Raw genomic sequence first — 57,671 nt, forward strand, 5'->3', positions numbered from 1 at the left:
ACTCAACTTTCGCAGTAGAAAAAGTTGAGTGAAACTTTACGTGTGTTGCTTTAATCTGTTGTTGATTAGGTACCTTGACAATTGAATGCATAAGAAAAACACCTCGTTATTTGGTATAGTTTAATTACCACAAAAAAACTACCAATAGCGAGGTGCTTATCACTATGATAACCAATAATGGCCTAAACAATCAACTACCAAATTCATTACAAACTGTATTCGAAGAACTTCAAATCCTAAAACACTTGAGAAATGCTGGAATCAAGAAAGGCAACGGCTTTTCCTGCGGGTATTTGTTCCAGCTGGTTTTCTGCTTCATCTTTGAAGGCAAAAATTGGTTCAGAATGCTTGAAAGCAAGAAATCCGTTGGATTGCCCTGCAAGGACGCTGTCTATCGTTTTTTGAACAGTCCAACCTATAACTGGCGCCGTTTTCTACTTTCCTTAAGTGCGGCCACAATCTCTAAAGTCAGTGTATTGACCACTCATCATCGACCAAAGGTCTTGATTATTGATGATTCTGCCTACGAGAGAAATCGCAGCAAAAAAGTAGAATTGCTTGCGCGCTGTTTTGATCATTCTTCACAGAAAATGCGCTTTTACAAAGGCTTCCGGATGCTTACGCTTGGTTGGTCCGATGGGGCTACCTTCATGCCCATTGATTTTTCCCTGTTAAGCTCAACCAAAGCCAACATTAACGGGATTGATGAAAGGATTGACAAACGCACCTGCGGGTATAAAAGACGGAAAGAAGCGCTTGAAACTGCGCCATCCGCTATCCCTGGTATGATTCAACGCGCCCTGAATTCCGGCGTTGAGGCTTCCTACGTCCTGATGGACACCTGGTTCACACAACAGCCCTTGATTAAATCCATTACGGAACAAGGCATTGATGTAATTGGAATGGTCAAAGCTACCAACCAGCGCTATTCGGTGGACAATAAATGGGTTGATCTGAAGAACCTTTATAAACTCGCTACACCTACAAACCATCACAAGGACATTTTACGGTCCGTCCATACTACAATGGCCAACGGGATTCCCGTAAAGGTTGTCTTCATACGAAACCGAAACAACCACAGCCGCTGGCTGGCTATCTTAAGCACGGATTGTTCCTTGACGGAACAGGAAATTGTCCGTATTTACGGTATGCGTTGGGACATTGAGGTGTTCTTCAAGGCGACAAAATCGCTTTTGAAACTGCAGAAAGAAGTGCAAGGTAGATCGTATGATTCTCTCGTCAGCCACACAACAATTGTGTTCGCACGGTACATTGTGTTGTCTTGGCAGAACCGATGCAACACGGATGAGCGGACATTGGGTGGCATGTTTTATGAACTTTGTGATGAATTGAAAGAACTTGATTGGGCTGTAGCATTACAGCAGTTAGTCGAAATTCTTGAAGAAGCTTTGGAAAAAACATCGAAAAAATTTAAAAATTTCATCAAAAGTCAACTACAGCAATGGTTTGCAAGTTTGCCCAATTATATCAAGGCATACTTGCCTATTTTGAGCTGCGAAAGTTGAGTCGATAAGAAAGAACTTCACAAGTTCGCAACTCGCGAGCTTGTGGGGTTTTTTTGCGATTTTGTCAATGCTGATGCGCCATCCTGACAGCCGCCGTTCCCGAAAACTTATTTGCAAGTGCCTGGTAGTGGTGATAAAATGAAAGAAAATTCATTTATCAAAAAATGAATATCAGAGCCTGAAAATGGCCCGAATGCGTAAAGCCAGAGGAGGCAAAACGATGTATAACGAATTGAAGGAAAAGATTCTGAAGATTATTGAAAAGAACAACAAACTGACGGATGAAGAAGTTGCGGTCATGCTGGGCGTTGCCACAGAAGAAGTGGCGACTGCCCTGAAGGAGCTGGAAGCGGACAAAATCATCTGCGGCTACCATACCTTGATCAACTGGGACAAGACCGGCGATGATGAAGTTTCTGCCATCATCGAGCTGCGCGTAAATCCGCAAAGAGGGTCCGGCTTCGACCGTATCGCAGAAAAAGTCTACCAATTCCCGGAAGTGGAGACCGTTTTCCTGATGTCCGGCGGGTTCGATTTCATGGTTCAGCTGAAGAAAGCTCCGATGAAGGAAATCGCTTTGTTTGTTGCGAAACGCCTTTCAGTCATCGATGAAGTACAATCAACCACTACTCATTTCGTATTGAAACGTTATAAAGACCATGGCACGTTGTTCGTGGATGAGGATGAGGACAAACGGATGGTGCTGACTCCATGAGAAATCCGATAAATGCTAAGGTGCGCGAAATCAAACCTTCCGGCATCCGGAGATTTTTTGATATTGCGAACGAGATACCCGGAGTCATTTCATTGGGGGTAGGCGAACCCGACTTTGATACTCCATGGATTGTGCGTGATGAAGGCATGTATACCCTCCAAAAAGGGCGCACCTTCTATACGGCGAATGCCGGTTTGGCCGAACTGCGCGAGGAAATCTGCCGCTACCTGGAACGCCGCTATGATTTGCACTATTCCCCCGAAAATGAAACCGTCGTTACGGTAGGCGGAAGCGAAGCCATCGATCTGGCATTGCGTGCCATGCTGGATCCGGGCGACGAGGTCGTCTATGCGGAGCCTTGCTACGTTTCTTATCTTCCGTGCATCGTGTTGGCTGACGGAGTACCTGTTGCCATCCCCTTGCAGGAGAAGAATCAATTCCGTTTGACGAAAGAAGAACTGGAAGCGGCGATCACTCCGAAAACAAAAGTGGTCATCCTTTCCTATCCAAACAACCCGACCGGAGCTGTTATGTCCAAAGAGGATCTGGAAGCGATCGCTGAAGTCATCATCGCCAACGACCTGTTCGTCATCACCGATGAAATCTATAGTGAACTTTCCTACAATGGGCAGCATGTCAGCATTGCCTCCTTGCCGGGGATGAAGGAACGGACTGTGTACATCAACGGCTTCTCGAAAGGCTACGCGATGACCGGTTGGCGCTTGGGCTACGCAAACGCTCCGGCAATCATTATGGAGCAGATGATCAAAATCCATCAATTCGCCATCATGGCCGCACCGACGACAAGTCAGTACGCCGGCATCGTCGCGTTGCGGAACTGCGACGATAATGTTGCGGAAATGCGTGAAAGCTACAATCAACGCCGCCGCTATTTGATGAAAATCCTGAAAGATTTGGAATTGCCGTGTTTTGTGCCGTATGGCGCCTTCTATATCTTCCCGAACATCACCGAATTCGGCTTGACTTCGGAAGAGTTCGCCACCCGTTTGGTCCAGGAGGAGAAAGTGGCCGTCGTGCCGGGATCAGCCTTCGGCGAAAGCGGTGAGGGCTTCATCCGCGTTTCCTACGCTTATTCAATCGAAGAGCTGAAAGAAGCCTTCGGACACATAAAAAGCTTTATCGAACGCCTACGTGCAGAGAAGAAAAGCAATCAATAAGGAGAAAGACTGCAGGGTTGCGTTCCTACGCAACCCTTGCGGTCTTTTTTTGCTCACTGGCTGTGGAAAGGAGCGTTTTGCCGGTGAGTGGTGTTTAACCGGGAAAGCGCGGTCGGATCGGGGCGAAATCTCCGGCGAGGACTGTTTCACCGGGAAATCGGATACCAAGGGGGGCATCAGCTCCGGGGGAAGCCGGTTCACCGGAGATCCTCAGGCAGAGCCTCACAGGATTTTTGCGCGTTTCTTTTGTTCGCTGGAAGCAGAATGGCTCTGTACCAGGTTATTTGAACTTTTTTACAATTTTCAAATAAAAATGGTTTACAAAATATACCCTATGGGGTATTATAGGTCCATAAGCGATTTATACTACTTACGAAGAAGGAGCCAAGTATGCTATTTAATTTATTCAACAGTATGCCTTCCGTTTCCACAAAGGAATTGGAAGCCAAATTAACCGAAAAACCACAAATAATCGATGTCCGTGAACCGAACGAGTTCATCGCGGGACATATACCAGGAGCAAAAAATGTTCCGTTGAGAAAAGCGGAATCGTATGCCCCTAAGGGTAAAGTTTATGTGATCTGCCAATCAGGTGCACGCAGCAAGCGTGCAGCGACTATCTTAAAATCCAAAGGCTACGATGTAGTCAATGTCAAAGGCGGCATGTCCGCATGGTCAGGACCGACAAGAGGAGGAAAACTATGATGAAAATTGTTATTATCGGTGGAGTGGCAGGCGGCATGTCCGCTGCAACACGTTTGAGAAGATTGAACGAAGACGCTGAAATCATCGTCTTGGAAAAAGGACCTTTCGTTTCCTTTGCGAACTGCGGCTTGCCTTATTATGTTTCAGGCGATATCCAGGAACGCAGCGCTCTCCTTGTCCAGACACCTGAGCAACTGCGTGCTCGCTTTGACTTGGATGTCCGTCCTTTCAGCGAAGCGATCGCGATCGATCCGGATAAAAAAGAAGTGACTGTCCGTTCGAAAGAGGGCGAATACCAACTGGCTTACGATAAAGTCATTTTATCTCCAGGTGCGAAACCGTTCGTACCGCCGGCTGAAGGTTTGTCCGAAGCCAAAAACATTTTCACAATGCGCAACGTACCGGATGTGGATGCTGTCACAGGCTTCATCCTTGAGAACAAACCGAAAAAAGCGGTCGTCATCGGAGCCGGATTCATCGGTCTTGAAATGGCTGAGAGCTTAGCGCATCGCGGTTTGGCTGTAACGATCGTCGAAAAGGCGCCGCATGTCTTGCCTCCATTCGACGAAGAGATGGCTGCCTACCTGGCGGATGAATTGAAAGCGAATGGTGTGACGCTGTACACAGGAGTTGCCGCCACAGCTTTCCAAAATGAAGGCAAAACAATCGTACTTGAAAACGGCGTGGAACTTGAAAGCGACTTGACCATCATGTCAGTCGGCGTCCAACCTGAGAACAGCCTGGCGATTTCTGCGGGCATCGAAACAGGCATGCGCGGCGGTATCCTGGTCGATGAGAACTACGAGACAAGTAAAAAAGATATCTATGCAGTCGGAGACGCCATCATCGTGAAGCAACAAATCACCGGCGAGGACACAATGATCGCTTTGGCTTCACCAGCGAACCGTCAAGGACGCCAGGTAGCCGATGTCATCAGCGGTTTGAACAGAAAAAACAAAGGCAGCATCGGAACCGCAATCGTGCGTGTATTCGGTTTGGCCGGCGCTTCCACAGGCCTGAACGAACGCCAACTGCAGCTGTCAGGCAAGGAATACGCAGTCGTGCATATTCAAGGGAAGAGCCACGCCGGCTATTATCCGAACGCATCGGCAATCGTCCTGAAACTGGTTTTCCATCCGAAAACCGGGGAAATTTACGGAGCGCAGGCTATCGGGGCGGACGGCGTAGACAAACGCATCGACATCATCGCTACAGCAATTAAAGGGAATTTGACGGTCCATGATCTGCCGGAATTGGAATTCACCTACGCTCCACCGTTCGGATCAGCCAAAGATCCAGTCAACATGGCCGGATACGCAGCCATGAACATCATCGAAGGCGTTTCTGAATCCATCCAATGGTATGAATTGGAAAAGATGCAGGAAGCAGGCTATCAACTGTTGGATGTCCGCGGTGCAGGCGAAATCGCCAGACTGGGTGCCTTGAAAGGCGCCATCAATATCCCTGTCGACGACTTGCGCGCACGCATCGGGGAATTGTCGAAAGAAACACCGATCATCGTCAGCTGCCAAAGCGGCTTGCGCAGCTATATCGCGGAACGCGTATTGAAACAAAACGGATTTACAGTCAAAAATTTAGATGGTGCATTCAGCTTGTATGCAACCGTCAGACCAGAAAAGGTGGTAAAATAAAATGTATCAATCAATTACAATGCCGGAATTCGAACAATTATGGAAAAAAACTCCTGTCAAACTAGTGGACGTACGTGAAGCGGACGAATATGCACATGCACACGTCGAAGGTGCCATCTCCATGCCTTTGAGCAGCCTGGAGGACACTGCGGATCAACTGGATAAGGATGAAAATTACTATGTTATGTGCCTGAGCGGGGCGCGCTCGATGGCAGCTTGCCAATATCTTTCTTCAAAGGGCTACAAAGTAACGAACGTAATGGGAGGCATTTCGGCCTGGAGGGGTGAAGTTGTGTGAACCAATACAACAAAAATATAATCAACCGCATTAAGCGTGCGGAAGGACAAATGCGCGGCATCCTTGCCATGATGGAAGACGGAAAAAACTGCTCTGACGTCGTGACGCAATTGTCGGCAGTCCGATCCAGCATCGACCGCGCCATGGGCATCATCGTTGCGGAAAATCTGGTCGCCTGCGTTAATGACCAGGAAAAGGACAACATTTCGAAAGAAGAAAGCGTCCAACAAGCGATCAATCTATTAGTTAAAAGTCGATAGAGTTTTGGATGCACTGTAGTCGCAAGCGGTGTCTGCGAATCAGACCGCGTTTGATGGGCGTGACAAATGCAAGCAGAGGCTGTCTCTAGATGAGATGGCCTCTGCTTTTTGTTGCCTATCGTCAATATGTGAGGAACTGCCGTAGGACGGAGGAGAACAGCCGGAGCGATTGCCAGCTCCGGCGAGGATCCGCCCGCCGGAGTACGCCGGTAACTTTCAGCCACACCTCCTGCCAAGCTTTCCTCATCGGAGGATGGCAGCAGAATGTTGGCCGAACTCCGGCGAAGCCTCCGCTGGCCGGAGCACAGATACCAAAAATAACCAAAAATAAACGCCGATATCCGGCACACAATTATTTTGTCTCCCTTCCCGATTCTGATACACTGGATATGAAGAAGTTACTATATATTCTGGATGGGCAGCGCTTCGCTATCAGAGAGGATGGTTTTCAGTTGGAAAAAATCATAGAGGTCAAAGGCTTATCGAAGCGTTTCGGGGATGTGCAGGCGGTCAAGAACATCGATTTCCATGTGAACGCCGGCCAGCTTTTTGCATTTTTGGGGCCGAACGGAGCAGGAAAATCAACGACGATCGACATCATCTGCACGCTGCTGCAAGCGGACAGCGGGGAAGTCAGGATTAATGGTTATACTTTGGGGAAGGATGACTTTGCGATCCGTTCCGATATAGGTGTCGTTTTCCAGACAAATTTGTTGGACAAACTGCTGACCGTCAAGGAAAATCTTGAGGTGAGAGGGAGCTTCTATGGATTACCCAAAGCTGATTGGGAACCGGCATTCCTCAGAGCGACCGAAGCTGCCGGAGTGACGGAGTTTTTGGACAGGCCGTACGGAAAGTTGTCCGGCGGGCAGAAGCGGCGGGCGGATATCGCGCGGGCCCTGATCAACACGCCTAAGATTCTCTTTTTGGATGAGCCGACGACCGGATTGGATCCCCAAACCCGCAAGAATGTGTGGGATACGATCCGGAAACTACAGGCGGAGCACGGGATGACGATTTTTTTGACGACGCATTACATGGAGGAGGCGGCAAGCGCTGATTATGTCGTCATCATCGACGAAGGCGAAATCATCGCGGAAGGGACCCCGGATGCGCTGCGGGAAAGGTACAGCTCTGACTTGTTGAAGATGCGGACTGAAGCAGTTTCCGAAGTGAGCCGCATTTTGGATGCTCATCTGATGCAGTACGAGCTGCAGCAAGACCTTTTCCGCGTGAAATTAGCCAAAACGATGGATGCACTGCCCATTCTGGAGCAATGCAAAGCCTATCTGACATACTTTGAAGTGGTGGCGGGTTCCATGGATGATGCTTTTATTGCGATTACCGGAAAGCAGGTGCAGGAATGATACCGATCGTTGGCCGCAACATCAAAATTTTTTTCAGGGACAAGGCGAATGTCTTCTTCTCCTTGTTGGCAGTGCTGATCATCATCGGACTCTACGTCTTTTTCTTGGGAAAAAATTTGGCGAACGCACTTGGGGACTCGGTTGGCGCGCAGTATGTCATGGACAGCTGGATCATGTCCGGTGTCATCTCGGTCTCTGGAGTCACGACAACGATGGGGGCATTCGCCGTCATGATCGATGACCGGGCCAATAAGATATTGAAGGACTTTACGGTCTCGCCGATCCGTTCCAGCAGATTGGCGGCAGCCTATATCCTGAGCTCAGTGGTGGTGGGCTTCATCATGAGCCTCGTCACATTCGTGTTGGCTGAAGCATACATCTTCCTAAGCGGAGGCAATCTGTTGGCTCCGCTTGCCATGCTGAAGATGCTCGGCCTGATCCTGCTCACGGTCTTGACGAGCAGCGCGCTGGTCTATTTCCTGACTTCCTTCTTCAATAGCCAAAACGCATTCGCGACAGCCAGCACCATCATCGGCACCATCATCGGCTTCCTTGCCGGTGTCTATGTGCCGATCGGACAGTTCTCGGATAGCGTGCAGACGATCATCAAGCTTTTTCCGATGACCTATTCGGCTTCCTTGATGAGGCAAGTGATGATGGAGGAACCTTTGGATATTTCCTTCGCAGGCGCTCCGGTTGAAGCGCTGGATGCCTTCAAACTGATGATGGGCCATACCATCCGCTTCGGTGAAACCGCCGTGACACCCTTCACCAGCATCCTCATCCTGATCGGCACAGCGCTGTTGCTTTACGGGCTGTCCATCCTGAACATCTCCAGAAAAGCGAAATAAGCAAAGAACCGATGGCGCTCAATGCGAGGCCATCGGTTCTTTCGTGATCAGAACAAGTTCTTGATCTTCTCGATGTTTTTGATGATGACCGATGTGGTGCCGTCGGGATTGTTGATGAATTCCACGACGTCCGGGTCTTTGTAGAGCTCGAGCGGAATGCTGATTTCGATGCCATTATCGAGCCGGAATTTTTGTTTGGAATATTTCGGCCCGGCGACCGCCGCTTCCGCCGGGGCCCGGTCGACATAGCCCAGTTCCTCGACCTGTTCGAAATATTTCTGTTTTTTGGCGAAGTTGTCGCCGAACAAGGCCTCAGCGATTTTTTCGTTATCGATGAGGTTATCTTCCTGCATGCTGGTGACGATGGCTTCCTTCGTTTCGGCCAATACTTGGAATTCCTCGTCATTGAACGCTTTGCTTGTCTTTTGGACTGCCTTCTTGATGATCGAGATGTTCTCCTTCAGGCTCGGTTTCGGCGTGTCTTCGAGGAACATTTCCGTGAAGTAGTTCACCTTTTCGCCCAGCTCCGCGATCATGTGTTTTTTCTCGATGACATGATAGACCATCTGCTCCAGGTTCACCACCAGGCCTTCCTGGATGGCTTGCCTTTGCGAAGGCAGGATGGCACGGTTCAAGATGATCTGGTTGGTCAAAACATCGCTCTCATAGGAAACAAAGTGCGTATAGCTGTCCGAGTAATTCAGCTTGAACAACCCGAGGCAGGGCACTTCGTCCAATTCAAAATGCGCGATCAGCAGATCGGCGGGCGGGATCTCGGGATTCAACTTGGTCAGATTGAAGAACTTTTCCGACAAGGCTTTCGTGCCTTCGATAAAGTCGCTTTGGCAATTCCTGAACAGGGCAGGCATCGGATTGTCCTCTCCCAAAAATCCATCCTTCATGCTGTCGGAATCTTCGACCTTTGCGACCATCGCTTCGATGTATTCGATCATCATGCGTTCCGATGTATCCAAACCGGCATAGGAATAGATCGGCTCATTCGTGTTGATGTCAAAAATGTGTAATATGGCTTCTTTGATGCGTATCAATTCGTTCAACCTCCGTTTTCGTTCACGCTTATCAGTATCCCACAAAATCACCTTTCGGACAAAGCAAAAATATCAGCTTTCTATTTGTCTGACCATCGCATATAATAATGATATTTGAAAACGTAAAGGAATGGAGGGGTCGCATGTCTCAATACAAATCCGGCGTGCTGTTTACCGTTGTGGGGGCTCTGTTATGGGGGATTTCGGGGACCAGCGGACAGTTTCTGCTGCAGCAGCGCGGGTTGACCTCCAGCTGGCTGGTCGCCGTCAGAATGCTGATGGCCGGCCTGATCTTGTTGGTGCTGTGCTACAAAAAAGAAAAGGGAGCCGTCTTTCGGGTCTGGAGAGAGAAGCGGGACCGCAGGGATCTGTTCCTGTTCGCGGCTTTTGGGCTGTCCTTTTGCCAATACACCTATTTTGCGACCATCAGCCATTCGAACGCAGGAACGGCTACAGTCCTGCAATTTTTGGCTCCGGTCCTGATCATGGTTTACCTGTCCGTCAAGAACAGGAAATTGCCGAGGCCAGCCGAGATGGCAGCCATCGTTTTTGCCGTCGCCGGCATTTTTCTGTTGGCCACCCACGGCCGCTTAGACAGCCTGGCCATATCGCAGAAGGCCTTGATGTACGGGCTCTTGTCAGCTGTGTCCGTCGTCATCTACAATCTGCAGCCTGCCCGTCTGATCAAAACTTATGGAACACTGCTCGCTTTGGGATGGGGGATGCTGCTGGGCGGTGTTCTGCTTTCGCTGGTCTACCGGCCTTGGCGGATCATCGGCACCTGGGATGCTGCAGCCTTTGCTGCCTTGCTGGTCATCATCCTGTTGGGGACGGTCATTTCCTTCAGCCTCTACCTGGAAGGGGTGCATCGCATCGGTGCAACTGTCGGAAGCATGCTTTCGTCGGCCGAACCGCTTTCTGCGACGTTCCTTTCCGTTTTTTGGCTCGGGACCAGTCTGCATTGGACGGATCTGCTCGGCATCGCCCTGATCTTGTCCACAGTGTTCTTGCTGACGCTGAAATCAAAGCCAGTGCACGCGAGCGAGGCTATCCATACCGAACCAAATAGCTGAATTCCGGAAAAACGTGGTGCCTCAAAGCATCACGTTTTTTTCCATAGCGTCATAATTTCTATACAGGATCATTTGTTCTATAATATAGACAGGTAAACGTCAGGTTATGAGGATGGTCAATTCAGAAATGAGGGGCTAACATGGTGAAAAAAACGAAGATTGTCTGCACGATCGGACCGGCCAGCGATTCCGTCGATGTGCTGGTAAGGATGATGAACAGCGGCATGAATGTGGCGCGGCTGAATTTTTCGCACGGGGAACATGAAACGCATCTGGCCAGTCTGAATAATGTCAGGGAAGCTGCACGGTTGGCGAACAAAAATATAGGGATCATGATGGATATCCAGGGACAGAAAATCCGGACAAACAAAATGACAAATGACGCCGTTACGTTGGTTTCCGGGGAATCGGTAACCATCAGCATGGAACCCGTACTGGGAACAAAAGAAAAGTTCTCCGTCACCTATCCGGAACTTGTCAATGATGTGACGATCGGCATGCATATTTTGATCGATGACGGGCTTTTGGTTCTGGAGATCACGGACATCAATTATGAAGCCAAAGAAATCATCGCCGTAGTCCAAGTGGACGGCATCCTGAAGAATTCAAAAGGCATCAATGTGCCGGAAGCCAAATTCAGCATGCCCGGACTGACGGAAAAGGATGCTTCGGATATCCGCTTCGGCGTCCAGCAGGGAGTGGACTTCATCGCTGCCAGCTTTGTCCGCAGGGCAAGTGATATACTGGAGATTATCAAAATCCTGGAAGAGATGGATGCGACGGACACGCAGATCATCGCCAAAATCGAAAACCAGGAAGGCGTCCAGAACGCCGAAGAGATCCTCAAAGTGTGCAGCGGCTTGATGGTGGCGCGCGGCGATTTGGGTGTGGAAATCAACGGGGGCGACGTGCCGATCGTCCAGAAAGATCTGATCCGCAAATGCAACCTGCTCGGCAAACAAGTCATCACCGCCACGCAGATGTTGGATTCCATGCAATGGAATCCGCGGCCGACGCGCGCCGAAGCGAGCGATGTCGCGAATGCGATATTTGATGGGACGGATGCCATCATGCTTTCCGGCGAGTCCGCTGTCGGCCAGTATCCCGTGGAAACCGTAGCGATGATGGCGCGGATCGCGGAACGGACGGAGGAAGCCCTAGAGGCAAATGGCGGCAACCTGTCCACCATGTCTTTATTCGATAAGGCATCCGTTACCGAAGCTATCAGCCAAGCTGCAGCGCGCACCGTCATGAATCTGGGCATCAAGACCATCGTAGCCGCAACCAGCTCCGGGCATACGGCCCGCATGATCTCCAAATACCGGCCGAAAGCGAATATTTTGGCGGCAACCTACAGCGAAAGGGTCCAGCGAGGACTGGCGCTTGTCTGGGGTGTTCAGGCTTTCGTGATCGAAGAGCCTGAAAATGTCGATGATATGCTGAGCAAGGTAACCGCATTGGCTACCGAGAAGGGCTTTGCGCAACCTGGAGAAGCCATCGTCATCACTGCAGGGACGCCGATAAAAGAAAGCGGCACGACCAATCTGATGAAGATCGAACGGATCCCCGATTGATTGCGCTGCACTGATCGGGATGTTTTTCTGAAGGGAAATAAAAAAATGCGGGGCCGCCGGTTTTTGGCGGCCCCGCATTTTCCTATAGTGTAGGAATGTATAAAATTTTCTGTATTCAAAAGTGCATCAACTTAGGTGGTTTACAGTATTGCAAAATATTCTATGCATCCCAGAACGTTGTCCAGCTTCACGGGTTAGCCCTTCGGAAATTAGATAAATCGTGCCTATTGCGCTCTACGATGCTCAGTCGGCACGATTTCCTAAATTTCTTTCAGGGCTGAACGAACCCGTTCCGCTTTTCTTTTTGGTCACGAAATGATTTGGTAGTCTTCCAATTTTGTTTTGACTGCCTCGATGTGCTCCTTCACGCGTTCCGGTGCCGGACCCCCGGCTACATTCCGGCGGATGACGCATTCCTTCAGGTCAACCTTCTTGTAGATGGCTTCATCAAAGGCATCCGAGTGCTTTTTGTACATCTCCAACGGGAAGTTTTCCAGCGTCAGGTTCTGTTCTTCGCATTCCTTCAGGATATTTCCGGTGATTTTGTAAGCATCACGGAAAGGGATGCCTTTTTCGACCAGGAAGTCGGCGCAGTCTGTGGCATTCAGGTAGCCTTTTTGCGAAGCCGTCAGCATGGCTGTTTCAATCACGTCCATATCGTTCAGCATCGCAGGCAGGATCTCCAGACAGAATGTGACCGTGTCGATCGCTTCGAACAGCAATTCTTTTTCTTCCTGCATGTCTTTGTTGTATGCGAGCGGCAAACCTTTCATCAAAGTCAATACGCCCATCAAATCGCCGAAGACGCGGCCGGATTTTCCGCGCAGCAGTTCCGCGATGTCCGGATTTTTCTTCTGCGGCATGATGCTGGAGCCGGAGGAGAACGTATCGCGGATTTTCACAAAGCCGAACTCCTGTGATGACCAGATGATGACTTCTTCAGCCAGACGGGAAATGTGGACCATGATGATCGACATATCCGCCAACATTTCCAGGGAATGATCGCGATCGGATACGCCATCGAGACTGTTATGGGAAAAATCCTTGAATCCGAGCGCTTCAGCTGTGAAAGCGCGGTCCAATGGCAAGGTGGTTGTCGCAAGCGCGGCACTGCCCAACGGCAAATAATGCAGGACCCGTTCTTTGGCGTCATCCAGACGGGATTTGTCCCTCAGGAACATCTCGGTGTAAGCCATCAGGTGATGGGCAAAAGTGATGGGTTGGGCTCGTTGCAGATGGGTATAACCAGGCATGATCGTTTCCAGATGCTGTTCGGCTTTTTCGCTCAATGCGAGGGCAACGTTGGCAGCAAGGCCGGAGAGATGCTCCAAAGCAGAAACAGAATACAGCTTCAGGGCAGTCGCTACCTGATCATTGCGGCTTCTTCCCGTGTGGACCTTCTTGCCGATGGCGCCAAGGCGACGCGTCAGTTCCGCTTCCAGGAAGCTGTGGATATCCTCTTCCGAAAAATCGATGTTGAGATCGCCATCCTGCAGTTCATCATTCATCTTTCCAAGTTCATTGACGAGTGCATCCGCTTCTTCGCGGGGGATGATTTCGGTTTTGCCCAACATTTTTGCGTGAGCGATACTTCCGGCGATATCCGCATAGACCAGGCGGGCATCCGCATCGATGGATGAATTGAATTCAAATGCCTTTTCATTCATGGTACCGTGATAATTGTTTGACCAAATTGCCATAATTTCCTCCTCGGCAGGGGCTTCCTTCGGTGTGATTCACCAAACAGCTTCCCTGACTCATTTTGATGGTGTTTTATTACGATTTTGTGATTGTGCTGTTCTTAGCTTGCTTCCGTCAATTGTACAATTGTTTCGAATGCGAGTTCAATCCCTTTTTGCAATTGCGCATAATCTGTCCATTCTTCCGGTGTATGGCTGATGCCGTCTTTGCTTGGGACGAAAATCAGGCCGGTATCCGTGAAACTGGCGAATATCATGGCATCGTGCCCGGCACCGCTGACCATTTTCCGATAATGCAGACCCATTTTTTCGCAATTCCGGATCAGATGGGATTGGATGCCCACTGCCATCGCGACCGGTTCTGCATAGAGCAACTCCTCAGTGCTGAAAGTGATGCCCGGACTCGTTGCATCCGTCAAAAGCTTCTCGATTTTCTTGAGGATTCGCTGGAGGGTGTCGTCGTTGGCGGAACGGATATCAACTGTGAAATCGACTTGGTTCGGGATGACGTTGGCGCCGTTCGGAAGGACGTTCAGTTTTCCGACGGTGAGAACCGGCTTGTCCGGCTCAGTCAGAACTAAGCCCGGCAACTCCTTCAGAACCGATACGGCCGCCACCAAGGCATCGGCGCGCCTGTCCATAGGGGTGGTTCCCGCATGTCCGGATTTTCCTCGGGCTGTGATGCGGATTTCGGTCATGCCGACGATTGTATCGACGATGCCCACGTCCAGGCAAGTCTCTTCCAATAACGGCCCTTGTTCGATATGCAATTCCAGAAAGGCTTTTACATCGCTTCCGGTGCGTCGGGCCAAACCGATTTTAGCAGCGTTGAACCCCAGCATTGCCATCGCTTCGGCTGCGGATACCCCAGTATGGTCCTTCATTTCATGCAGATCAGCGGTGGTGATTTGGCCGGCCAGCATGCGTGAACCCAAGACGCCGCCACCGAAGCGGGAGCCTTCCTCTTCAATCATTGCGAGCACTTCCAGCGGATATCGGGGTTTCAAGCCCTGTTCCCGAAACAACGCTGCCACTTCAAGGCCGGCAACGACTCCAGCAGGGCCATCGAAGGAGCCGCCGTTCGGGACGCTGTCAAAATGAGAGCCGATGATGACCGCGGGCGCATTCTTCAGCGTACCTTCCAAACGCCCGTAAATGTTTCCGACCGCATCTTCCCTCACGGCAAGCCCGATAGCGCTCATCTCCTGTTTGATGTAACGACGAGCGTCTTCGTCTTCCTTGCTGTAGGAAAGCCTGGTCGTGCCCTGTCCGGGGGTTGCAGTAAAGCGGGCAATCGCTTCAATCTGGGTCTTGATGCGTTGTTCATTGGTCTTGAACATATCTATTCGTACACGTCCTTTCTTGATGGCACCCAATCCTTAGGAAATATATGAAGGTGCATGCGTTCTCATTTTTTTTTAATTTTTATTTTCTATATTGAATCCTAGAGCAAATACTCCCAAAAAGCAAGAAAAATCAAGGATAATCATGACAAAATGAGTATAAAAATGAGAGGATGCAATGAAAAACGCCGAAAATCGCCATTGACAGGGGCATAACAGCACGTTACAATAGCATTAATTTATTTTAAATGTGAATTTGGTGAAAAAATTAAGCGAAAAGCAATGTTTGACCTAAGAAATTAAGAAAGAACTGCTGTTGCCAGTTTCTTGAAATAAGATCCGACGATCCATGCGCATGGGTGTATCATAGATGCAGATGTGCTTTTTTGTACGAAAGCGGACCTGAAAACGAAGTGAACGCTTTTCCGGTGGTACTTCATTAGAAAATAATGTGACGGGAGGAACAATGGATGAAACCGATTATTGGAATTGGCGGCAACCATCTGACTGCTGAACTCGGCAACCAGATGGAAAAAACATACACACCGCAAGGCTTTGTCGATGGTGTACAAGTAGCAGGGGGGATTCCGCTCGTGATTCCCATCAGCGACCCGATGGATGCAGAGCATTACATCAACGCTGTGGACGGATTGATTTTGGCAGGCGGGCAGGATGTGTCACCGATTCTTTACGATGAGGAGCCGACGCACCGATTGGGTGTCACGCATCCGGCAAGGGACGCTTTCGAAATCGCGCTGGCGAGAGAGGCGTACAACCAGTGCAAGCCGATTTTTGCGGTGTGCCGCGGTATGCAGCTGATCAATGTCGCTTTTGGCGGAAGCCTGCATCAGGATATCAGCCAGCTGGAAGAGTATGATGTCCAACATGACCAAAAAACGAACATCCAGTATGCATCCCATTCGATTTCGATCGCACCGAATAATTTCCTGCGTTCCTTTTTAGGGGAGAAGCACCTCGTCAACTCGTTCCATCACCAAGGCGTCAAGGAACTGGCGGAGCCTTTTGAGGCCATCGCTTGGAGCTCAGACGGGCTGATCGAAGCCTTCCAGGCAAAAGAAAGAAGCCAAAACATCTTCGCGGTGCAGTGGCATCCGGAATTTATGCTTGCCTCCTCCCAGAAAATGCAATATTTCTTTGATGAAATCGTCTTCCTGGCGGGAACGGGCATCCATTATCAAGACAACGTGATCCATTATTAAGAATCGTTCAGAAACCTGCGGCCATCCGGTTGTTTGGTTTCTGAACTTTTTTGTTCATGCGCCTCTGCTAAAAAATAGCTAAAGAGCGCGGTATGGATTAAAATGGATGTAAGAAGAACGCCAATGGTAGCTGGGAGGCCAAATTTATGAAACGTGTACCGAACATCCTGACGCTGATACGTCTGTTTTTGATTCCTTTTTATTTGATGGTCTTCTATTCCGATGCGGCGCATCCGGTCCGGTGGGCGATGATCATTTTTCTGGTCGCCAGCCTCACCGACATCATCGATGGCTACATCGCCAGGAAGTATGATGCCATCACGAAATTCGGGCAGGTGGCTGACCCTTTTGCGGATAAAGTGATGCAGATTTCGGTCCTGTACACCTTGATGGACATCGGTTATATCGAAAACTGGTTTTTCCTGATCGTATTGATAAAGGATGGCCTGCAGATATTGCTGGGCGTTGCTTTGCTGAATGTCGAGCCGAAAATCATCGTGCCGGCGAATGTATTCGGAAAAGCTACGACCGTCCTGATTTTTGTCACGATCCTGCTTTCCTTGTTCCGTCTGCCTGGGTTGATCTATCTGCAACTGTTCGTCGGGGGCTTGGCAGTCATCACGTTCTCCCAGTATGCCTACCATGTCCGGCAAGCATGGAAAAAAAACAAGCCCGCCAAAACCAAAAACTGATGATCAAAAAAAACGACGAGGAGACTCGTCGTTTTTTTTCTATAAATTCGGATAAGCCTTTATGATATAGGCTTTGATGCGGTCAATGGCTTCCTGCAGGACTTCTTCCGATTCGGCGAACGGAATCCTCAGGTAGCCTTCGCCCATTTTCCCGAAAGCGGAGCCCGGCGTCAGCGCCACATGGGTTTCCGTCAAAATTTCCATCGCAAAATCATAGGAGGACTTTCCGAATGCTTTGATGTTCGGGAAGGCATAGAAGGCGCCTTCCGTGCTCAGACAGTGGAATCCCGGGATTTGGTTCAAGCCATCGACGATGATGTGGCGGCGACGGTCATATTGTTCGAGGAAATAGCTGACATCATCCTGCGGTCCGGTGATCGCAGCGATGGCGGCTTCCTGGATGAAGGGCGGGACACAGAAGCCGATGCCTTCCCTGAACTCGGCCATGCGATCGATGGCCTCCTTGTTGCCGACGACGTAACCGATCCGCCAACCCGTCATCGCATAGGTTTTGGACAGGCTGTTCACCACGAAATGATTGTCCTTGGCTCCGGGAATCTGGAACAGGCTGAAATGTTTCTTTCCATCGTAAATGAGGCTTTCATAGACTTCATCAGACAAAATCGCGATCTGATGGCGATCGGCCAATGCCACGATGGCTTCCATATCGCTCGGGTCAAGGATCGACCCCATCGGATTATTCGGCGTATTCAGGATGATCAGACGCGTTTTGGCGGTCAGGACCTGTGCGATGTCGGAAGCCTGCATCTTGAATGAATTCTCTTCATAGACGGGCACCGGGACGACTTTGGCTCCCAAAAGCATGATTTGGCCGAGATAATTCGGATAGCTCGGGTCGGCGATGATCACCTCGTCGCCTGGATTGAGGATCGCCATCATCACGTGCAGGATGCCTTCCGTGCCGCCGAAAGTCGCCATGACTTCATTCGGTTCGAAGGGGATGCCGGTCTGGTCCGTATATTTTTTCGCAACGGCTTGCTGAAAAGCGAGCTCGCCGACATTCGGTCCGTAGTGCGTATGATTGGCGGCAATGGCATCCTGCGCGGCTTTTTTGATGGCTTCCGGTGTTTCGAAATTCGGTTCGCCCATCGTCAGCATCAGGGTGTCATCGAATTGGGCAGCCAGTTTCGCCATCTTTCGGATGCTGGATGCCGGATAGTTTTTGGATAGTTCAGACCACTGGTACATGTATGTTTGCTCCTTTTAACGTTTTTTCCGAAAGAAGTCTCCCACTTCTAAGCGTTTTGGTGCGAAGCACCAGTGAAAGTGGGAGATGAATTTCGGTTCACCATCGGTGAAAGTTACTTTTTCTTTTTCATTCTGTTGGCAAGGCTTTCTCTTCTTTTTTTGCCGAACTTATGTTCGGAGGTGTATAATGAAGCTAAAGAGGTGAAATCAAAATGCTAAAAGCTTACAAATTCAGACTCTATCCGACGGAAATCCAAGAGGCATATTTCGCAAACTGTTTCGGGTGCGTCCGTTTTGTCTACAACCAAATGCTGAACGACAAAATCGATCACTACAAGGAAACGAAGCAGATGCTGAAAAATACCCCAGCCCAATACAAGCAGGAGTTCCCCTTTTTGAAAGAGGTAGACAGCCTCGCTTTGGCGAACGCCCAACAGAATCTGGAAAAAGCCTACAAAAACTTCTTCCGCAACAAATCCGTCGGTTTCCCGAAATTCAAAAGCAAACACAAGTCCAACGCCTCCTACACCACCAACAACCAGGGCGGGAACATCCGCATCGAAGACAACAAAATCAAACTGCCGAAAATCGGCTTCGTCAAAATCAGACAGCACCGATATTTTGAGGGCCTCATTAAATCCTGCACGGTTTCCATGGCGAAAACCGGCAAATACTTCGTTTCGATTCTGGTTGAGCAGGAAGTTCCCGAATGGGTGCCGGCGGAACACAAAATCGGCATTGACCTGGGCCTTTCCGATTTCGCTGTCACCACCAACGATGCGGGCGAAACCATGAAATACGGGAACCCGCAGCATCTGCGCAAGACGGAAAAGCAAATCAAGAAATCCCAACGGGCACTGTCGCGCAAGAAAAAAGGCGGCAAGAACCGCGAAAAAGCCCGGTTGGCGTTGGCCAAAAAGTACGAAAAAATCGCCAATCAACGCAGGCATTTCCTGCATCAGCTCTCCAACAAACTGACGGACGAAAACCAAGTCCTCGTTATCGAGACGTTGAGCAGTTCCAACCTGATGAAGAACCACCGGTTGGCCAAAAGCATCGCGGATGCCAGCTGGTCCGAGTTCTGCCGACAGCTGGCCTACAAGGCCGAATGGAAAGGCCGGACGCTCATCAAAGCGGACAGGTTCTATCCTTCCAGCCAAATCTGTTCCGCCTGCGGTCACCGCGACGGCAAGAAAGCCCTGCACATCCGAGAGTGGACCTGTCCGGAATGCGGCGCCATCCACGACCGGGACATCAACGCCAGCAGGAACCTCTTGGCATTGGCCAAGTAAAAGAAAACACACGAGGCAGGTACTGCCTTTTGAGCCTACACCATATCCATTCCCTCTACTTGCAAAGACATCCGCAGGCAAGGAAGGAGTTCGTAGGAAGCTCCCACTTCAAGCGCAAATCCGCAAGGATTAGCTAAGTGGGGGTAGTTCACTCAACGTTTCTTCTGTGCTTACTTTCTATCTTATCAAAGATTTCAGTGCTGGCATAGCCCGAATGAAGGGCGACAAGAACAGCTTTTCCGGAATGCGGCAGATCTTACGACGAAATGTCAGCTTGGAACATGAAGATACCATAAAAGCATTGACTTATTTCTAATTTAGATTTAATATTTAGAGAAAGATAATGAAAGGAGTTGCAGCAGGATGAGAAGGATGAATGCACGCCATACAGCAGCTTGCCATGCTGCAAACACTTTATTAGTCATTATTATGCCCTAGGATTCAAACTATTCAATTAGTTGAGTCCTATTCGTACTGAATCAGGGCTCGACGTAAGCTGAAGCCCTATATCATATGAGGGCTTCTTTTTTATAAATATTTGGGAAAAAGGGGAGACAGCAATGCGTAGTGATAAAATCAAAAAAGGAATAGACAAGGCGCCACATCGTTCCTTGCTCAGAGCAACCGGTCAAATCAAAGAAGAGGCGGATATGGACAAACCGTTCATCGCTGTCTGCAATTCCTATACAGATATCGTTCCTGGCCATGTGCATCTGAGAGAATTGGGTGACATCGCCAAAGAAGCGATCCGTGAAGCCGGCGGAATTCCGTTTGAATTCAACACAATCGGTGTCGATGACGGAATCGCGATGGGCCACATCGGCATGCGCTACTCCTTGCCGTCACGCGAAATCATTGCCGACGCCGCCGAAACGGTCATCAATGCACACTGGTTCGATGGTGTTTTCTACATCCCGAACTGCGACAAGATCACTCCGGGCATGCTGTTGGCGGCTGTCCGCACCAATGTTCCGGCGATTTTCTGTTCCGGCGGCCCGATGAAATCCGGACTTTCCGCCACGGGGCAAGCTCTGACCTTGTCATCCATGTTCGAGGCGGTCGGTGCTTTCAAGGAAGGCAATATGACGCAGGAAGAATTCTTCGACATGGAAGCCAATGCTTGTCCGACTTGCGGTTCTTGTGCGGGGATGTTCACCGCCAACTCAATGAACTGTTTGATGGAAGTATTGGGACTGGCGTTGCCTTATAACGGGACAGCGTTGGCCGTCAGCGAGGAAAGAAGACAATTGATCCGTGAAGCGGCCTTCAAGCTGATGGATCTGGTCAAAAAAGACATCAAACCACGCGATATCATCACTGCCGAAGCGATCGACGATGCCTTCGCCTTGGATATGGCGATGGGCGGGTCGACGAACACGGTGCTGCATACATTGGCTTTGGCGAAAGAAGCCGGAATCGACTATGACATGAACCGCATCAACCAAATTGCGGAAACGACACCGTATTTGTCGAAAATCGCACCATCATCCGCTTACTCCATGCATGATGTGCATGAGGCAGGCGGCGTACCGGCAATCATGAATGAGCTGATCAAACACGGCAGCCTGCATCCGGACCGCATTTCCGTAACAGGCAAAACGTTACGCGAAAATGTGGCAGAACATGAGATCAAAAACGAGGCAGTCATCCATAAATATGAAAATGCTTATTCCCCGGTCGGCGGCTTGTCCATCCTGAACGGGAATATCGCTCCTTTCGGCGGCGTCATTAAAGTCGGCGGCGTGGACGCGGACATCAAATCATTTACCGGAAAAGCCATCTGCTTCAGCAGTCATGATGAAGCGGTGGAAGCGATCGACAACCGCACGGTCAAAAAAGGGCATGTTGTCGTCATCCGATACGAGGGGCCAAAAGGCGGACCGGGAATGCCGGAAATGCTGGCGCCGACGTCTTCTATCGTGGGCCGCGGTTTAGGTCGCGATGTTGCGCTGATCACGGATGGCCGCTTCTCAGGTGCCACCCGCGGTATCGCGATCGGACACATCTCTCCGGAAGCCGCATCTGGCGGGCCTATCGGACTTGTCGAAGACGGCGATGAAATCGTCATCGATTTGGAGCACCGCACGATCAATGTCAGCGTCCCTGATGAAGTGCTGGAAGAAAGAAAGAAAAAACAGACCCGCTTTGTGCCAAAAGTGAAAACGGGCTGGTTGGCCCGTTACACCGCTCTGGTTACATCAGCCAATACCGGCGGCGTCCTGAAGACACCGGAAGAATTCTTTGCGGAACACGAATAATCCAACAAAGGGGCTGGGAAATAACTAACTAAATTAGAAAACACCGTCATATCTTGGAAAATTAATCCTTGATATGACGGTGTTTTTAACTAATCAGATTTAAAAATTATTATAAGAAGTGGCTTTTTTCCCAGTCCCTTGTTGGGTTACTTGTTCAGATCATTCGTTTGGCATGAGCTTCTCAGCCCTTGTCGCGGCCTAAAGCAACTTGCATCTCTGCAACTGTTTTTCTGTCCAAGTTGAAGATGAATTTGAAGCAGATGAAGATGAGAATGTAACCGATCAACGGGAACAGTGCAGCCATATCGCGGATAGCCAGTGAGTTTTCCGGGGTCCACGTCATAGGATCCTTAACGTTCAGTGTCGGGATCAGGATGGCGATGGCTGCAGGAATGAAGGATTGGCCAAAACCTTGTGCGACTTTGCGCAGCATCGAGTAGGTTGCGTAAATGGAACCTTCGTTACGGAAGCCGGTCTTCCACTCCTGATAGTCGATCGCGTCAGAAACCATCCCCCAAGTGTAGATCGTCAAACCGAAGGCGAAGCTGTTGGCGATGATCTGCATTGTGATCCAAAGAATCGGATTTTTGATCTCGACGAAGTAAAGGAGCACGTAGACTGCGATGGAACCGATCAATGGCCAGGTGGACAATTCTTTTTTGCCCAGTTTGCCCACCAAGGCACCTCCGATGGCTGTACCGACAAGAAGCGGGATCACTTGGGTCAGGATGGAGTAAGAACTCAAAGTTCCGTCTCCAAAGTACATCTGGTAAGTCAACTGGTGCAATTGGTTCCCGCCCATGAGGAACAGGATTTGAGCGATGGAGGCGAGAGCAATGCCCAAAATGGCGCGGTTATGGAAGAAGTCTTTTAATGTTGTGAAGTAATTGAATTTTACTTCCTCACCTTCCGCCTCGACTTGTTGGATGCGTTCTTCCGTGTTCAGATAAAGGAGCGCGAAGGCAATGACGGAAACGATGCCCAAAATGATTGCGATCGGGAACATCCTTTCTCCGCGGAAAATGCTGGCTGTTTGGCCATTTTTTGTGACTTGTTCGTACGCGAACAACGGAATCAGGATGCCTAAAGGGACGCCGGCGATGATGTACCCCCAAGAACGTGCGTTGGATAAGGCAGCGCGCTGCGAAGGTTTGGATGTCATGACGGAGCTCAGAGCGCCGTAGGGAACATTAACGACTGTATAGGTGATATCCCATAAGATGTAGCCGCCGATACACAGTGCCATTTTCGCCGGGTAAGACCAATTCTCTGCATCAATGAACATGACGGTAGCCGCCAACGCCAGGAATGGGGCTCCCCGGAGAATCCATTGTTTGAATTTTTCGCCTTTTTTGTTTGCCCCCATGCGGTCGACGATTGCGCCGATGATCGGATCATTGATGCCATCAAGGATTTTTGTGATCAGGATGACGATGGAATAGTGGGCCAGCGATATCCCGATATATTGAGTGTAGAAAATGAACATGTAGCTGGAAATTAGCGTGAAGCTCATATTGCACCCGAAGTCGCCCATGAAATATCCCAGCAGATCACGGAATCCGAATGGACGCTTTGCAGTGCCGGTTACCTGATTTGGAGCCATTTTAAAACATCCTCCCATATAAGATTTTTTTGATCAGAAAAGCTAAAACAATAATGACGGAAATTTATGTATCGCAATATGAAAATACTTTTCTTAATCTGATATGAGTATAGTAAGAAAACGCATTCAAGTCAAAGTGGATCGGCTGAAATAGCCAAAATCAAAGCGATAATGTCAAAATTCCGCCATAATACTGCAGCACGGATGATCGGTTCCGATGTCCTTTAGAACTGCAATTTCAGGAAAATGCCGCGCGGACGCCCTGACTCCTATGTTTGCTTTCATGAAGAAAAACCGAAAGGTGTCCGTCACGCACAATCGCCCCTTTGGATCAAAAAGAAATATTTACAGATATTCCACTCAGGGGGCTTATCAGGTCTGTTTTTTTTTGTTATAATATCACAATGTGAAACGGTTTCCCGTTTGATGAATCCGACCGTTGATTTTTTGATTTGATCGATCAAGAAAATGGAACGTTACTCAAGGCTACTATAGATTAAGATTATACTCAGAAAAGGATGAGCAGAAAAATGGTACAAAAAGAAGAATCCAACCCAAGTACAAAAGTGCAATCAATTGACCGTGCCTTAGCGATTTTGGAAACTTTGGCGGAATATCCTAGCCTCAGCTTGATGGAATTAAGCGAAAAAGTCCATCTGCACAAAGCGACGACGCATCGCTTGGTCAACTCGTTGATGGAGAACGGCTACATCGATCGCAATCCTTACACGAAGCAATACCGTATTTCTTTAAAAATGTTCCATCTCGGGAATAAACGGGTCCACAATATCGACTTTTTGAACGTGGCCAAAAGCATGATCCGCCAATTATCGGATGACACGAAACAAACGGTGCATCTGGTTGTGGAAGATAACGAAGAAGTGCTGTACATCGATAAGTACGGTGAATCCCGCGGTGTGCGGATGCAATCAAAGATCGGTACAAAAGCGCCGCTCTACTGCACTGCCGTCGGGAAAGCCCTCTTGAGCACCCGCCAAAATGCGTCTGTCCGTGAATACTGGGACAGCATCGTTCCGGAGCAGAAGACCGGGCGCACAATCACCACCTATGAAGAGCTCATCAGTGAATTGGACGAAATCAGAAGAAATGGCTACGCTATCGATGATGAGGAGTTTGAGGAAGGCATCGTCTGCATCGCTGCAGCCTTCTCCAGCGCGAGGGAAGTTGCCGCAGGCGCGATAAGCATCTCATTGCCATTGTCCGATATGGTTGACAAAGATTTTTATACCGGGAAAATTTTGGAGTATGCCACAAAAATTTCACATCTTCTTGGCCATTTTTGATTTTTCCGAGCGTGGTCACCGCAGCAGGAGCTCCCCACAAACCGCATGATACGTGCGGTTGTGGGGAGTTTTTTTGCGGCCTTCGCAATGACTGGTGCGGCGGCTCAAAGCTATGCCACATTTTTTTCACAATTGCCCAATCATTTTTTTATTTCTGATGGAATTTCGTTGACATCAAAGTTGGTAAATTCTATAATGAACTCGAGTTATGATACTGAGTTCCACAATGCGAGACCACGAATGGAGGATGACAAATGAGCGTCAAGAGAGATACCCTGGCTCAATTACAAAAAAATTACCTGTTTGCAGTAGTGCGCGGGGCTTCCGAAGAGGACGGCTACGAGATTTCCAAAGCAGCATATCAAGGAGGCATCAAGAACATCGAGGTGACATTCTCGACTCCGGGTGCTGAAAACGTTATGCGCAAGCTCGCTGAAGAATTCGCGGGTACGGATATGGTTGTAGGTGCAGGCACGGTATTGGATGAAGTCGCTGCGAGAATTTCAATCATGAACGGAGCGAAATTCATCGTAAGCCCTTCCTTCAATGAAAAGATTTCGAGAATGTGCAACCTTTACACGGTCCCTTACTTGCCTGGCTGCGGTTCTGTTACAGAAATCCAAATGGCTTTGGAAACTGGCTGTGAAGTAGTGAAGCTGTTCCCGGGTGGTTTGTTGGGTCCTGGATTCATCAAAGACGTTCATGGTCCTATTCCTTGGGTTGATGTGATGCCTTCGGGTGGGGTGAGCATCGAAAACATGGATAAATGGATCGCAAACGGTGCTTGGTCAGTCGGTGTCGGCAGTGCTTTGACACGCAACGTTAAAGAAGGCGGCTACGCCAGTGTAGCGGCTGCCGCAAAAGAATTTGCGGATCGGTTGGCTGAAATCAAAGCGCAATAATCAATAGCATTTCAAAATTAAGTTCGGAAGGGGATTTCATCACATGTCATTTATTCATGACGACTTTATGCTGCAGTCCGAAACGGCAAAGAAACTTTACCACGAATATGCGGAAAACCTGCCCATCTTCGATTATCACTGTCACTTGGTCCCACAGCAGATCGCTGAAGATTATGAGTTCGAAAATATTACGGAACTTTGGTTGGGCGGAGATCATTACAAATGGCGCGCGATGCGTGCGATGGGGATTCCGGAAGAGAAGATCACCGGCGATGCGTCTCCCGAAGAAAAATTTGAAGCTTGGGCCTACGCTGCTGAAAATGCAGTCGGAAACCCTTTGTTCCACTGGACAGCTTTGGAATTGAAAAAATATTTCCATATTGAAGAAACGCTTACCAGCGCCAACTGGAAGGAAATCTATGCTGAATGCAACCGGATCCTGAAAGAAGAAAAGCTGACAGCCCGTAAATTGATCAAAAATTCCAATGTCACTTTCATCTGCACAACAGACAACCCAACGGACACGTTGGAATGGCACAAAGCAATCGCTGAGGACAAGACATTCGATGTTGCCGTTGTTCCTGGTTTCCGTCCGGATGAAGCTTTCGCAATCCAAGATCCAGCCAAATTTGCCGGCTTCATCGGGAAAATGCAAGAGGCGACCGGCAAGGGCATGGCCTCATTCGCTGAATTGCTGGCAGGAATGGAAGAACGGATCCAATACTTTGCCGATCATGGTTCGAACGTTTCCGATCACGGTTTGTCCCAGATCTATTACGCTGAAGCAACCGATGAAGAAATCGAAGCCATCTACGCCAAGGCGCTTGCCGGGGAAAACATTTCTGAAGCGGAATACGCCAAATATCAGACACGCTTGTTGGTGGAACTGGGCAAAATCTATGCAGCCAAAGATTTCGTGATGCAATTGCACTTCGGCGCCATCCGCAACAACAACAGACGCATGTTTGCCAAATTGGGTGCAGATGCCGGTTTCGATTCCATCCAGGATCAACCGAACGTCTCTTACGCTTTGAACAATCTTTTGGCCGCTATGGATGTGACGAACGAATTGCCTAAATTCATCGCCTATAATCTTGATCCTACCTACTTCGACTTGGTGGGAACGGCAATCACGAACTTCCAAGCGAACGATAAAGGCATCAAGAGCAAAGTCCAAATGGGCTCCGGTTGGTGGTTCAATGACACCAAATACGGCATGCTGAAACAATTGAAATCTTTATCTGAAGCAGGCTTATTGATGAATTTCGTCGGCATGCTGACGGATTCAAGAAGCTTCATCTCCTATACGCGCCATGAATATTTCCGCCGTATCCTGTGCGATTTCATCGGTGATCTGGTTGAACGTGGAGAAATCCCGAATGATGACGCTTTATTGGAAAAGCTGATCACGAACATCAGCTACAACAACGCTGTAGAATACTTTGAATTTAAAAAATAAAAAAATATACAAAAGAAGAGGAAGTGCATTGCAATGGAAATGTCATTCAGATGGTACGGTCATGATGATCCTGTTACTTTGAAAAATATCCGTCAAATCCCAGGAATGAAAGGTATCGTTACAGCAGTTTACGATATCCCGGTAGGCCAACCATGGCCATTGGAAAGAATCGAAAAATTAAAAGCAGACGTAGAAGCAGAAGGTATGTACATCTCTGTCATCGAATCTGTTCCGGTTCACGAATCCATCAAATTGGGTCGTCCAGACCGTGATCAATACATCAGTGCTTACAAAGAAACCTTGCGTAACCTGGGTAAAGCCGGAATTCCGGTTGTATGCTACAACTTTATGCCAATCTTTGACTGGACGCGTTCCAACTTGGCATACGAATTACCGGATGGTTCAAATGCGTTGATCTTCGATGAAGAAGAAGTAAACAAAATGGATCCACGTACGCTTTCTCTTCCAGGTTGGGACGAAAGCTACTCTTCTGAAGAAATGAACGCTTTAATGGATGAATACAAAGAAGTCGACGAAGAAAAACTATGGGAAAACCTGGAATACTTCATCAAAGAAATCATTCCGGTAGCGGAGGCAGCTGGCGTCAAGATGGCGATTCACCCGGATGATCCTCCATACAGCATCTTCGGATTGCCGCGTATCATCACAGGTGGAGAAGCATTGAACCGCTTCATCAAATTGTACGATAGCGAATATAATGGCGTAACTTTATGCGTTGGTTCATTCGCGTCCGATCCAAAGAACGATGCAGTAGCAATCTTGAAAGATATGCTGGCTAAAAAACGCGTGAACTTCGTGCATGCACGTAACGTGAAACTAGTCGGCGGACGTTCATTCGAAGAGTCTGCTCACTTGTCCGAAATGGGATCCATCGACATGTATGAAGTCGTTAAAGCATGCGTTGAAGGCGGTTTTGAAGGCGCAATCCGTCCAGACCACGGCCGTATGATTTGGGGCGAAACTGGCAAACCAGGTTATGGCTTGTATGACCGTGCATTAGGGGCAACTTACCTGAATGGTTTGGAAGAAGCCGTTAAGAAAAACTTGAAAGCTCAACAACAAAAATAAGAAAGAAGGTTATTCAACCATGACAAGTCCATTCGTTCATGATTTTACCGATAAAGTAGTAGTAGTTACAGGTGCAGGCGGCGTATTGTGCTCATACTTCGCGAAAGAATTCGCCAGAGCCGGCGCTAAAGTTGCCCTTTTGGACTTGAACCTTGACAATGCGCAAGGCTACGCAGACGAAATCGTAGCTGCAGGCGGCATCGCTAAAGCATTCAAAGCCAACGTTTTGGAATTGCCAAGCTTGCAGGCAGCCAAAGAAGCGGTCGTAGCTGAATTAGGCGAAGTGGATATCTTGGTCAACGGGGCAGGCGGCAACAATCCGCGCGCAACGACCGACAACGAATACCACGAAACGGATTTGCCTGAAGGAACAAAAACGTTCTTCGACTTGGATCAAAGCGGCATCGAATTCGTCTTCAACTTGAACTTCTTGGGTACTGTATTGCCTACACAAGTTTTTGCCAAAGACATGGTTGGCCGCCCAGGCGCCAACATCATCAACATTTCAAGCATGAACGGTTTCACACCATTGACCAAAATCGTTGCTTACTCAGGCGCGAAAGCTGCTATCTCCAACTTGACCGAATGGTTGGCTGTACACTTCTCGCACGTAGGTATCCGTGTCAATGCGATCGCACCAGGCTTCCTGGTTTCAAAACAAAACCAAGCGTTGTTGTTCAACGAAGATGGCACACCGACTCCTCGCACAGGCAAGATCCTGAACGGCACGCCAATGGGCCGTTTCGGCGAACCGCATGAATTGATCGGCGGCTTGCTGTTCTTGGCAGACGAGAAAGCTGCAAGCTTCGTGAACGGCGTCGTATTGCCGATCGATGGCGGCTTCAACGCGTATTCAGGCGTATAAGCTAAAGCAATAGAATAGGGCAGATAGAACGAAGTGTTTCATACAGTTCAAAGCTATCTGCCTTGTTTTTTTGAGAACAAGTTAGGAGAGAAAAAATATGTCTACACACCCAGCACAATTCACAAAACAAAAACAATTTTTAGTCTGTGTCGATTCTGATGGCTGCGCAATGGATACGATGAACGTGAAGCATGAACGCTTCTTCGGACCCTTGGCAGCTGATGAATACGGTATCAAGGATCGCGAAACATTCTTGGCTGATTGGAACCGCATCAACCTGTTCTCCAGCACGCGCGGCATCAACCGCTTTAAAGCGTTGGTCCTGACGTTGATCGAGGCACAGGAAAAAGGTGAAGAAATCGGCGACATTACTGCTTTGACCAACTGGGCAAACAATGCGCCATCTTTATCCAATGCTTCCCTTGAAGCGGAAATCGCGAAAGCATCTTCCGAAGACCTGGAAAAAGCGTTGGTATGGAGCAAAAAAGTCAATGAAGGCATCGAAACGGAATTGGCGGGCGAAGACAAGCCGTTCCCTGGCGTTCTCGAAGGCTTGACAAAAATCCACGGTTTGACTGATGTCGCGATTGTAAGCTCAGCCAACAGCGAAGCCTTGAACAGCGAGTGGAACCGACACAATCTGATGCCACAGGTTGACGTAGTCTATGGACAGGAGATCGGCAGCAAAGCGGATGCGATTGCTGACCTGTTGACGAAAGGTTATGCAGCGGACGAAATTCTGATGGTCGGCGACGCACCTGGCGACGAACAAGCGGCAGCAGCAAACGGCGTCTTCTATTATCCGATCCTTTTCGGAAAAGAAGAATTCTCTTGGGAACGTTTGAGCAATGAAGCGATCGATAAATTCCTGAACAAAGAATACGCAGGGGCTTACCAAGAAAAAGTGCTTGGGGAATTCCATGCCTTGTTGGCTCAATTCGACTAAGAACCTTTCAATCGATGCAAGATAGAAAATGAAGTTATCAGGAGGAAAAAAAGTGCCAAAATTAGTTGATTTAAAAGCAAAACCGTATAACCTGAGCGACAAACAGGTCGATTGGGTCAACGAAACGATCGCCGGTATGACGGATGAAGAAAAAATCGGGCAATTGTTCACGAACCTTTTCTTCTTCGGCGATGACGCCTTTTCGGGGAATGATTTCACAAATAAAGAAATCATCGAAAAATTCCATATCGGTGCTGCGCGCTACCACGGAAATTCGAAAGAGGACATCCAGGATCTGTTGAACGATCTGCAATCGATGTCAAAAATTCCTCTATTGGTAGCTGCCAACTGCGATTCAGGCGGAAACGGCGCCTGCAGCGAAGGCACGTATATCGCTTCCGGTGCCCAGGCTGAAGCTGCCGGCGATCCGCTTGTCTCTTACCACGCTGGTTTGGTTTCCGCGCGTGAAGAAAAAGCGCTAGGCGTCAACGTAAACTTTGACCCTTGTGTGGACATCCTTTACAACTGGAGAAACACGATCGTCAATACGCGTGCATACGGTACCGATGCAGAAACAGTCATCAAGTACACAAACGCATATTTGGATGGCCTGACTGCCGAGAACGGCGAAAACATGGAAGACGGCGTGATCCAATGCATCAAGCACTTCCCTGGCGACGGAACCGAAGAACGCGACCAGCATCTGGTATTGGGCGTCAATGAATTGAGCCCTGAAGAATGGCGCGCTTCTTTCGGTAAAGTGTATCAAAACCACATCGATCGCGGTGTTGAAATGATCATGGCAGGCCATATCGCGGTTCCTGCTCTGCAAAAAGAATTGAACCCTGCCTTGGAAGACAAAGACATCATGCCTGCGACATTGGCTGAAGAATTGATCCAGGATGAATTGAAGGGCGAATTGGGCTTCAACGGTTTGGTCATCACGGATGCAACGCACATGCTGGGAATGACATCCGCTATGCGCCGCGAAGATTACGTTCCTAAAGCGATCGCTGCCGGTTGCGATATGTTCCTGTTCTTCAACAACATTGAAGAGGACTTCGGGTTCATGCTGAAAGGCTACCAAAACGGCGTCATCACGGAAGAACGATTGACCGATGCTTTGCGCCGTATTTTGGGCTTGAAAGCCAAATTGCACTTGCCGGAAAAACAAGCCAACGGCACCTTGCTGCGCACGCGCGAAGACTTGAAAGTCATCGGCTGCGAAGAACATCTGCAATGGAGAGCGGAAGCTGCTGATAAAGGGATCTCTTTGATCAAAGATACCCAAAATAACTTGCCGATCAACCCTGTTGACCACAAACGCATCCGCCTGTACATGCTTGAAGGCGAAAAAGGCGGCATCACCGACAATGGTTCGAAAGCGCAGCAACTGTTCGTGGACGAACTGACGAAGCGCGGCTATGAAGTTACGGTCAACGAACGCGGCTCGCGCGTAAAAGGTCCGACTTTGAAATACCGCGATGAAGTTGATTTTGCTCTGGAAGTTGCCGATATCGTCGGATACGGAGCACAAAACAATTACCGCATCCAATGGAGCACTGCTATGGCCAACGAAGTTCCTTGGTTCGTCTGGGAAGTTCCGCATGCCTTCGTTTCTCTGAACTTCACGACGCATTTGCATGATGCGACAATGGTGAAAACTTTCGTCAATGCTTACCACAACAATGCAGAGACGATCAAGCAAGTCATCGACAAATTGGAAGGCAAGACCGATTTCAAAGGCGGCCACAACGACCTAGTCTGGACCGACAAATGGCAAGCTAAATTATAGGATACGATGAATCCCACTCTAGAAATCGAGCACTAAGAGGATATTACGAGGACGGCCGCTTTTTGGCCGTGACGTAATATCAACTTAGGCACTCAAACGTCACGGTGCGACGTTTGAGGTCTTTAGCTTAATTGGCACCAAGACTAGTGAAGCACAATCTGTATGCATTTCAGAGTTCAACTATAAAAAGTATGTGATGAATCCTGAGCTCAGAGTTTGAGCACTAACGGGATTCAGGGGTTGATCACTGAAAAGGCAAGCCAAGACTGTGCTGTTTTGTTCACAAATCCCTCAAAACGCTGCTGTAACAAGTAAAGTCGAGAAGTTCATTTCTCGACTTTATTTTTTCGAACAATAAAAAGCACTCTCGGTCAATAAAATGAAAAATATAAGCATTTCAGGGCATTGAATTGTAACCGCTGTTATTTTATACTCTGAAGTGTCAAAGAGAGGGGGATGGCAGTTATCGTTGAAAAATTATTGATCGGATACCATGCGAAGGGACAGAAATATGCATTGGATTTCCATACCCATCAGCAATATGAAATTTTCCTGTTTCACGGCGGGAACTGCCGTTTCTTGGTCGGGAACAAGATTTATTATCTTCAGCCTGGAGACTTGCTGATGATGGATGGGATGACCGTTCATCGCGCCTATGTTATCGGAGATAAGGCGGCCTACGAACGCAGCATCGTCCATTTCGATGCCGACTGGATAGCCCCTTTGCTGAAAGACCTTAACATTGACTATCTGTTGCGACTCTTTACTGAAAATCGCAATGGGCTCATCAGGAGATTCCGCAAAAAGGATGAAATTCTGTTGGACAGCGCTATCCGCGAAATGAATCATCTGCAGACGTTGGATCAGTCCTATGCTAATGAAGCAAAGCGAAAGCTTTCCCTCGTACAGCTGCTGCTGTCGATCGATTCGGCGACGGACAAAATTGTTGAAAAAGGGCAGGTTTATGTGGATGAAAAAACGCAGATTGCGGAAAAAGTTTCGGAGTATATTTTCAGGCATTACCGGGACTCGTTCAGCATTGATGATATCGCCTCTACTCTTAATTTGAGCAAGTCCTATCTGTCCCACGCATTTAAAGAAATAACAGGAAACACCATCATGGCTTATGCGATGGGGTACCGGCTGTCACAAGCCTGCACAGCCCTGCTGATGGAATCGACAAAATCCATCAAGGCGATTTCGGGCGAATGTGGTTTTGAAAGCGATGCCCATTTCAGCAGGTACTTCAAACAAATCATCGGTATGACACCGAGCACGTACAGAAAAAACAGCAGAATCAGCATAGAAAAAGGAGAATGATGAGAATGACAGAAAAAGTGAAATTGGGGATTATTGGTTATGGTGCAGAAGGCGGCATGTATGCAGGTTTTTTCAAATACAATGATGAACGCCTGAACGACAACATCGAATTGGCGGCAATCTGCGACAACGATCCTGCCAAAAAAGCGAAAGTCGCCGAAGATTTCCCTGGGCTGCCATTCTTCGACAACTATTTGGATCTTTTGGATTCCGGTGTTGTCAACGCAATCGTAACGACTGTTCCTCACTATGACCACTGTGTGATCGGTATCGACGCATTGAAACGCGGCATCCACTTATTGGGAGAAAAGCCAGCAGGTGTTTATACGAAAGATGTTGAACGCTTGATTGCTGTCGCTGACGAAAATCCGGAAACTACCTTCGCTATCTTCTTCAACCAACGCACGAATCCACTTTACCGCAGAGTGAAACAACTGATGGACGAAAAAGCGATCGGCGATCTGCAACGCGCTACTTGGATGATCACGACTTGGTGGAGACCGCAAGGCTATTACAACCAAAGCGCATGGCGTGCAACTTGGGGCGGCGAAGGCGGTGGCGTCTTAGTCAACCAAGCGCCTCACCAATTGGATCTGCTGCAATGGATCTGCGGAAAACCTGAAAAAGTATACGCGAAACTGCAATACGGTGCAGGACGCAACATCGTAGTGGAAAATGAAGTGAACGCGTTATTGGATTTCGGTAACGGCGCTACCGGCTCATTCATCACTTGCACAAATGATATCGTCGGAACAGACCGCTTCGAAATCTTCGGAACGAAAGGCAAAATCATCGTTGAGGATTCGAAAAAATTGGTTGTGAAACAATTGGTAGCCCCAGAAGCTGAACTTTCCGAAAACATGAATATGCAGGATGTCATGAAATTATTCATGGGACAAATCAATATGTCCGATTACGTTACTGTGACGGAAGAAGAGTTCGAGACACCACAAGGTCTGCAACACATCTCTGTATTGAACAATTTTGCTGACCATGTCGTAAAAGGGGAGCCTTTATTGGCTAACGGCAGAGAAGGTATCAACGGTGTTACTTTAGCGAACGCTATGCATTTGTCTTCATGGTTGGATAAAGAAGTGGATTACAACGTGGACGGCGACCTGTATCTGGCAGAATTGAACAAACGCATTGCTGAAGAAGGAAAATTCGACACAAAAAAATAAGAAAGTGACGTGATCAGGAATGTTAAGAGCGGCAATAATCGGATTGGGAGATGTTTCGCCAGTCCACAAATATGCGATCGATGCCAGCCACAACGGTGAATTGGTGGCGGTCTGTGACGTGAACGAAGCCTTGAAGTCCAGATATCCGGATGTGTCTTTTTATACAGACGTAGATGCGATGTTGGAAAAAGAGAATTTGGATGTCGTTCATATTTGCTTGCCGCACTATCTGCATTACCCGATCACAAAGCGTTGCATCGAAAAAGGTGTGCATGTCTTTCAGGAAAAACCGCTGGCTTTGGACTATACGGAAGGCCTGAAGACGCTCGCTCTGGCTGAAAACAGTGAATTTAAAGTCGGCGTGTGTTTCCAAAATCGTTACAACGAAACTTTTATGGAACTGCAGCGTGTGCTGGCGGAAGAAAATGTCGGAGCAGTTACTGCGGTGAAAGGTTTGGTGGCATGGTATCGCCCTGAAATCTATTACACCACCAAACCTTGGCGGGGCCAAATGGAATTTGCAGGCGGAGGATCCATCATCAACCAAGCCATCCATACGCTTGATCTGATGCAAGTCCTGGGCGGGGAAATCGACAAATGCAAAGCCAGTCTATCGAACCTCATGGATTATGAAATCGAAGTCGAAGACACAGCCGTGGCTAATTTCACATTCAAAAACGGCGCGCGTGGCTTTTACATGTCAACCAATGCCTACGCCGAGAATTCCAGCGTGGAACTGCAGGTCATCACCGAAAATGAAAAGTTCACGATCAAGGATAACTGTCTGTACCGCACGAACAGTTCGGGTAAAAAAGAGCTGCTCCTGGAGGACAAACCGATGCAAGGGACCAAATTCTATTACGGTCCGAGTCATTCCGCCTTGATCCAACGTTTCTACAACGCAATCGAACAGGACACGGATGACTATGTAACCGTCAAGGAGGCATTGCCGGCGATGCTGATGATCGATGCGATGAAAGCATCGTCAAAAGAGAACCGTACAATCGAAATGGAGGAAATCATTAATGGCTAAAGTTAAAATTGGTGTCCAGGCATCAACGATCAAAAACAGTTTCCAAGAAGTAGGGCCTTACGAAACATTGAAGAAATTGCACGAAATCGGCTACAACTCAGTGGAAATCTCGCAAGTGGCGACTACGCCTGAAAATATTGCCGAAATCCAAAAAGCGACTGCCGATTTCGGCATGGAAATCGCATCGATGACCGCTTCACTGAAACCGCAAGTGAAGGATGGCGAATCTTTGACGACACACTACGACAAAATCGTTGCTGACTGCAAAGCGGTCGGAACTGATCTCTTGCGCATCGGCATGCTGCCGATCGATGCAATGGCCAGTTTGGATAAAGTGTTGGAATTCTGTCATGACGTCAATGAAGTGACGCAAAAACTGAAAGAAGACGGCATCACTTTGTACTACCACAATCATCACATTGAATTCCGCAAATATGACGGCAAATTCTTGTTGGATATAATCCGCGAAAAAGCGCCACTATTGGGATTTGAACTGGATGTCCACTGGATCCAACGCGGCGGAGCAAATCCGCTGGAAGTCATCAAGGACTATAAAGGCAAGGTGGAATTGATCCATTTGAAAGACTACCGGATTTCTGAAATCCCACAAGACGGCTTCGATGCTTTGTACACTGGCGATGTCGCTAAGTTCATGGACTACTTCACGAACATAATCCAATTTGCTGAATTGGGAACAGGAAGCCTGCCGCTGAAAGAAATCATTGAGGAAAGCATCAAAGCCGGCGCGCGCTACTTGTTGGTGGAACAAGATGACACTTACGGCGTCGACCCGTTCGAAAGCTTGAAGATTTCGCGTGATCACCTATTGGAATTGGGTTACGGAGAATTATTCTAAAAATAACGACAAGAGGTTCGGAGATCATTCTCTTCGGACCTTTTCTTATCATGAAGGAGGGCGTAATAATGGGCAGTAAAGATGGCATGAACTATGCACCAAAAGGGAAAATAAACAGGGTAGTCGAACCAGGCCAATTCAATGTGGGGGTGACCGCTTTGGACCACGGGCACATCAACGGCATGACGAACGGCCTGATCGAAGCTGGTGCGACCATAAAATATGTGTATGATCCGGATGCTGAAAAGGTAGCGAATTATCTTGAGTCTTTCCCGGATGTGATGGTTGCTGAATCATTGGAGCAGATTCTGGAAGATCCGGAAATCAATCTGGTAGCGGCAGCGGCTGTTCCGAATCTGCGCAGCGCATTGGGCAACCGCGTCATGCGGGCAGGAAAAGACTACTTTACCGACAAGACAGGGTTCACTACGCTCGAACAACTTGAAGAAACCAAACGGATCGTAGCCGAGACCGGCAAGAAATATTGGGTATATTTCAGCGAAAGACTGCATGTGGAAGGTGCTGTTTTCGCCGGCCAGCTGATTGAAGAAGGCCGGATCGGCCGCGTCATTCAAGTGACCGGCTTCGGACCGCACCGCCTCGATAAAGCGAAGCGTCCGGATTGGTTCTTCAAGAAAGAGCAATACGGCGGCATTTTGGCTGACATCGGCAGCCACCAGATTGAGCAATTCCTCCACTATACGGGGAATACCGATGCCGAAGTACTGCACAGCAAGGTGGGCAACTACAACAATCCTGATACGCCTGAACTGGAAGATTACGGCGATGCCACGCTGGTCGGCGATAATGGCGCGACCTTCATCTTCAAAGTCGACTGGTTCACGCCGGACGGACTCGGGACGTGGGGCGATGGCCGCACGTTCATCACCGGCACGGAAGGTACAATCGAAATCCGTAAATACATCAATGTTGCGACGGAACAGACAGGCGACCACCTCTTCCTGGTGACGAAGGATGGCGAGGAGCACTATTCGTTGACCGGCGAAGTCGGATTCCCGTTCTTCGGCGAAATGATTTTGGATTGCATCAACCGCACCGAAAATGCGATGACGCAGGAACATATCTTCAAAGCACAAGAGCTTTGCCTGAAAGCGCAAGAGCAAGCGCTGAACATTACCGCCAAGTTATAACACCCATTTCCCTTTCTTTGTCTCCGGATCGTCCGGATGACGGAGAAAGGGATTTTGTTTTGGGATGACTGAGCATGTGGCTTGAACTATGCAGGACAGCTTGTTATGATGCGGTAGAAGAATGATTGAGTGGATGAGGTGAAAGGATGCAAACATTGGTGATAGTCAGCCACCCGGCCTTGGCTGATTCGAACGTGCAACGGTTTCTGTGGGAAAGCCTGCCTGCTGAAGGAGCGACCTGGCACCATCTCGAATCGGTGTATCCGGATGGGCAGATCGATCGGGAAACCGAACAACAACAATTGCTCCAGTACGACCGCATCATTTTCCAATTTCCGTTTTATTGGTACAGTTCGCCAGCGTTGCTGAAGCAATGGCAGGATGTTGTCCTGACGGAAGGGTTTGCCTATGGTCCGGACAGAAGTAGGCTGTCAGGGAAAGAATTTGGCCTCATTGTGGCTCTTGGAGTGAACGAAAGGGAATACCAAGCGGGTGGAAAGGAAGGGTTCACGATTTCGGAACTGACCCGGCCTTATCAGGCGATGGCAAGGAAATGCGGGATGAGCTATCTGCCGACGCTCGTCGTTTCGCAATTCGGTTATCTGAGCGACAGCAAAAGGAAAGAACTGCTGATTGCCTATCAACAATACTTGTCCAAAGAAAACGATGCGAGCCTGAAGACAGCGGAAAACTGGTTCAGACTCCAGTTGCAGAAGGTCGGAAAATCCGGACTTTCCGAAGAGGATCAGAGGTTGGTGGAACAGCTGGTCTCCTTGATGGAAGACAACCGCGAACAACTGGATGATTTGGCATGGACGTTGGGGCAGATGGACGGCAGTCAGCTGGGCTGAAGATAAAGCGAGGGGACATGGATGGAGACAGAAAATTGGGTCCAGGAACGGCTGGATTGTTTGATTGAGGCAAGCAGAGATTACCGCCAAAAAGCGCTCTTCCAGGAAACCAAAAAATTGTTCCAAGAGCAGTACCAACGGATAGAGCAGATGCAAGGCGAACTGGACGGGCGGATGTGGAGCCCGAAAGAGTGGTCAGATTAGAAACGCAAGAAAAATAGAGGACAGCTGAGCTAATGTTCAGCTGTCCTCTATTTGTATGGATCAATTTGTTGGCGTTAGCGGGTACTGATAGACATAGTCGTCCATCACGAAGCCGCCTCCGATAGGGGAGACGATGGATTCGGTACGCACAAAACCGTATTTTTCATAGAATGCGATCGAACCTTCGTTATGCTTGTTGACGGTAAGCTCCAGCGCTTTTTTCTTTTCCTTTTTGGCCAGCTCGACCATTTGTTCCATGATTTGGTAGGCATACCCTTTCCCGCGGGCTTCCTTCAGCAAGTAAAGCTTGCTGATGAAGAGGTTATCCTGCCGAAGCTGAATCGCCAGATACCCGGCTGATTGGCCTTCGCTTTTGATGAGGAAATAATCCAATTTGCCTATTTCGATATCCTTTTCCATGTTGGCTTTGGACTGGATATTCTCCAGCATATAGGCAACCTGTTCCGGTCCGAGGACCGGCAGATAGTATTCGTGCCAAATGATGTCAGCCAAGCGGGAGAGCTCGTTGATCTGCTCCAGGCTTTCCACAGGTTCCAGTCGCAGTGACATTTCACGCGAAAAAATCTCTGGGCTTGTCATATCACGCCACCAACTTTACCAGGAAATATTTCTTTTTGCCGCGGCGCACCAGGATGAAGCGGCCTTCGAAAGAATTAGCGGCAGTGATGACGAAATCCAAATCGGTGACTTTATCGCCGTTGATGGAGATGGCGCCGTTCTGGATGTCTTCGCGTGACTGGCGGCGTGAAGGTTCGATGCCCAAGTCCACCAACCAAGTGACCAAGTCCTGTTCTTTCAGGTCGGATTCGAAAGTAGGCATATTTTTGAAGCCTTCAGCGATTTCGTCCGCTGTCAATTCCTTCACCTCGCCGGTAAAAAGGGCTTCGGTGATCTTCAATGCATCCGCCAAGGCCTGTTCGCTGTGGACGAAACGCGTCATTTCAGCCGCCAAAACTTTTTGGGCTTCGCGTTTGTGCGGTTCGGTTTCGACTTTTTCGGCCAGGGCATCGATTTCTTCCTTCGTCAGGAATGTGAAGTATTTCAGGTATTTGATGACATCGCGGTCATCCTGGTTCACCCAGAACTGGTAAAATTCATAAGGCGTTGTCTTTTTCGGGTCCAACCAGACCGCACCGCCGGCGGTCTTGCCGAATTTAGTGCCGTCCGCTTTCAGCATCAACGGGATCGTCAAACCGAAGGCCTTTGCTTCCGCGCCTTCTTTTTTGCGGATCAGATCCAAGCCGGCAGTGATGTTGCCCCATTGATCCTGACCGCCAATCTGCAGGTTGACGCCCTCATTCTGGAAGAGGTGCAGGAAGTCCATGGATTGCAGGATTTGGTAAGTGAATTCCGTAAAGGAAATGCCGGTCTCCAGACGGCTGGCTACGATGTCTTTGGCCAACATCGTATTGATGTTGAAATTTTTGCCGAAGTCGCGCAGGAAATCCAACAAAGTCAAGTCTTTTGTCCAATCGTAGTTATTGACGAGACGGATGTCCGCCGAACTGTCTGACAGGAACAGTTTTTTCATTTGCGCAGTCAGGGCATTCGCATTCTGGACAATCTGATCCATCGATTGCAGCACGCGTTCTTCGCTCTTTCCGCTTGGATCACCGATCGATCCGGTAGCGCCGCCGATCAAGATGACGGGTCTGTGGCCCGCCAACTGGAATCTTTTCAATACAATGAAGGGAATCAAGTGCCCGATGTGCAGGCTGTCGCCGGTAGGGTCAACGCCGCAATACAGCCCGATCTGCTCCTCCTCCGTCAGTTTCCGCAAGCCTTCCGCATCCGTTTGTTGGTTGATGGCACCGCGCCAATCCAATTCTTCAATGATATTCATGTGGTTTGTTCCTTTCCTTGTAATATTTACATGCAAAAAAATCCCTGCCCCGACAAGAAATGCTTGTCAGGACAGGGACGATCGTTACCGTGTTACCACCCAGCTTGCAGAGCCGATCCGAAACGGACAGACTTTGCCACTCTGACATGTATCGTATGCCGGCCGCTTATGCGCATAAGAAAGCTCCAAAGTGTAATTCGAATCCGGGTTTGCATCAGCTTCCACCCACCGCTGACTCTCTAGAGGACAAGATCCCGTATCTACTGTCTTTTTCATTGCTTTTTGTGTTATTCGTGAATTGCCGTAAGTATAGCGCAGTGAAACTTTAAATGTCAACTATGACAACAAAAAAAGTAATGTTGCAGAAATGTTACAAAGCGGAAAAAGGCCTGAAATATTACTGAAAGCGCGGATTCGGACACATTTATCTTCCCGTTTTACAGAATTGTTACAGTTAGGATACAACTCGTCGAAACCGACTTAAACAAAAATAAACTATGGTATGATTCATTATGTTGATGAATCTTAAGAAAAACTATAAAAAGTTAAAAGATATATAAGGATTATAACTTAGACAATCGAATGTAAGTGGAGGAATTAGACTTGAAGAAGAAATTAGTGGCTATCGCATTAGCAGGTACGATCCTTGCAACAAGTGTAGTAACGCCTTTTACAGCTCAAGCAGATGAAATCTTAACGAAAATCCAACAGCAGGAAACTAAAATTTCCGAATTGGACAGCAAACAAACTAGTGCGGAAGAAAATTTGTCCGCAATCACAGCAGAAATCGACGCAGCCGAGAACAGAGCAGAAACGCTGTTGGCAAACCGCGTGAAGACACAAGATGAAATTGTTGCTTTGCAGGAAGAAATTGCCGATTTGCAAGTTGTCATCGCGCAACGCGAAGAACAACTGGATGAACAAGCAAGATCCGTTCAGGTGAACGGTTCCAACCAGAACTATTTGAAATTTGTCGTATCATCAGAATCTTTTACAGATTTGGTGTCCCGCATCGACGTGGTATCGAAAATGGTTTCCGCTAATAAAGACTTGGTAGAACAGCAAGTTGCGGATCAAAAAGCGGTTGAAGACAAGAAAAATAAAACAGAAGATAATTTAAACAAAATCAATGCAATGGCCATGGAGTTGGAACAACTTAAAGGCAATCTGCAAGTGAAGAGAATCGAACAAGAAAGCGCAGTGGCTGCTTTGGCTGCTGAAAAAGCAACAGCCGAATCCGACCGCCAAGCATTCTTGGCTCAAAAAGAGGAAGCTGATCAAAGAGCTGCCGCAGAGGCTGCTGCCATTGCCGCGGCTGAAGCTGCCACAACAACAGTAGCTGCTACAGCAGCAGAAGCAACTTCGCAGGAATCTGCTTCCTCCGTCGACATCGCTGCAAGCAGCGCGGTGGCAAGCTCCGAGGCGGCAGCTCCTGCCCAAACAGCTGTCAGCACTCCGGTTGTAAATGCAACTCCTGCTGAAACGCCGGCGCCAGCTGCACCAGTCGTCAGCACTCCAGTCGTGACGGCACCTGCATTGTCTGCACCAACTGGGGATGTTATTTCCATCGCAGCGCAGTATATCGGCGTTCCTTATGTTTGGGGCGGGAAAACACCTTCAGGCTTTGACTGCTCAGGCTTCACCGCTTATGTCTTCAGAGAAGCATACGGCATCGAAATCGGCGGCTACACAGTTCCTCAAGAAAATTCCGGCACGCAGATTGCTGTATCCGCAGCACAACCCGGCGACTTGATTTTCTGGGGTTCAAGAGGAGCAACTTATCACGTAGCGATCTACGTAGGCGGCGGACAATACATCCACGCTCCGGCACCAGGCCAAACCGTCACTTATTCTTCTTACAACCTGTCCGGCGCAGCATTCGCCGTCCGTGTTGCGAGATAATCCGACAAACACAAGACAGTCCTCCGGGGCTGTCTTTTTTCGTATCTAGCGGGTGGGAATCGGTTGACTTTGACGCAGCGTCAAGGTGTATGATGGAATCATCGGAGGGGATCGGATGGAGTATACAATCCAAAAATTGAGCCGGCTGGCCGGTGTCAGCACGAGAACACTGCGCTTCTATGATGAAATCGGCCTGCTGAAGCCCAAACGGACCAGTTCCTCCGGCTACCGCATCTACGGGGAGGCGGAGGTGGGCAGGCTGCAGCAAATTCTGTTCTTCAAACAATTGTCCTTTTCGCTTGAAGAGATCAAGAAAGCGATGGATGATCCGGAATATGATGCGGAACGGGCACTGCTCGCCCATCGGCAGGCCCTGTTGGAGAAAAAGGAAGAGATCGAATTGCTGATCCGGACAGTGGATGCTACACTGGACGAAAAAAGAGGAGGCAAGCAAATGAGCGCCAAAGAAAAGTTTGAAGGATTAAAAAGGGAGCTGCTTGACGAGAACGAAAACCGCTATGGAAAGGAAACCCGCGAAAAATATGGGGAGGAGACCATCAGGGCTTCCAAAAAGCAGTTTGTAGGAATGAGCGAAGCTGATTTTGACGCGATGCAGGATACAGCGGCGCGCTTGCAGGAGATGCTGACGGAGGCGATGGCTACAGGCGACGCCAACGGAGAAATGGCGCTGGCGGTTGCCGCGTTGCACAAACAGTGGCTGAGCTATACTTGGCCGTCGTACTCGCCGGAAGCGCATCGCGGATTGGCACAGATGTATGTCGATGACGAACGGTTCACGGCTTACTATGACAATGCCTCGGGCAAAGGGGCCGCCGCATTTTTGCGGGATGCAATCTACAACTATACTGATAAGTGACAAATGCTGAATAAAGTTGGAGAGGCCGGGAGCTGTAATGTGCTTGCGGCTTTTTTGTGAGTGCATCCGAACGTGGCGGTGAAGGCGCCGTGTTACCGCATGTTTCGAATTTCGCCCCCAAATCCTTGACTTTTGTGGTAGAATGGTACGGTAAGTTGCGTACATTCGCAAAGAACTTAGAATTCAGGGAGGCACTCATTCGTGGCTAAAGACAAAAATACATTTTATATCACTACTCCAATCTACTATCCGAGCGGTAAGCTGCATATCGGAAATGCGTACTCGACTATCGCATGCGATGTAATGGCACGCTATAAAAAGATGATGGGATTCGATGTGTTCTACCTGACAGGTTCAGATGAGCATGGACAAAAAATCGAGAACAAAGCGGCAGAGCTGGGCATCACACCGAAAGAATATGTGGACGGCATGGCGCAGGATATGCAGGATCTGTGGAAACGTCTGGACATCTCCAACAACAAATTCATCCGCACGACTGATGACAATCACGTTCAGGCTGTTCAGCAGATTTTTGAACAATTATTGGAACAAGGCGACATCTATCTTGGCGAATACGAAGGCTGGTATTCCGTTTCCGACGAAGAGTTCTTCACGGAAACCCAACTGGCTGAAGTATACCGCGATGCCGATGGAAAAATCATCGGCGGGGTCGCTCCAAGCGGCCATGAAGTCGAATTGGTGAAAGAGGAATCGTACTTCTTCCGCATGAGCAAATATGCGGATCGGCTGTTGGCTTATTACGACGAGCATCCCAATTTTATCCAACCGGAATCACGCAAAAACGAGATGGTCAACAATTTCATCAAACCGGGTCTGGAGGATCTGGCTGTTTCGCGGACGACCTTCACTTGGGGTATCCCGGTCAAGAGCAATCCGAAGCACGTTGTCTACGTCTGGATCGACGCTTTGGCGAACTACATCACTGCATTGGGCTATGGTTCGGCTGATGATTCCCTTTACCAAAAATATTGGCCGGCCGATGTGCATATGGTAGGAAAAGAAATCGTCCGCTTCCACACCATTTATTGGCCGATCATGCTGATGGCTCTGGACCTTCCGCTTCCTAAGAAAATCTTCGGCCACGGTTGGTTGTTGATGAAGGAAGGCAAAATGTCCAAATCCAAAGGCAATGTTGTCTATCCGGATATGTTGGTGGAACGCTTCGGTTTGGATGCCTTGCGCTACTATCTGATGCGCGAAGTGACTTTCGGCAGCGACGGCATCTTTACGCCGGAAGATTACGTTAACCGGATCAATTATGATTTGGCGAATGACTTGGGTAACTTGCTGAACCGGACGATTGCGATGATCAACAAATACTTCGGAGGAAACATTCCTGCTGCGCTTGCGGAAGAAACGGCTTTCGACGCGGAACTCAAAGCGATGGCAGCGGAAGTGACCGAGAACTACGTGAAGGAAATGGACAACATGCAGTTCAGTTCGGCACTGTCCGAAGCTTGGCGTCTCATTTCACGCGCGAACAAATACATCGACGAGACCGCTCCGTGGGTATTGGTGAAGGACGAATCCAAGCAAGCGGAGTTGGGAAGCGTTATGTCGCATTTGGCGGAAACCTTGCGCGTTGTCGGCATTCTCTTGTCTCCGTTTATGACGCAGGCACCATTCAGAATGTATGAACAGCTTGGTTTGGACTTCGAGAAACAAGGCACGTGGGAAAACGTAGCCTTCGGAACGTTCCCGGCGGACGTGAAAGTAGTCGAAAAAGGTACGCCGATCTTCCCGCGTCTCGTTACAGAAGACGAAGTCGCCTATATCAAGGAACAAATGGGTGGAACGGCTCCAGCGGAAGAGGAAACAGTCGCGGCCGAGTGGGATCCGTCAACAACCGTATTGACTTCCGAAAAAGAAAAACAGATCAAATATGAAGATTTCGATAAAGTCGAGCTGAAGGTGGCCGAGGTCATCGATTGCCAGAAAGTCGAAGGCGCCGACAAATTGCTGAAATTCCGTTTGGATGCAGGGGATGAAGGCCATCGCCAAATCCTTTCGGGCATCGCGCAATGGTATCCGGATCCTGCGTATTTCATCGGCAAGAAAGTCATCATCGTCGCGAACCTGAAAGCGCGCAAAATGAAGGGTGAAATCAGCCAAGGGATGATCCTTTCGGCTGAAAAGGATGGTGTGCTGCAAGTCATACTCGCACCTGAAACGGCAGCAAACGGTTCAACGGTGGCATAAGGATTTTTGGGATTCGAAGGAGGCCGGGACACCTGTTCCGGACTCCTTTGTCAATTTACTCTGCGGAAGAACCAGGGGAGGCAATGCACAGCAAAACACTTCCCGCGGGAACCGGAAAGGACACTATGGATAAACTATTATTTGATACACACACTCACCTGAATGTCGACGCTTTTGCGGAGGATGCGGATGCGGCAATCGGAAGGGCGCTGGAAGCAGGGGTCGGAAGATTTGCGGTTGTGGGCTTCGATGCAGAAACCATAAAAAAATCACTCGAATTGAGCGAACAATATCCTGAAATTTACAGCATCATCGGCTGGCACCCTACAGAAGCAGCGAGCTACACTGCTGCAGTGGAAGACAGCCTGATGGCGCTGCTCGAAGAAAAAAAGGTCGTGGCTATGGGTGAAATGGGTCTGGACTACCACTGGGACACAGCGCCACATGATGTCCAAGCCAAAGTTTTCCGGAGACAAATCGCGATCGCCAAAGAATTGGAGCTGCCAATCAGCATCCATATGCGCGACGCCATCGAAGACACGTACCGCATTCTGAAGGAAGAGGGCGTCCGCGACATCGGCGGCATCATGCACAGTTACAGCGGGGATGTAAACTACATGAAGAAGTTTTTGGATCTGGGTATGCACATTTCAATCAGCGGCGTGGTGACCTTCAAAAAGGCGACCGAAGTCCATGAAGTGGCCAGAGTCGTTCCGATCGAGCGACTCCTGGTTGAAACCGATGCGCCTTATTTGGCTCCCGTCCCGTTCCGCGGCAAGCGGAACGAGCCGGCCTATGTTCGCTACGTTGCCGAAAAGATTGCGGAATTGCGCGGGCAGACCTTTGAGCAGATTGCGTTGCAGACAACCAAAAACGCGAATAGATTATTTGGGTTGGATACGGAATGAAAATAGAAGAGATTATAGTGGTAGAAGGAAAAGACGACACCAACCGCATCAAACAAGCGGTTGAGGCCGATACGATCGAAACGAACGGATCGGCAATCAACGAAGAAACATTGCAGCTGATTGCCCATGCGCAGGCGACCCGGGGCGTCATCATCTTCACCGATCCGGATTATCCGGGCGGCAAAATCCGCGAAACAATCGTGCAACGGATTCCCGGTGTCAAGCAGGCGTTCCTGCGGAAAGCGGATGCGCAGTCCCCGAAAGGCGGAAGCCTTGGGATCGAGCATGCCTCCCCGGAGATCATCAGGGAAGCGTTGCGGAACGTCTATACGCAACGGCAAACGGAAACAAGCGATATCGACAGGAAATTTCTGGACGAATGGCACTTGGTCGGTCACGCGGACTCAGCGCGCTACCGCGAATTGCTGGGGGATGCTCTGGGGATCGGACATACGAACGGGAAACAGTTACTGAAACGTCTGCGCATGTTCCAACTGGGAAAAGAAGATGTCAACGCTGCAATGATGGCCATTTTGCAGGAATTGGAAGAAAAGGATAGCCTGACCGCATTGCGGCAGGAGGAGGAAAACAGATGAGTGCATTAGAACACCATAAGGATATAGCAACACCAAGCAGGACGAACGCCATCCTGAAAAAATACCACCTGACCATGAAGAAGAGTCTGGGCCAAAATTTTTTGGTGGAACCGAATATTTTGACGAAGATGCTGGCGGCGGCGGGCATCGATAAAAACACCAATGCAATCGAAATCGGGCCCGGTATCGGAGCGCTGACGGAGCGTCTTGCCAGAGATGCCAAAAAAGTAGTGGCGTTTGAAGTGGACAGACGGTTGGCGCCGATCCTGAAGACGGAACTTGCGGCTTATGATAATATCGAAATCATTTTTCAGGATATTCTGCAGGCGAATGTTCCGCAAGTCATCGAGGAGCATTTTGATCCGGCTGATCGATTGGTAGTGGCGGCGAATCTGCCTTACTACATCACAACGCCAATCATCATGAATTTCATCGAAACGGATTTGCCGATCGATACATTTGTGATGATGATGCAGAAGGAAGTGGCGCAGCGCATGACAGCGAAACCCGGAACGAAAGCGTACGGTTCTTTGACCATTGCGATCGACTATTACACGCAAGCTGAGATAGCCTTCATCGTTCCAAAGACTGTGTTCGTTCCGCAACCGAATGTCGACTCGGCCATCCTGAAGCTGCAGCGTCGAGCCGAACCAAAAGTGAAGGTTACGGATGAGAAATTCTTTTTTGATTTGGTCCGTGCCAGTTTCAATCAGCGCAGAAAAACGCTCTGGAACAATCTGCAGTCCCGCTACGGAAAAACGGAAGAGATAAAGGCAGCTTTGTCAGCTGGTCTTGAAGAGGCCGGCATCGAGCCTTCAAAACGGGCAGAAACCTTGAGCATAGAACAATTTGCGGATCTTGCGAATGCGCTGGCCAAATATTTGGTTGATCAAAAATCGACTGGATGATTGCCTGGTGTTTTCGCCTTTGCAGCCACCTTCATGATGGCATCCGCGCCGCCTTGTTGCAGCGGTTCAGCGTGGAAGGTGGCGCAGATGCCGTTCAAATTTTGGTCCTGCAGGTTTACTAAAAAAGGATTAAAAAAGTCCGTAAGATTTCTTTAAAGTTTTATTCGTTTCATAGTTGCGTGCATACGTCCTCTGTGATATACTTGTTAATTTAATTTATCTGTGTTATACTGTTCTTTAGTGAGGTGAAACAGAATGCCGGATAATTTGAGTCAGATTAAGGAACAACTGGAATGTCACTTAGGCCAAAAAGTTATGCTGACTGCGCAAGCAGGACGCAAACGCAAGACGGAACGAAAAGGTATTTTGCGGGAAACGTATCATGCTGTATTTGTGGTTGATCTAGACCAAAATGAAAATGCATTTGAACGTGTATCATACAGTTATGCAGATGTTTTAACCGAAGCTGTAGAGATTTTATTTTTATGATGAAGAAAAATGCCAGTACGCTTAAAGTATGAAAGAACTTATTCCAAATAAATCAAACAGACAGCGAATTGTCTGTTTTTTTTTTATGAAAATTATTTGGAGGAAGCTGGTACGATGGCGGAATGAGGCGATACAAAAGATGCAGCAACTAATTCGAATTTATTGACATATATTTCTTTTAAAAACGGCAAGCTTACGCTAGTATTGTAGTATAAGAACAGTGGAGGGGAGCGTGGAGCGATGGAATGGATTGAACGTGCACCGGCAAAAATAAATTTGGCGCTGGATGTATTGTATAAGCGAGATGACTCTTATCATGAACTGGAAATGGTGATGGCTTCGGTCGACCTCGCGGACCATCTTACTTTTACTCCTCTCGAAGAAGATGAAATCAAAATCTACACGAACAAAGTCTTTTTGCCGGTGGATACGCGGAATCACGTTTACCAAGCAGTGAAGCTCCTCAAAGACCATTGCGGGATCAAAAAGGGCGTCAAGATCGAAATCGACAAGAAAATCCCTGTAGCTGCCGGATTGGGCGGAGGAAGTACCGATGCTGCCGCGGCTTTGCGGGCACTGAACAAGATCTGGGAGCTGCATCTTTCCGTTGAGGACCTGATCGCGATCGGCAATCAGGTCGGCTCGGATGTTCCTTACTGCATAGTGGGCGGCACGGCTTTTGTTTCTGGGCGGGGAGAAATCGTCCGGAAGTTGCGGCCGATGCCGTCCTGCTGGGTGATTTTGGCAAAACCGCGCTTGAGCGTCTCGACGAAGACGATTTTCCGGCTGCTCGCTGTCGAAGAACTGCAACATAAGCCGACCTCCCGGATCGTAGCGCAGGCCATCGAGGAGGGGGATTACGAACGGATGTGCCGGAATGCAGGAAATGCGTTGGAACAGGTGACCTTCCACAAGCATCCGGAGCTGCGCCAATTGAAAGACCGGATGGAGAAATACGGCCTTGAAGGCGTCACGATGAGCGGCAGCGGGCCTACCATCATCGGCTTCAGCAGAAACACATCGCGCATCAAAAGGGTCTACAACAGCCTGCGCGGATTCTGCGAAGAAGTATACATGGTTCGCCTGCTCAACGAAGAATGACAAAAAAAGAACCGCGAAACCCTCAAATGGGCTTTGCGGTTTTTGCTTGTGAAACGGAAGCGGAATGGTTGACGCGCTGCAGCCTGTTGTGATAAAGTATCTATCGGGACTTAAACAGGAATCATTACGTTTTGGAGGAATAATCATTTATGAAAAATAGACTGAAAATGACCGGACTGCTGTCTGCGGCAGTCCTTGCTTTATTCGGCTGCGGAACGAACGGGGACGGCGGATCAGGCGTTTCTGAAGAGGGAATCAAGGTTGTCACGACCTTTTATCCGATGTATGACTTTGCGAAGAATGTGGTGGGAGACAACGGCGAAGTTTCCGTTTTGCTTGATGCCGGACAAGAGTCGCATGGCTATGAGCCGACACCGCAGGATATCGCGGCGATCGCTGACGCTGATGTGTTCATCTACAACAGCGATGAGATGGAAACGTGGGTGCCGAGTGTATTGGAATCCATCGAATCGAGCGAAGTGATCATTGTGGAAGCTGCCGAGGATATCGACCTTTTTGAAATCGAAGAGGCTGCAGCTGAAGAAGAAGCGCACAGCGAAGAAGAAGGCGGGCATGACCACAATGTCGATCCGCATGTCTGGCTGGATCCTGTGTACGCTCAAACGGAGATAGACGCGATTTTGGCCGGGTTGCTCGAGGCGGATCAAGCCAACAAAGACAGTTACGAAGCGAACGCTGCTGCATTCAAAGGGAAATTGGCGGAACTCGATGCGGCTTATCAGACTGCTTTTGAGAATGCCGAACACCGCACATTCGTTGTGCAGCACGCCGCTTTCGGCTACATCGCACGCCGCTATGGCCTGACTGAAGTGGCGGTTTCCGAAGTGTCTTCCGACGCGGAACCGAACCCCGCCAAATTGGCTGAGCTGCAGCAATTCATGGTCGACAACGGGATCACGACCGTCTATTATTCGGACAGCGCTTCTTCCAAAACGGCCGAAACGCTTGCCGAGGGGGCAGGGGCTTCCTTGGAAGTTTTGAGTCCGCTTGAAGGGATAACCGATGAGGACCAAAAAGCCGGCAAAGATTATCTGAGTGTGATGCAAGAGAATTTGGCAGCTTTGAAAAAAGTGATCCAATAACAGAAGAGAGGAATTCAAGTGGATTACATCGATGTACAGCATCTGTCGTTCTATTACGACGATGAACCTGTCCTGCAGGATATCACCTTCCAGGTGCATGAAGGGGAATTTGTCATCCTCACCGGCGAGAACGGTGCGGCAAAATCGACTTTGTTGAAGAGCATCCTGGGTCTTCTGAGCCCCAGGGAAGGTAGCGCGACGATTTCGAAGGTGAATTATCGCGGAGAAAAACTCACGATCGGTTATGCACCGCAACAGATTTCATCGTTCAACATCGGTTTTCCGAGCCGTGTACTTGAGTTTGTCGAGTCCGGCAGATATCAAAAAGGCAAGTGGTTCAAAAAGTTGGACGAGGAAGACCATACGCACGTAAAAAAATCCTTGGAATCAGTGGGCATGTGGGAGATGCGCAACAAAAAAATCGGTGAACTTTCCGGTGGCCAAAAGCAGCGCATCGCTTTGGCACGCATCTTTGCGACCGATCCGGACTTGTTTGTGTTGGACGAGCCGACAACAGGGATGGATAAGGAATCGCGTGAGCGTTTCTATCGCTTGCTGAAGCACAATTCGCAAGTCCACAACAAAGCGATCATCATGGTTACGCATGAACACGAAGATATCAAAGAATTTGTCGATACCCACATTCAGTTGGTCAGAAAGGAGGATTCGCCTTGGAGATGTTTCTCTATGGATTTATGCAAAGAGCCTTCCAAGCATCAACATTGATCGCGATCATGGCGCCCGTTTTGGGTCTCTTGCTGATTCTGCGCCGGCAATCCTTGATGTCGGACACGCTGTCGCATGTTTCCTTGGCAGGGGTTGCCTTGGGGATGCTCCTTAACATCAATCCGACGCTCACCACGTTGGGCATCGTCATCTTGGCGGCGATCGGCATCGAATATTTGCGCGTCATTTTTAAAGGCTATTCGGAAATATCGGTCGCAATCCTGATGGCTACAGGGATGGCGGTCGCGTTGGTGCTGATGAGTTTCGTATCAGGAAAGCAGAACGCAAGCGTGGAACAGTATCTGTTCGGGTCGATCATCACCATCAATGATCAGCAGATCCTGATTTTGTTGGCATTGGCGATTATTGTCGTGGCCCTGTATCTGATTTTCCGCAAGCCGTTGTATGTATTGACGTTTGATGAGGATACGGCCCATACAGCGGGATTGCCGGTCCGGCTGATGTCGCTGTTGGTGTCTGTGATCACAGGTGTTGCGATCAGCGTGGTGATGCCGATAACCGGATCTTTGCTGGTGTCCTCCATCATGATCTTGCCGGCAGCCATCTCGATGAGGCTGGTCCATACCTTCAACAGTGTCATCCTGCTTGGGATCGGGATCGGTTTGGCAGGGATGTACGGCGGATTGTTCGCATCGTATCAATACGGAACGCCTCCCGGTGCCACCATCACTTTGGTGTTTGTGGCCATGTTCGTATTGACCAGCATCTACAAAGTCGTCGCCGAGAAGAAGTAGAATCTTAACAATAAGATATATGCACAAGAGCAGAACATTGCTCTTGTTTTTTTTGTATTAATTCGATTAAAAACGAACAATAATTAATTAAAAGCTTTCATTTTTCAGGAATCAACTATATAATAAGGAAAAGTACGTGAATGGGGAGAGATTTGGATTGAAAATAAAGCGTAGTGAACGGTTAGTCGACATGACCCGTTATTTGTTGGAAAGACCGCATCGGTTGATATCGTTGACCTATTTCGCCAAACGTTATGAATCAGCGAAATCATCCATCAGTGAAGATTTATCCATCATCAAAAAAACATTCGAAGATCGGGGAACCGGGATTGTCGAAACGTTGCCGGGTGCAGCGGGAGGCGTCAAATATATTCCGACAATCAAAAAGGAAAATGCCCGTGAAATTATAGAAGAAATGTGCGAAATCATGAACAGCAAAGATCGGCTGTTGCCGGGTGGCTACGTTTATCTTTCCGACATGCTGGGCAACCCGGAGCTGCTGCAGAAAATCGGGCGCGTGATCGCGGCGCAATACGTCGACAAAAAAGTCGATGCAGTCATGACGGTAGCTACCAAAGGGGTTCCGATCGCGCAAGCGGTAGCCACTTATCTGAATGTGCCGTTCGTCATCGTGCGCCGGGATTCAAAAATTACCGAAGGCTCCACTGTGAGCATCAATTACGTGTCTGGTTCATCCGACCGGGTCGAAAAAATGGAGCTTTCCAAGCGCAGTTTGGCGCGCGGTTCCAAAGTGCTGATCGTCGATGATTTCTTGAAGGGCGGAGGCACCATCAACGGGATGCGCAGCATGATCGCTGAATTCGAATCGGAGACGGTCGGCGTCACGGTGTTCGCTGAAGCCGGCTACAATTCCAAACGCGAAGTATTCGACTATACGTCGCTGATCCGCGTAAACAATATCGATTTGAAGGATCATTCCATCAGTGTGGGTTTGGGCAATTATTTCGATGAAGGCACCGAATTAGCATAATTTGAAGCCAAAGAGCCTGATCTTGAACACGCGTTCAAGATCAGGCTCTTTCGTGCGTCGGGGGGCAGACGGGTCAGGTTGGCCCGCTCCGGAAAGAAGTTCCCGGCAATGTTTTGTAGGCCAATTTTTCCAAAATAGGTCCGCAATCAGGATAATCCTTCAGCAAGGCGTCGTATGGCAGCAGTTCAAAATCCCGGTAATCGAACCCTGGCGAGACCATGCAACTTACAAGCGCGTAGTCGCCGGATTGGCCTTCGATGCTGCTACCGAAGATGACCCCTTTCGGAACCGTAAATTGGAAAAGTTCGCCCTTTTCAGTCTGCCGGCCCATTTTCACCGCTTCATAGCAGCCGTCGGGGTGCAGCAGATGGATCGTCAAAGCATTGCCTTCGTGGAAGTACCAGACCTCGTCGGATTTCAGGCGGTGAAAATGGGAAGGGTTATCTGCCGTAAGCAGGAAAAGGATGTTGCTGTAGAGATAGCGTTCCCGCCGATCCTCGGTAACGATCAGTTCGGGAGAATGGCTGGTTTCGCGGAAATAACCGCCTTCCGCGTGGGGCTGCAGCAGCAGTTTGTGGATCCAAAATGATGCAGTCGGTTTTGTCATTGGGATCAGTCCTTTCGAGGTGTCCTTCTGTCTACAAGTATATCCAAAAAACCGGTCAATAAGAAACAATGTATCCGTATTCTTCGTTTTTCCATTAGAAAATGAAAAGAAGTCTGAATTTATATACGACATCATATTGAAAAAAGCAAGTTTTTAGGCTAAGATAATTTAGTTGAAGGAATAAAATGAAAAGATAGGAGTTGCTTATGGCTAATCGTTTTGCAATCATACTTGCCGCTGGTCAAGGAACGCGCATGAAAAGCAAACTTTACAAAGTATTGCATGCAGTTTGCGGAAAACCAATGGTGGAGCACGTCGTGGATCAAGTTGAGGCTGCCGGCATAGAGAAAGTTGTGACAATCGTGGGGCACGGCGCTGATACTGTTAAAGGATACTTGGGAGATCGTTCGGAATATGTATTGCAAGCGCAACAATTGGGAACAGGGCATGCTGTCCTGCAGGCGCAAGCTGTGCTGGAGAACGAAGAAGGCACGACCTTGGTCATCTGCGGCGATACACCGTTGCTGACTGCAGAGACGTTGGAAGCTTTGCTGCAATACCATGAAGAGAAAAAAGCGAAAGCAACTATCCTGACTGCGCAGGCTGATGATCCGACCGGTTATGGCCGCATCATCAGAAATGCATCAGATAATGTAGAAAAAATCGTGGAACAAAAAGACGCTTCTCCGGAGGAAGCACGCGTGCAGGAAATCAATACAGGCACGTATGCTTTCGATAACAAGCTGTTGTTTGCTGCGCTGCAATCCGTCGGGAACAACAATGCGCAAGGCGAATACTACTTGCCGGATGTCATCGAAATCCTGAAGAATCAAGGCGAAATCGTGACGGCTTATCAGATGAGCGATATGGGGGAAGCTCTGGGCGTAAACGACCGGGTCGCATTGGCTGAAGCTTCCGTATACATGAAGCGACGCATCAATGAAAAGCATATGCGCAATGGCGTTACCTTGATCGATCCTGATAATACGTACATCGAATCGGATGTCATCATCGGAAGCGACACAATCATTGAACCGAACGTATTCCTGAAAGGGAAAACCGTCATCGGGCAAGATTGCTTCATCGGATCGGGTTCGGAACTGAGCAATACGACCATCGGCGACCGTGTCCAAGTCAGAAGCTCGAACTTGGAGGACTCCGTGATGGAATCCGACAGCAACATCGGTCCGTTCAGCCATCTGAGACCGAACAGCCATATCGGAAAACGCGTCCACATCGGCAATTTTGTGGAAGTGAAAAATGCGGTACTGGACGAAGATACAAAAGTCGGCCATCTGACTTATGTGGGGGACGCGGATCTTGGCAAAAACATCAACGTCGGTTGCGGCACTGTCTTCGTGAATTATGACGGCAAACACAAACACCGTTCCAAAATCGGTGACAATACGTTCATCGGCTGCAACGTGAATATCGTGGCACCGGTCAAAGTCGAAGCCAATACTTTCCTGGCTGCGGGTTCGACCATCACCAAAGACGTTCCTGCAGGCGCGATGGGCATCGCCCGCAGCCGCCAGGAGAACAAACCCGGCTACTGGGAAAAATTGCCGCCAGCCGAAAAATAAAGCAAAACATTATGCATGTATGGTAGAATGATTTTGAAAATACAATATCAGTATGTGCTTCATTTGGTAAAAACAACAGATTAACGGAGGATTATCATGACAGAAAATTATCAAGATCCAAAACTTAAGATTTTTTCCTTAAGTTCGAATCGCCCCTTGGCTGAGAAAATTGCGGCTGACGTTGGTGTGGAGTTAGGAACCCTTTCTTCATCCCAATTCAGTGACGGAGAAATCAAAATCAACATCGACGAAAGTATCCGCGGTTGCCACGTGTACGTCATCCAATCGACAAGCTCTCCGGTAAATGACCACTTGATGGAACTTTTGATCATGATCGATGCTTTGAAACGCGCGAGCGCAAAAACAATCAACGTTGTTTTGCCGTATTATGGCTATGCTCGCCAAGACCGCAAAGCGCAATCACGTGAGCCTATCACTGCTAAATTAGTGGCGAATATGATCACTCAAGCCGGCGCTGACAGATTATTGACACTTGATATGCATGCTCCTCAAATCCAAGGTTTCTTCGACATTCCGGTCGATCATCTATTGGGAGCTCCGTTATTGGCCAGTTATTTCTTGGATCATGAAGTCCTCAATCATGATGTGGTTGTCGTTTCCCCTGATCACGGTGGTGTGACAAGAGCCCGCAAACTGGCTGAATTCATCAAAGCTCCGATCGCCATCATCGACAAGAGAAGACCGAAGGCGAACGTTGCCGAAGTCATGAACATCATCGGTAATGTCGAAGGCAAAAAATGTATCCTGATCGATGACATGATCGATACTGCCGGCACAATCACCTTGGCTGCCCAAGCATTGCAAGATGCAGGCGCAGAGGATGTCTATGCTTGCTGCACACATGCTGTATTGTCAGGTCCGGCAATGGACCGCATCAACAACTCCGTAATCAAAGAACTGATCGTGACTGACTCCATCAACATCCCTGAGGAAAAAGTCAGCGAAAAAATCGTACAGGTATCCGTGTCACAATTGATCGCCGAAGCAATCAAACGTATCCACGAAAACCGCTCCGTAAGCCCGTTGTTCCAAGAAAAATTCGTGATCATCGACTAAGAATGAATGGCTGCACAAAAAAGTCCTCCTGCCGGAGGGCTTTTTTGTTTGCGGGGAGCAGCTTCAGGTTTCGGGTTGCAGCCGGAAAAGATGGATAACGGGAAAAAAACATCTTTCCTGCCGCCGAATCCCGCATCCCTGCACCCGCACAAACACCAAATCACCGAAGACTGCCCCAAAAACCAAAAAACACCCGCCGGCCCGGAAGGGGCCAGCGGGTGTTGAACTTTGCAACTATTATTTTTCGTCTGTTTCCAGGCTGGCAAATCCTTCTTCCAACACTTTTTTCAGTGTCGTAGCGGACAGATCCATTTTTTCCTGTTCTGCATCGGACAATGGGATTTCGATGATGTTGCGGATACCGGAACGGTTGATGACTGCCGGCACGCCGATGAAGATATCTTTGTGCTCATATTCTCCATCCAAGTAGACGGATAAAGGCATGATCGCATTTTCGTCGTTCAGGATCGCTTTTGTGATGCGGGCCAAAGCGACTGCGATACCGTAGAAGGTCGCGCCTTTTTTCTCGATGATTTCGTAAGCCGCATCGCGCACTTTGAAGAACACATCGACCAAAGCTTTTTCATCAACAGCTGAAGTTTGTTTTACCCATTCATAGATTTGCAGGCCGCCGACGTTGGCGTGGGACCATACCGGGAATTCGGTATCACCATGTTCCCCTAAAATATAGGCGTGAACATTACGTGCATCTACGCCGACCAACGCAGAGATGCTTTGACGGAAGCGGGCGCTGTCCAAGGAAGTACCGGAACCGATGACGCGGTTAGCAGGGAGTCCTGAGAATTTCCAGGTTGCATAAGTAAGGATATCCACTGGGTTGGATGCAACCAAGAAGATGCCGTTGAATCCGCTGGCCATGATCTCTCCGATGATCGCCTTGAAGATACGCAGGTTTTTGCTTACCAGATCCAGTCGTGTTTCGCCAGGTTTTTGAGCTGCTCCTGCAGTCAAAACAACGATATCAGCGTCGTGGCAATCTGCGTATGACGCCGCATAAATTTTCTTGGGCGAGGTATAGGCTAACGCGTGGGATAAGTCGATGGCATCCCCCTCTGTTTTTGCTTTGTTGATATCGATTATACCCAACTCATGACCAATGTTTTGTGTAACCAGTGCAAACGCATAACTTGAACCTACAGCGCCGTCACCGACCAAAATAATTTTTTGTCCTGTACTTCCACTCAATTCTGCCATTATAATACTCCTCTCACTATTTGCTGGTTCTATTATAACACTTCATTAAGGCGATTACTCTTTAGGCCTATCCTTCTCGGCAAAGATTTTCAGAACCAGCGCGCTTGCACGCAAAGGATAAACAGTGAACAACCTGTGAAATATTATATAAAAATATTATAAAATAAACTAGCGTTGTTTTCAACAAAGAGCTGATATTTTTTTCACAAGATTTTTAACCCGTCTGCA

At 48.8% G+C, this 57,671-nt stretch carries 51 protein-coding genes, 1 pseudogene and 1 other annotated feature; of the genes and pseudogenes, 43 read left to right on the plus strand and 9 right to left on the minus strand.

From position 1 onward, the window contains the following. Nucleotides 1-164: 164 nt before the first annotated feature. The 9 genes from BMX58_RS07600 to BMX58_RS07640 all read left to right on the plus strand — a co-directional run bounded on the left by BMX58_RS07600 (nt 165) and on the right by BMX58_RS07640 (nt 8,552). Nucleotides 165-1,526, plus strand: a complete 1,362-nt coding sequence (locus tag BMX58_RS07600) for an IS4 family transposase (RefSeq protein WP_068625001.1) — start codon at nt 165-167, stop codon at nt 1,524-1,526. A 220-nt stretch (nt 1,527-1,746) separates the two neighbouring features. Continuing rightward, a complete protein-coding gene (locus tag BMX58_RS07605; protein ID WP_068623486.1) occupies nt 1,747-2,241 on the plus strand; it encodes an Lrp/AsnC family transcriptional regulator in 495 nt (164 codons plus the stop codon). Continuing rightward, nucleotides 2,238-3,419 carry an aminotransferase class I/II-fold pyridoxal phosphate-dependent enzyme gene (locus tag BMX58_RS07610; protein WP_068623484.1) on the plus strand — a complete coding sequence of 394 codons (1,182 nt, stop codon included), beginning with the start codon at nt 2,238-2,240 and terminating at the stop codon, nt 3,417-3,419. Before BMX58_RS07605 ends, BMX58_RS07610 begins: the two co-directional genes overlap by 4 nt. Nucleotides 3,420-3,809: 390 nt before the next feature. Then, nucleotides 3,810-4,124: a rhodanese-like domain-containing protein gene (locus tag BMX58_RS07615; protein WP_068623482.1), complete on the plus strand. Its 315-nt coding sequence runs from the start codon at nt 3,810-3,812 to the stop codon at nt 4,122-4,124. Then, complete coding sequence (locus BMX58_RS07620; RefSeq protein ID WP_068623499.1) at nt 4,124-5,776, plus strand: FAD-dependent oxidoreductase; 1,653 nt, start codon at nt 4,124-4,126, stop codon at nt 5,774-5,776. Before BMX58_RS07615 ends, BMX58_RS07620 begins: the two co-directional genes overlap by 1 nt. A 1-nt stretch (nt 5,777) precedes the next feature. Further along, complete coding sequence (locus BMX58_RS07625) at nt 5,778-6,074, plus strand: rhodanese-like domain-containing protein (protein ID WP_068623480.1); 297 nt, start codon at nt 5,778-5,780, stop codon at nt 6,072-6,074. After that, nucleotides 6,071-6,334: a metal-sensitive transcriptional regulator gene (locus BMX58_RS07630; protein ID WP_084253961.1), complete on the plus strand. Its 264-nt coding sequence runs from the start codon at nt 6,071-6,073 to the stop codon at nt 6,332-6,334. The genes BMX58_RS07625 and BMX58_RS07630 overlap by 4 nt, the downstream gene beginning before the upstream one ends. Before the next feature lie 452 nt (nt 6,335-6,786). After that, a complete protein-coding gene (locus BMX58_RS07635; protein ID WP_068623479.1) occupies nt 6,787-7,701 on the plus strand; it encodes an ABC transporter ATP-binding protein in 915 nt (304 codons plus the stop codon). Next, nucleotides 7,698-8,552 (plus strand): ABC transporter permease, encoded by an 855-nt coding sequence (locus BMX58_RS07640; RefSeq protein WP_068623472.1) that lies wholly within the window; start codon nt 7,698-7,700, stop codon nt 8,550-8,552. Before BMX58_RS07635 ends, BMX58_RS07640 begins: the two co-directional genes overlap by 4 nt. A 47-nt stretch (nt 8,553-8,599) precedes the next feature. On the opposite strand, the gene BMX58_RS07645 is transcribed toward BMX58_RS07640, so the two are convergent. Beyond that, nucleotides 8,600-9,601, minus strand: a complete 1,002-nt coding sequence (locus tag BMX58_RS07645; protein WP_068623470.1) for a nucleoid-associated protein — start codon at nt 9,599-9,601, stop codon at nt 8,600-8,602. 143 nt (nt 9,602-9,744) lie between these two features. On the opposite strand from BMX58_RS07645, the gene BMX58_RS07650 reads away from it, so the two are divergent. Together BMX58_RS07650 and pyk are read left to right on the plus strand one after the other, a co-directional pair. Beyond that, the gene (locus tag BMX58_RS07650; protein WP_162268631.1) at nt 9,745-10,674 is read left to right on the plus strand and encodes an EamA family transporter; all 930 of its coding nucleotides are present in this window, start codon (nt 9,745-9,747) and stop codon (nt 10,672-10,674) included. Between the two features lie 143 nt (nt 10,675-10,817). Continuing rightward, a pseudogene (gene pyk, locus BMX58_RS07655) lies at nt 10,818-12,239 on the plus strand (pyruvate kinase); the annotation flags it as partial. Between the two features lie 317 nt (nt 12,240-12,556). Here the strand turns inward: pyk and argH are convergent. After that, nucleotides 12,557-13,948, minus strand: coding sequence for an argininosuccinate lyase (gene argH / locus BMX58_RS07660; protein ID WP_068623466.1), 1,392 nt, complete (start codon nt 13,946-13,948; stop codon nt 12,557-12,559). A 101-nt stretch (nt 13,949-14,049) separates the two neighbouring features. Further along, nucleotides 14,050-15,288, minus strand: a complete 1,239-nt coding sequence (locus BMX58_RS07665) for a Zn-dependent hydrolase (protein ID WP_068623465.1) — start codon at nt 15,286-15,288, stop codon at nt 14,050-14,052. 473 nt (nt 15,289-15,761) lie between these two features. On the opposite strand from BMX58_RS07665, the gene BMX58_RS07670 reads away from it, so the two are divergent. Together BMX58_RS07670 and BMX58_RS07675 are read left to right on the plus strand one after the other, a co-directional pair. Next, nucleotides 15,762-16,511 carry a gamma-glutamyl-gamma-aminobutyrate hydrolase family protein gene (locus BMX58_RS07670; RefSeq protein ID WP_068623463.1) on the plus strand — a complete coding sequence of 250 codons (750 nt, stop codon included), beginning with the start codon at nt 15,762-15,764 and terminating at the stop codon, nt 16,509-16,511. Between the two features lie 146 nt (nt 16,512-16,657). After that, the gene (locus BMX58_RS07675) at nt 16,658-17,203 is read left to right on the plus strand and encodes a CDP-alcohol phosphatidyltransferase family protein (protein WP_068623461.1); all 546 of its coding nucleotides are present in this window, start codon (nt 16,658-16,660) and stop codon (nt 17,201-17,203) included. Between the two features lie 39 nt (nt 17,204-17,242). On the opposite strand, the gene BMX58_RS07680 is transcribed toward BMX58_RS07675, so the two are convergent. After that, nucleotides 17,243-18,412 (minus strand): pyridoxal phosphate-dependent aminotransferase, encoded by a 1,170-nt coding sequence (locus tag BMX58_RS07680; RefSeq protein ID WP_068623459.1) that lies wholly within the window; start codon nt 18,410-18,412, stop codon nt 17,243-17,245. 206 nt (nt 18,413-18,618) lie between these two features. On the opposite strand from BMX58_RS07680, the gene tnpB reads away from it, so the two are divergent. After that, the gene (gene tnpB, locus BMX58_RS07685) at nt 18,619-19,704 is read left to right on the plus strand and encodes an IS200/IS605 family element RNA-guided endonuclease TnpB (RefSeq protein ID WP_204243792.1); all 1,086 of its coding nucleotides are present in this window, start codon (nt 18,619-18,621) and stop codon (nt 19,702-19,704) included. A gap of 560 nt (nt 19,705-20,264) precedes the next feature. Further along, nucleotides 20,265-21,962 carry a dihydroxy-acid dehydratase gene (gene ilvD / locus BMX58_RS07690; RefSeq protein WP_068623455.1) on the plus strand — a complete coding sequence of 566 codons (1,698 nt, stop codon included), beginning with the start codon at nt 20,265-20,267 and terminating at the stop codon, nt 21,960-21,962. A gap of 181 nt (nt 21,963-22,143) precedes the next feature. Here the strand turns inward: ilvD and BMX58_RS07695 are convergent, their stop codons facing one another. Continuing rightward, the gene (locus BMX58_RS07695) at nt 22,144-23,565 is read right to left on the minus strand and encodes an MFS transporter (RefSeq protein WP_162268630.1); all 1,422 of its coding nucleotides are present in this window, start codon (nt 23,563-23,565) and stop codon (nt 22,144-22,146) included. Between the two features lie 530 nt (nt 23,566-24,095). Between BMX58_RS07695 and BMX58_RS07700 the strand changes: the two genes are divergently transcribed. The 14 genes from BMX58_RS07700 to BMX58_RS07770 all read left to right on the plus strand — a co-directional run bounded on the left by BMX58_RS07700 (nt 24,096) and on the right by BMX58_RS07770 (nt 38,521). Then, entirely contained in the window at nt 24,096-24,869 is a 774-nt protein-coding gene (locus BMX58_RS07700; RefSeq protein ID WP_068623449.1) for an IclR family transcriptional regulator, read from the plus strand. A 254-nt stretch (nt 24,870-25,123) separates the two neighbouring features. Continuing rightward, on the plus strand, nt 25,124-25,771 hold the full coding sequence (locus tag BMX58_RS07710) for a bifunctional 2-keto-4-hydroxyglutarate aldolase/2-keto-3-deoxy-6-phosphogluconate aldolase (protein ID WP_068623445.1): 648 nt from the start codon (nt 25,124-25,126) through the stop codon (nt 25,769-25,771). A 43-nt stretch (nt 25,772-25,814) separates the two neighbouring features. Next, complete coding sequence (gene uxaC / locus BMX58_RS07715; protein WP_068623443.1) at nt 25,815-27,230, plus strand: glucuronate isomerase; 1,416 nt, start codon at nt 25,815-25,817, stop codon at nt 27,228-27,230. A 33-nt stretch (nt 27,231-27,263) separates the two neighbouring features. Then, nucleotides 27,264-28,319, plus strand: coding sequence for a mannonate dehydratase (gene uxuA / locus BMX58_RS07720; protein ID WP_068623441.1), 1,056 nt, complete (start codon nt 27,264-27,266; stop codon nt 28,317-28,319). A gap of 19 nt (nt 28,320-28,338) precedes the next feature. Then, nucleotides 28,339-29,184 (plus strand): SDR family oxidoreductase, encoded by an 846-nt coding sequence (locus BMX58_RS07725; protein WP_068623440.1) that lies wholly within the window; start codon nt 28,339-28,341, stop codon nt 29,182-29,184. 97 nt (nt 29,185-29,281) lie between these two features. Next, a complete protein-coding gene (locus BMX58_RS07730; protein ID WP_068623438.1) occupies nt 29,282-30,130 on the plus strand; it encodes an HAD family hydrolase in 849 nt (282 codons plus the stop codon). 52 nt (nt 30,131-30,182) lie between these two features. After that, entirely contained in the window at nt 30,183-31,925 is a 1,743-nt protein-coding gene (locus BMX58_RS07735; protein WP_068623436.1) for a glycoside hydrolase family 3 protein, read from the plus strand. A 456-nt stretch (nt 31,926-32,381) separates the two neighbouring features. Beyond that, nucleotides 32,382-33,245, plus strand: a complete 864-nt coding sequence (locus BMX58_RS07740) for an AraC family transcriptional regulator (protein WP_068623434.1) — start codon at nt 32,382-32,384, stop codon at nt 33,243-33,245. A gap of 5 nt (nt 33,246-33,250) precedes the next feature. Then, nucleotides 33,251-34,426: a Gfo/Idh/MocA family protein gene (locus BMX58_RS07745; protein ID WP_068623431.1), complete on the plus strand. Its 1,176-nt coding sequence runs from the start codon at nt 33,251-33,253 to the stop codon at nt 34,424-34,426. A 19-nt stretch (nt 34,427-34,445) separates the two neighbouring features. Next, nucleotides 34,446-35,459 carry a Gfo/Idh/MocA family protein gene (locus tag BMX58_RS07750; protein ID WP_068623429.1) on the plus strand — a complete coding sequence of 338 codons (1,014 nt, stop codon included), beginning with the start codon at nt 34,446-34,448 and terminating at the stop codon, nt 35,457-35,459. After that, on the plus strand, nt 35,452-36,315 hold the full coding sequence (locus BMX58_RS07755) for a sugar phosphate isomerase/epimerase family protein (protein ID WP_068623427.1): 864 nt from the start codon (nt 35,452-35,454) through the stop codon (nt 36,313-36,315). Before BMX58_RS07750 ends, BMX58_RS07755 begins: the two co-directional genes overlap by 8 nt. A gap of 68 nt (nt 36,316-36,383) precedes the next feature. Further along, complete coding sequence (locus BMX58_RS07760; RefSeq protein WP_068623425.1) at nt 36,384-37,466, plus strand: Gfo/Idh/MocA family protein; 1,083 nt, start codon at nt 36,384-36,386, stop codon at nt 37,464-37,466. A 146-nt stretch (nt 37,467-37,612) separates the two neighbouring features. Continuing rightward, nucleotides 37,613-38,317, plus strand: coding sequence for an NAD(P)H-dependent oxidoreductase (locus tag BMX58_RS07765; RefSeq protein WP_068623423.1), 705 nt, complete (start codon nt 37,613-37,615; stop codon nt 38,315-38,317). A gap of 21 nt (nt 38,318-38,338) precedes the next feature. Then, nucleotides 38,339-38,521, plus strand: a complete 183-nt coding sequence (locus tag BMX58_RS07770; protein ID WP_068623421.1) for a hypothetical protein — start codon at nt 38,339-38,341, stop codon at nt 38,519-38,521. A 60-nt stretch (nt 38,522-38,581) separates the two neighbouring features. Here BMX58_RS07770 and BMX58_RS07775 read toward each other — a convergent pair whose 3' ends face one another. Then, nucleotides 38,582-39,121, minus strand: coding sequence for a GNAT family N-acetyltransferase (locus BMX58_RS07775; RefSeq protein ID WP_084253960.1), 540 nt, complete (start codon nt 39,119-39,121; stop codon nt 38,582-38,584). Between the two features lies 1 nt (nt 39,122). Continuing rightward, complete coding sequence (tyrS, locus tag BMX58_RS07780) at nt 39,123-40,385, minus strand: tyrosine--tRNA ligase (protein WP_068623418.1); 1,263 nt, start codon at nt 40,383-40,385, stop codon at nt 39,123-39,125. A 70-nt stretch (nt 40,386-40,455) separates the two neighbouring features. Continuing rightward, nucleotides 40,456-40,670: a binding site (T-box leader), on the minus strand. A gap of 318 nt (nt 40,671-40,988) precedes the next feature. Between tyrS and BMX58_RS07785 the strand changes: the two genes are divergently transcribed. The 12 genes from BMX58_RS07785 to purR all read left to right on the plus strand — a co-directional run bounded on the left by BMX58_RS07785 (nt 40,989) and on the right by purR (nt 52,961). Continuing rightward, nucleotides 40,989-42,287, plus strand: a complete 1,299-nt coding sequence (locus tag BMX58_RS07785) for a C40 family peptidase (RefSeq protein WP_068623416.1) — start codon at nt 40,989-40,991, stop codon at nt 42,285-42,287. Between the two features lie 115 nt (nt 42,288-42,402). Further along, the gene (locus BMX58_RS07790; protein ID WP_068623414.1) at nt 42,403-43,164 is read left to right on the plus strand and encodes a MerR family transcriptional regulator; all 762 of its coding nucleotides are present in this window, start codon (nt 42,403-42,405) and stop codon (nt 43,162-43,164) included. 201 nt (nt 43,165-43,365) lie between these two features. After that, nucleotides 43,366-45,384, plus strand: a complete 2,019-nt coding sequence (gene metG, locus BMX58_RS07795) for a methionine--tRNA ligase (protein ID WP_068623412.1) — start codon at nt 43,366-43,368, stop codon at nt 45,382-45,384. A gap of 125 nt (nt 45,385-45,509) precedes the next feature. Next, entirely contained in the window at nt 45,510-46,292 is a 783-nt protein-coding gene (locus BMX58_RS07800) for a TatD family hydrolase (protein WP_068623491.1), read from the plus strand. Next, nucleotides 46,289-46,888 (plus strand): ribonuclease M5, encoded by a 600-nt coding sequence (gene rnmV, locus BMX58_RS07805; RefSeq protein WP_068623411.1) that lies wholly within the window; start codon nt 46,289-46,291, stop codon nt 46,886-46,888. Before BMX58_RS07800 ends, rnmV begins: the two co-directional genes overlap by 4 nt. Beyond that, entirely contained in the window at nt 46,885-47,796 is a 912-nt protein-coding gene (rsmA, locus tag BMX58_RS07810; RefSeq protein ID WP_068623409.1) for a 16S rRNA (adenine(1518)-N(6)/adenine(1519)-N(6))-dimethyltransferase RsmA, read from the plus strand. The genes rnmV and rsmA overlap by 4 nt, the downstream gene beginning before the upstream one ends. A gap of 255 nt (nt 47,797-48,051) precedes the next feature. Next, nucleotides 48,052-48,285: a Veg family protein gene (locus tag BMX58_RS07815; RefSeq protein ID WP_068623407.1), complete on the plus strand. Its 234-nt coding sequence runs from the start codon at nt 48,052-48,054 to the stop codon at nt 48,283-48,285. A 240-nt stretch (nt 48,286-48,525) separates the two neighbouring features. Then, the gene (gene ispE / locus BMX58_RS07820) at nt 48,526-49,386 is read left to right on the plus strand and encodes a 4-(cytidine 5'-diphospho)-2-C-methyl-D-erythritol kinase (protein ID WP_068623405.1); all 861 of its coding nucleotides are present in this window, start codon (nt 48,526-48,528) and stop codon (nt 49,384-49,386) included. Nucleotides 49,387-49,535: 149 nt separating this feature from the next. Next, on the plus strand, nt 49,536-50,489 hold the full coding sequence (locus BMX58_RS07825) for a metal ABC transporter substrate-binding protein (protein WP_068623403.1): 954 nt from the start codon (nt 49,536-49,538) through the stop codon (nt 50,487-50,489). A gap of 18 nt (nt 50,490-50,507) precedes the next feature. After that, entirely contained in the window at nt 50,508-51,215 is a 708-nt protein-coding gene (locus tag BMX58_RS07830; protein ID WP_068623401.1) for a metal ABC transporter ATP-binding protein, read from the plus strand. Next, nucleotides 51,161-51,970, plus strand: a complete 810-nt coding sequence (locus BMX58_RS07835; RefSeq protein ID WP_068623399.1) for a metal ABC transporter permease — start codon at nt 51,161-51,163, stop codon at nt 51,968-51,970. The genes BMX58_RS07830 and BMX58_RS07835 overlap by 55 nt, the downstream gene beginning before the upstream one ends. Before the next feature lie 157 nt (nt 51,971-52,127). Further along, nucleotides 52,128-52,961, plus strand: a complete 834-nt coding sequence (gene purR / locus BMX58_RS07840; protein ID WP_068623397.1) for a pur operon repressor — start codon at nt 52,128-52,130, stop codon at nt 52,959-52,961. A gap of 73 nt (nt 52,962-53,034) precedes the next feature. Here purR and BMX58_RS07845 read toward each other — a convergent pair whose 3' ends face one another. Next, nucleotides 53,035-53,568, minus strand: coding sequence for a cupin domain-containing protein (locus BMX58_RS07845; RefSeq protein WP_068623395.1), 534 nt, complete (start codon nt 53,566-53,568; stop codon nt 53,035-53,037). Nucleotides 53,569-53,774: 206 nt separating this feature from the next. Here BMX58_RS07845 and glmU point away from each other — a divergent pair, with 206 nt between their 5' ends. Next, complete coding sequence (glmU, locus tag BMX58_RS07850; protein ID WP_068623393.1) at nt 53,775-55,151, plus strand: bifunctional UDP-N-acetylglucosamine diphosphorylase/glucosamine-1-phosphate N-acetyltransferase GlmU; 1,377 nt, start codon at nt 53,775-53,777, stop codon at nt 55,149-55,151. A gap of 96 nt (nt 55,152-55,247) precedes the next feature. After that, nucleotides 55,248-56,228, plus strand: coding sequence for a ribose-phosphate diphosphokinase (locus tag BMX58_RS07855; RefSeq protein WP_068623391.1), 981 nt, complete (start codon nt 55,248-55,250; stop codon nt 56,226-56,228). 237 nt (nt 56,229-56,465) lie between these two features. Here the strand turns inward: BMX58_RS07855 and BMX58_RS07860 are convergent, their stop codons facing one another. Then, on the minus strand, nt 56,466-57,443 hold the full coding sequence (locus BMX58_RS07860; RefSeq protein ID WP_068623389.1) for an L-lactate dehydrogenase: 978 nt from the start codon (nt 57,441-57,443) through the stop codon (nt 56,466-56,468). Nucleotides 57,444-57,671 lie beyond the last annotated feature (228 nt).

The organism is Trichococcus ilyis (genome assembly GCF_900109135.1).
In the GTDB taxonomy this organism is placed as follows: Bacteria; Bacillota; Bacilli; order Lactobacillales; family Aerococcaceae; genus Trichococcus; species Trichococcus ilyis.

Excerpts from the sequence above, each read along its gene's own strand:
- BMX58_RS07825 (WP_068623403.1), top strand. The coding sequence starts at position 49,536 with ATGAAAAATAGACTGAAAATGACCGGACTGCTGTCTGCGGCAGTCCTT.
- BMX58_RS07745 (WP_068623431.1), top strand. The coding sequence starts at position 33,251 with ATGACAGAAAAAGTGAAATTGGGGATTATTGGTTATGGTGCAGAAGGC.
- BMX58_RS07605 (WP_068623486.1), top strand. The coding sequence starts at position 1,747 with ATGTATAACGAATTGAAGGAAAAGATTCTGAAGATTATTGAAAAGAAC.
- tyrS (WP_068623418.1), bottom strand. The coding sequence starts at position 40,385 with ATGAATATCATTGAAGAATTGGATTGGCGCGGTGCCATCAACCAACAA.
- BMX58_RS07680 (WP_068623459.1), bottom strand. The coding sequence starts at position 18,412 with ATGTACCAGTGGTCTGAACTATCCAAAAACTATCCGGCATCCAGCATC.
- uxuA (WP_068623441.1), top strand. The coding sequence starts at position 27,264 with ATGGAAATGTCATTCAGATGGTACGGTCATGATGATCCTGTTACTTTG.
- rnmV (WP_068623411.1), top strand. The coding sequence starts at position 46,289 with ATGAAAATAGAAGAGATTATAGTGGTAGAAGGAAAAGACGACACCAAC.
- BMX58_RS07800 (WP_068623491.1), top strand. The coding sequence starts at position 45,510 with ATGGATAAACTATTATTTGATACACACACTCACCTGAATGTCGACGCT.
- BMX58_RS07845 (WP_068623395.1), bottom strand. The coding sequence starts at position 53,568 with ATGACAAAACCGACTGCATCATTTTGGATCCACAAACTGCTGCTGCAG.
- rsmA (WP_068623409.1), top strand. The coding sequence starts at position 46,885 with ATGAGTGCATTAGAACACCATAAGGATATAGCAACACCAAGCAGGACG.
- BMX58_RS07725 (WP_068623440.1), top strand. The coding sequence starts at position 28,339 with ATGACAAGTCCATTCGTTCATGATTTTACCGATAAAGTAGTAGTAGTT.
- uxaC (WP_068623443.1), top strand. The coding sequence starts at position 25,815 with ATGTCATTTATTCATGACGACTTTATGCTGCAGTCCGAAACGGCAAAG.
- BMX58_RS07640 (WP_068623472.1), top strand. The coding sequence starts at position 7,698 with ATGATACCGATCGTTGGCCGCAACATCAAAATTTTTTTCAGGGACAAG.
- BMX58_RS07740 (WP_068623434.1), top strand. The coding sequence starts at position 32,382 with ATGGCAGTTATCGTTGAAAAATTATTGATCGGATACCATGCGAAGGGA.
- BMX58_RS07775 (WP_084253960.1), bottom strand. The coding sequence starts at position 39,121 with ATGACAAGCCCAGAGATTTTTTCGCGTGAAATGTCACTGCGACTGGAA.
- BMX58_RS07675 (WP_068623461.1), top strand. The coding sequence starts at position 16,658 with ATGAAACGTGTACCGAACATCCTGACGCTGATACGTCTGTTTTTGATT.
- BMX58_RS07790 (WP_068623414.1), top strand. The coding sequence starts at position 42,403 with ATGGAGTATACAATCCAAAAATTGAGCCGGCTGGCCGGTGTCAGCACG.
- BMX58_RS07730 (WP_068623438.1), top strand. The coding sequence starts at position 29,282 with ATGTCTACACACCCAGCACAATTCACAAAACAAAAACAATTTTTAGTC.
- BMX58_RS07665 (WP_068623465.1), bottom strand. The coding sequence starts at position 15,288 with ATGTTCAAGACCAATGAACAACGCATCAAGACCCAGATTGAAGCGATT.
- BMX58_RS07755 (WP_068623427.1), top strand. The coding sequence starts at position 35,452 with ATGGCTAAAGTTAAAATTGGTGTCCAGGCATCAACGATCAAAAACAGT.
- argH (WP_068623466.1), bottom strand. The coding sequence starts at position 13,948 with ATGGCAATTTGGTCAAACAATTATCACGGTACCATGAATGAAAAGGCA.
- ilvD (WP_068623455.1), top strand. The coding sequence starts at position 20,265 with ATGCGTAGTGATAAAATCAAAAAAGGAATAGACAAGGCGCCACATCGT.
- BMX58_RS07615 (WP_068623482.1), top strand. The coding sequence starts at position 3,810 with ATGCTATTTAATTTATTCAACAGTATGCCTTCCGTTTCCACAAAGGAA.
- BMX58_RS07760 (WP_068623425.1), top strand. The coding sequence starts at position 36,384 with ATGGGCAGTAAAGATGGCATGAACTATGCACCAAAAGGGAAAATAAAC.
- BMX58_RS07815 (WP_068623407.1), top strand. The coding sequence starts at position 48,052 with ATGCCGGATAATTTGAGTCAGATTAAGGAACAACTGGAATGTCACTTA.
- BMX58_RS07765 (WP_068623423.1), top strand. The coding sequence starts at position 37,613 with ATGCAAACATTGGTGATAGTCAGCCACCCGGCCTTGGCTGATTCGAAC.
- BMX58_RS07855 (WP_068623391.1), top strand. The coding sequence starts at position 55,248 with ATGACAGAAAATTATCAAGATCCAAAACTTAAGATTTTTTCCTTAAGT.
- ispE (WP_068623405.1), top strand. The coding sequence starts at position 48,526 with ATGGAATGGATTGAACGTGCACCGGCAAAAATAAATTTGGCGCTGGAT.
- BMX58_RS07700 (WP_068623449.1), top strand. The coding sequence starts at position 24,096 with ATGGTACAAAAAGAAGAATCCAACCCAAGTACAAAAGTGCAATCAATT.
- BMX58_RS07770 (WP_068623421.1), top strand. The coding sequence starts at position 38,339 with ATGGAGACAGAAAATTGGGTCCAGGAACGGCTGGATTGTTTGATTGAG.
- BMX58_RS07600 (WP_068625001.1), top strand. The coding sequence starts at position 165 with ATGATAACCAATAATGGCCTAAACAATCAACTACCAAATTCATTACAA.
- BMX58_RS07695 (WP_162268630.1), bottom strand. The coding sequence starts at position 23,565 with ATGGCTCCAAATCAGGTAACCGGCACTGCAAAGCGTCCATTCGGATTC.
- BMX58_RS07620 (WP_068623499.1), top strand. The coding sequence starts at position 4,124 with ATGAAAATTGTTATTATCGGTGGAGTGGCAGGCGGCATGTCCGCTGCA.
- glmU (WP_068623393.1), top strand. The coding sequence starts at position 53,775 with ATGGCTAATCGTTTTGCAATCATACTTGCCGCTGGTCAAGGAACGCGC.
- BMX58_RS07610 (WP_068623484.1), top strand. The coding sequence starts at position 2,238 with ATGAGAAATCCGATAAATGCTAAGGTGCGCGAAATCAAACCTTCCGGC.
- BMX58_RS07860 (WP_068623389.1), bottom strand. The coding sequence starts at position 57,443 with ATGGCAGAATTGAGTGGAAGTACAGGACAAAAAATTATTTTGGTCGGT.
- BMX58_RS07650 (WP_162268631.1), top strand. The coding sequence starts at position 9,745 with ATGTCTCAATACAAATCCGGCGTGCTGTTTACCGTTGTGGGGGCTCTG.
- BMX58_RS07710 (WP_068623445.1), top strand. The coding sequence starts at position 25,124 with ATGAGCGTCAAGAGAGATACCCTGGCTCAATTACAAAAAAATTACCTG.
- BMX58_RS07750 (WP_068623429.1), top strand. The coding sequence starts at position 34,446 with ATGTTAAGAGCGGCAATAATCGGATTGGGAGATGTTTCGCCAGTCCAC.
- BMX58_RS07625 (WP_068623480.1), top strand. The coding sequence starts at position 5,778 with ATGTATCAATCAATTACAATGCCGGAATTCGAACAATTATGGAAAAAA.
- BMX58_RS07670 (WP_068623463.1), top strand. The coding sequence starts at position 15,762 with ATGAAACCGATTATTGGAATTGGCGGCAACCATCTGACTGCTGAACTC.